This window comes from Paenibacillus sp. BGI2013, assembly GCF_002843485.1.
GTDB lineage: Bacteria > Bacillota > Bacilli > Paenibacillales > Paenibacillaceae > Paenibacillus > Paenibacillus amylolyticus.
Genome location: NZ_PJFA01000026.1, coordinates 1 through 50,165, shown reverse-complemented (window position 1 = coordinate 50,165; position 50,165 = coordinate 1). Strand labels below are relative to the sequence as shown.

47 protein-coding genes, 1 tRNA gene, 3 rRNA genes, 1 other RNA gene and 1 riboswitch are annotated in these 50,165 nt (G+C 46.4%); of the genes, 12 read left to right on the top strand and 40 right to left on the bottom strand.

From position 1 onward, the window contains the following. From CXK86_RS31370 to rpoE, 16 genes are all read right to left on the bottom strand, one after another. A 16S ribosomal RNA gene (locus CXK86_RS31370) occupies positions 1 to 331 on the bottom strand; the annotation flags it as partial. Between the two features lie 348 nt (positions 332 to 679). Next, positions 680 to 949, bottom strand: a complete 270-nt coding sequence (locus CXK86_RS31365; RefSeq protein ID WP_036607241.1) for a pro-sigmaK processing inhibitor BofA family protein — start codon at positions 947 to 949, stop codon at positions 680 to 682. A gap of 34 nt (positions 950 to 983) precedes the next feature. Continuing rightward, positions 984 to 1,211, bottom strand: a complete 228-nt coding sequence (locus CXK86_RS31360; RefSeq protein ID WP_051447031.1) for a DUF2508 family protein — start codon at positions 1,209 to 1,211, stop codon at positions 984 to 986. Positions 1,212 to 1,443: 232 nt separating this feature from the next. Beyond that, on the bottom strand, positions 1,444 to 2,043 hold the full coding sequence (gene recR / locus CXK86_RS31355; protein ID WP_036607246.1) for a recombination mediator RecR: 600 nt from the start codon (positions 2,041 to 2,043) through the stop codon (positions 1,444 to 1,446). A 36-nt stretch (positions 2,044 to 2,079) separates the two neighbouring features. Continuing rightward, complete coding sequence (locus CXK86_RS31350) at positions 2,080 to 2,391, bottom strand: YbaB/EbfC family nucleoid-associated protein (RefSeq protein WP_036607248.1); 312 nt, start codon at positions 2,389 to 2,391, stop codon at positions 2,080 to 2,082. Between the two features lie 41 nt (positions 2,392 to 2,432). Continuing rightward, positions 2,433 to 4,178, bottom strand: a complete 1,746-nt coding sequence (dnaX, locus tag CXK86_RS31345; RefSeq protein ID WP_036607251.1) for a DNA polymerase III subunit gamma/tau — start codon at positions 4,176 to 4,178, stop codon at positions 2,433 to 2,435. A gap of 174 nt (positions 4,179 to 4,352) precedes the next feature. Then, positions 4,353 to 4,620: signal recognition particle sRNA large type (gene ffs, locus CXK86_RS31340), an RNA gene on the bottom strand. Positions 4,621 to 4,767: 147 nt separating this feature from the next. Beyond that, entirely contained in the window at positions 4,768 to 4,965 is a 198-nt protein-coding gene (rpmE, locus tag CXK86_RS31335; protein WP_036607255.1) for a 50S ribosomal protein L31, read from the bottom strand. 102 nt (positions 4,966 to 5,067) lie between these two features. Next, positions 5,068 to 6,342, bottom strand: a complete 1,275-nt coding sequence (locus tag CXK86_RS31330) for a radical SAM family protein (protein ID WP_036607256.1) — start codon at positions 6,340 to 6,342, stop codon at positions 5,068 to 5,070. Positions 6,343 to 6,438: 96 nt separating this feature from the next. After that, positions 6,439 to 7,764, bottom strand: coding sequence for a transcription termination factor Rho (rho, locus tag CXK86_RS31325; protein ID WP_036607258.1), 1,326 nt, complete (start codon positions 7,762 to 7,764; stop codon positions 6,439 to 6,441). 465 nt (positions 7,765 to 8,229) lie between these two features. Beyond that, positions 8,230 to 9,483, bottom strand: coding sequence for a UDP-N-acetylglucosamine 1-carboxyvinyltransferase (locus tag CXK86_RS31320; RefSeq protein WP_036607261.1), 1,254 nt, complete (start codon positions 9,481 to 9,483; stop codon positions 8,230 to 8,232). Between the two features lie 147 nt (positions 9,484 to 9,630). After that, complete coding sequence (gene fba, locus CXK86_RS31315) at positions 9,631 to 10,485, bottom strand: class II fructose-1,6-bisphosphate aldolase (protein ID WP_036607263.1); 855 nt, start codon at positions 10,483 to 10,485, stop codon at positions 9,631 to 9,633. Between the two features lie 260 nt (positions 10,486 to 10,745). Next, positions 10,746 to 11,132, bottom strand: coding sequence for a response regulator (locus CXK86_RS31310; RefSeq protein ID WP_017691292.1), 387 nt, complete (start codon positions 11,130 to 11,132; stop codon positions 10,746 to 10,748). Positions 11,133 to 11,360: 228 nt separating this feature from the next. Next, entirely contained in the window at positions 11,361 to 12,965 is a 1,605-nt protein-coding gene (locus tag CXK86_RS31305; RefSeq protein WP_036607266.1) for a CTP synthase, read from the bottom strand. Between the two features lie 80 nt (positions 12,966 to 13,045). Further along, positions 13,046 to 13,324: a hypothetical protein gene (locus CXK86_RS32385; RefSeq protein WP_165789966.1), complete on the bottom strand. Its 279-nt coding sequence runs from the start codon at positions 13,322 to 13,324 to the stop codon at positions 13,046 to 13,048. A 93-nt stretch (positions 13,325 to 13,417) separates the two neighbouring features. Further along, positions 13,418 to 13,987, bottom strand: a complete 570-nt coding sequence (gene rpoE, locus CXK86_RS31295; RefSeq protein ID WP_047841137.1) for a DNA-directed RNA polymerase subunit delta — start codon at positions 13,985 to 13,987, stop codon at positions 13,418 to 13,420. Between the two features lie 461 nt (positions 13,988 to 14,448). Between rpoE and CXK86_RS31290 the strand changes: the two genes are divergently transcribed. After that, positions 14,449 to 15,603 (top strand): S8 family peptidase, encoded by a 1,155-nt coding sequence (locus tag CXK86_RS31290; protein WP_101315116.1) that lies wholly within the window; start codon positions 14,449 to 14,451, stop codon positions 15,601 to 15,603. 288 nt (positions 15,604 to 15,891) lie between these two features. On the opposite strand, the gene argS is transcribed toward CXK86_RS31290, so the two are convergent. From argS to CXK86_RS31265, 5 genes are all read right to left on the bottom strand, one after another. Beyond that, positions 15,892 to 17,571: an arginine--tRNA ligase gene (gene argS / locus CXK86_RS31285; RefSeq protein ID WP_101315115.1), complete on the bottom strand. Its 1,680-nt coding sequence runs from the start codon at positions 17,569 to 17,571 to the stop codon at positions 15,892 to 15,894. Next, positions 17,568 to 17,993: a YwiB family protein gene (locus CXK86_RS31280; protein WP_017691299.1), complete on the bottom strand. Its 426-nt coding sequence runs from the start codon at positions 17,991 to 17,993 to the stop codon at positions 17,568 to 17,570. Before CXK86_RS31280 ends, argS begins: the two co-directional genes overlap by 4 nt. A gap of 265 nt (positions 17,994 to 18,258) precedes the next feature. Further along, a complete protein-coding gene (locus CXK86_RS31275) occupies positions 18,259 to 18,525 on the bottom strand; it encodes a DUF6171 family protein (protein WP_036667692.1) in 267 nt (88 codons plus the stop codon). 3 nt (positions 18,526 to 18,528) lie between these two features. Further along, positions 18,529 to 20,010: an alpha-N-arabinofuranosidase gene (locus tag CXK86_RS31270; RefSeq protein ID WP_101315114.1), complete on the bottom strand. Its 1,482-nt coding sequence runs from the start codon at positions 20,008 to 20,010 to the stop codon at positions 18,529 to 18,531. Between the two features lie 218 nt (positions 20,011 to 20,228). Continuing rightward, positions 20,229 to 21,416 (bottom strand): WD40/YVTN/BNR-like repeat-containing protein, encoded by a 1,188-nt coding sequence (locus CXK86_RS31265; protein WP_101315113.1) that lies wholly within the window; start codon positions 21,414 to 21,416, stop codon positions 20,229 to 20,231. 628 nt (positions 21,417 to 22,044) lie between these two features. On the opposite strand from CXK86_RS31265, the gene CXK86_RS32860 reads away from it, so the two are divergent. Beyond that, positions 22,045 to 22,176 carry a hypothetical protein gene (locus CXK86_RS32860; protein ID WP_017691304.1) on the top strand — a complete coding sequence of 44 codons (132 nt, stop codon included), beginning with the start codon at positions 22,045 to 22,047 and terminating at the stop codon, positions 22,174 to 22,176. Positions 22,177 to 22,484: 308 nt separating this feature from the next. Here the strand turns inward: CXK86_RS32860 and speB are convergent, their stop codons facing one another. Together speB and speE are read right to left on the bottom strand one after the other, a co-directional pair. After that, a complete protein-coding gene (gene speB / locus CXK86_RS31255; protein ID WP_036607280.1) occupies positions 22,485 to 23,354 on the bottom strand; it encodes an agmatinase in 870 nt (289 codons plus the stop codon). A gap of 15 nt (positions 23,355 to 23,369) precedes the next feature. Then, positions 23,370 to 24,197, bottom strand: coding sequence for a polyamine aminopropyltransferase (speE, locus tag CXK86_RS31250; RefSeq protein ID WP_101315112.1), 828 nt, complete (start codon positions 24,195 to 24,197; stop codon positions 23,370 to 23,372). Between the two features lie 422 nt (positions 24,198 to 24,619). Here speE and CXK86_RS31245 point away from each other — a divergent pair, with 422 nt between their 5' ends. Next, positions 24,620 to 26,698, top strand: a complete 2,079-nt coding sequence (locus CXK86_RS31245; RefSeq protein ID WP_101315111.1) for a transglycosylase domain-containing protein — start codon at positions 24,620 to 24,622, stop codon at positions 26,696 to 26,698. Between the two features lie 198 nt (positions 26,699 to 26,896). On the opposite strand, the gene CXK86_RS31240 is transcribed toward CXK86_RS31245, so the two are convergent. After that, a complete protein-coding gene (locus tag CXK86_RS31240) occupies positions 26,897 to 27,400 on the bottom strand; it encodes a YwhD family protein (RefSeq protein ID WP_017691308.1) in 504 nt (167 codons plus the stop codon). 101 nt (positions 27,401 to 27,501) lie between these two features. On the opposite strand from CXK86_RS31240, the gene CXK86_RS31235 reads away from it, so the two are divergent. From CXK86_RS31235 to CXK86_RS31215, 5 genes are all read left to right on the top strand, one after another. Next, positions 27,502 to 29,493 carry a M1 family metallopeptidase gene (locus CXK86_RS31235; protein ID WP_101315110.1) on the top strand — a complete coding sequence of 664 codons (1,992 nt, stop codon included), beginning with the start codon at positions 27,502 to 27,504 and terminating at the stop codon, positions 29,491 to 29,493. A gap of 10 nt (positions 29,494 to 29,503) precedes the next feature. Beyond that, positions 29,504 to 30,355: a hypothetical protein gene (locus CXK86_RS31230; protein ID WP_144029848.1), complete on the top strand. Its 852-nt coding sequence runs from the start codon at positions 29,504 to 29,506 to the stop codon at positions 30,353 to 30,355. Between the two features lie 245 nt (positions 30,356 to 30,600). Beyond that, a riboswitch (cyclic di-AMP (ydaO/yuaA leader) is annotated at positions 30,601 to 30,738 on the top strand. Between the two features lie 3 nt (positions 30,739 to 30,741). Beyond that, positions 30,742 to 31,212 carry a C40 family peptidase gene (locus tag CXK86_RS31225; protein WP_017691311.1) on the top strand — a complete coding sequence of 157 codons (471 nt, stop codon included), beginning with the start codon at positions 30,742 to 30,744 and terminating at the stop codon, positions 31,210 to 31,212. A gap of 355 nt (positions 31,213 to 31,567) precedes the next feature. After that, positions 31,568 to 32,062, top strand: coding sequence for a GNAT family N-acetyltransferase (locus CXK86_RS31220; RefSeq protein WP_101315108.1), 495 nt, complete (start codon positions 31,568 to 31,570; stop codon positions 32,060 to 32,062). 150 nt (positions 32,063 to 32,212) lie between these two features. Beyond that, positions 32,213 to 32,569 carry a c-type cytochrome gene (locus tag CXK86_RS31215; RefSeq protein ID WP_036607288.1) on the top strand — a complete coding sequence of 119 codons (357 nt, stop codon included), beginning with the start codon at positions 32,213 to 32,215 and terminating at the stop codon, positions 32,567 to 32,569. A 74-nt stretch (positions 32,570 to 32,643) separates the two neighbouring features. On the opposite strand, the gene rbsK is transcribed toward CXK86_RS31215, so the two are convergent. The 3 genes from rbsK to CXK86_RS31200 form a co-directional block, all read right to left on the bottom strand. Further along, a complete protein-coding gene (gene rbsK / locus CXK86_RS31210) occupies positions 32,644 to 33,627 on the bottom strand; it encodes a ribokinase (protein WP_101315107.1) in 984 nt (327 codons plus the stop codon). 44 nt (positions 33,628 to 33,671) lie between these two features. Then, a complete protein-coding gene (locus tag CXK86_RS31205; protein WP_017691315.1) occupies positions 33,672 to 33,968 on the bottom strand; it encodes a 4a-hydroxytetrahydrobiopterin dehydratase in 297 nt (98 codons plus the stop codon). Between the two features lie 249 nt (positions 33,969 to 34,217). Next, the gene (locus tag CXK86_RS31200) at positions 34,218 to 34,511 is read right to left on the bottom strand and encodes a hypothetical protein (RefSeq protein ID WP_074092938.1); all 294 of its coding nucleotides are present in this window, start codon (positions 34,509 to 34,511) and stop codon (positions 34,218 to 34,220) included. Positions 34,512 to 34,744: 233 nt separating this feature from the next. Here CXK86_RS31200 and motA point away from each other — a divergent pair, with 233 nt between their 5' ends. After that, on the top strand, positions 34,745 to 35,545 hold the full coding sequence (gene motA / locus CXK86_RS31195; protein WP_036607291.1) for a flagellar motor stator protein MotA: 801 nt from the start codon (positions 34,745 to 34,747) through the stop codon (positions 35,543 to 35,545). Continuing rightward, the gene (gene motB / locus CXK86_RS31190; RefSeq protein WP_036607292.1) at positions 35,532 to 36,350 is read left to right on the top strand and encodes a flagellar motor protein MotB; all 819 of its coding nucleotides are present in this window, start codon (positions 35,532 to 35,534) and stop codon (positions 36,348 to 36,350) included. Before motA ends, motB begins: the two co-directional genes overlap by 14 nt. 210 nt (positions 36,351 to 36,560) lie before the next feature. Here motB and rluF read toward each other — a convergent pair whose 3' ends face one another. Together rluF and CXK86_RS31180 are read right to left on the bottom strand one after the other, a co-directional pair. Beyond that, entirely contained in the window at positions 36,561 to 37,262 is a 702-nt protein-coding gene (rluF, locus tag CXK86_RS31185; RefSeq protein ID WP_036607293.1) for a 23S rRNA pseudouridine(2604) synthase RluF, read from the bottom strand. Between the two features lie 18 nt (positions 37,263 to 37,280). Beyond that, a complete protein-coding gene (locus tag CXK86_RS31180; protein WP_036607315.1) occupies positions 37,281 to 39,620 on the bottom strand; it encodes an ATP-binding protein in 2,340 nt (779 codons plus the stop codon). A gap of 332 nt (positions 39,621 to 39,952) precedes the next feature. Here CXK86_RS31180 and tadA point away from each other — a divergent pair, with 332 nt between their 5' ends. Together tadA and CXK86_RS31170 are read left to right on the top strand one after the other, a co-directional pair. Beyond that, positions 39,953 to 40,459 (top strand): tRNA adenosine(34) deaminase TadA, encoded by a 507-nt coding sequence (gene tadA, locus CXK86_RS31175; protein WP_076254823.1) that lies wholly within the window; start codon positions 39,953 to 39,955, stop codon positions 40,457 to 40,459. A 43-nt stretch (positions 40,460 to 40,502) separates the two neighbouring features. Continuing rightward, positions 40,503 to 41,072 carry a GNAT family N-acetyltransferase gene (locus CXK86_RS31170; RefSeq protein WP_036607294.1) on the top strand — a complete coding sequence of 190 codons (570 nt, stop codon included), beginning with the start codon at positions 40,503 to 40,505 and terminating at the stop codon, positions 41,070 to 41,072. 261 nt (positions 41,073 to 41,333) lie between these two features. Here the strand turns inward: CXK86_RS31170 and CXK86_RS31165 are convergent, their stop codons facing one another. From CXK86_RS31165 to CXK86_RS31120, 11 genes are all read right to left on the bottom strand, one after another. After that, positions 41,334 to 42,428 carry a hypothetical protein gene (locus CXK86_RS31165; protein ID WP_047841148.1) on the bottom strand — a complete coding sequence of 365 codons (1,095 nt, stop codon included), beginning with the start codon at positions 42,426 to 42,428 and terminating at the stop codon, positions 41,334 to 41,336. 235 nt (positions 42,429 to 42,663) lie between these two features. Beyond that, positions 42,664 to 42,816, bottom strand: a complete 153-nt coding sequence (locus CXK86_RS31160) for a small acid-soluble spore protein P (protein WP_036607296.1) — start codon at positions 42,814 to 42,816, stop codon at positions 42,664 to 42,666. A 21-nt stretch (positions 42,817 to 42,837) separates the two neighbouring features. Next, the gene (locus CXK86_RS32380) at positions 42,838 to 43,014 is read right to left on the bottom strand and encodes a hypothetical protein (RefSeq protein ID WP_179087979.1); all 177 of its coding nucleotides are present in this window, start codon (positions 43,012 to 43,014) and stop codon (positions 42,838 to 42,840) included. A 29-nt stretch (positions 43,015 to 43,043) separates the two neighbouring features. Then, entirely contained in the window at positions 43,044 to 43,382 is a 339-nt protein-coding gene (locus tag CXK86_RS31155; protein ID WP_076254819.1) for a hypothetical protein, read from the bottom strand. A 192-nt stretch (positions 43,383 to 43,574) separates the two neighbouring features. Further along, positions 43,575 to 43,663, bottom strand: a tRNA-Ser gene (locus CXK86_RS31150). A gap of 196 nt (positions 43,664 to 43,859) precedes the next feature. Further along, positions 43,860 to 45,143, bottom strand: coding sequence for a serine--tRNA ligase (serS, locus tag CXK86_RS31145; RefSeq protein WP_076254817.1), 1,284 nt, complete (start codon positions 45,141 to 45,143; stop codon positions 43,860 to 43,862). A 273-nt stretch (positions 45,144 to 45,416) separates the two neighbouring features. After that, positions 45,417 to 46,007, bottom strand: a complete 591-nt coding sequence (gene pdxT, locus CXK86_RS31140; RefSeq protein ID WP_076254815.1) for a pyridoxal 5'-phosphate synthase glutaminase subunit PdxT — start codon at positions 46,005 to 46,007, stop codon at positions 45,417 to 45,419. Positions 46,008 to 46,223: 216 nt separating this feature from the next. Then, complete coding sequence (locus CXK86_RS31135) at positions 46,224 to 47,612, bottom strand: D-alanyl-D-alanine carboxypeptidase family protein (protein ID WP_076254813.1); 1,389 nt, start codon at positions 47,610 to 47,612, stop codon at positions 46,224 to 46,226. A 416-nt stretch (positions 47,613 to 48,028) separates the two neighbouring features. Further along, the gene (guaB, locus tag CXK86_RS31130) at positions 48,029 to 49,486 is read right to left on the bottom strand and encodes an IMP dehydrogenase (RefSeq protein WP_036607306.1); all 1,458 of its coding nucleotides are present in this window, start codon (positions 49,484 to 49,486) and stop codon (positions 48,029 to 48,031) included. Between the two features lie 367 nt (positions 49,487 to 49,853). Next, positions 49,854 to 49,970 (bottom strand): 5S ribosomal RNA (gene rrf, locus CXK86_RS31125). A gap of 76 nt (positions 49,971 to 50,046) precedes the next feature. Next, a 23S ribosomal RNA gene (locus tag CXK86_RS31120) occupies positions 50,047 to 50,165 on the bottom strand; the annotation flags it as partial.

The window sequence follows — 50,165 nt, the reverse complement described above, 5'->3', positions numbered from 1 at the left end:
TCCCAGTGTGGCCGATCACCCTCTCAGGTCGGCTACGCATCGTCGCCTTGGTGAGCCGTTACCTCACCAACTAGCTAATGCGCCGCAGGCCCATCCCCAAGTGACAGATTGCTCCGTCTTTCCAGTTCCCTTCAGGCGAAGAAAACAATTATTCGGTATTAGCTACCGTTTCCGGTAGTTGTCCCAAACTCGAGGGCAGGTTGCCTACGTGTTACTCACCCGTCCGCCGCTAAGTATCAAAGAAGCAAGCTTCCTATCAACTCCGCTCGACTTGCATGTATTAGGCATGCCGCCAGCGTTCGTCCTGAGCCAGGATCAAACTCTCCAATAAAGTATTGAAAAGAGCGATAAGCTCATTTTGAATCTGACGAGATTAAAAATCTCATTTGTGCTCCAGTCGATCCAAGCCAAGGCTTGTTTCAAACTTTCGCGTTCATTCTGCAAGCAGAATGTTTACTCACTCGTTGTTCAGTTTTCAAAGATCAAACTCGTTTTTTCGTCACCATTTTCTCTCAGCGGCGACTTTTATAATATATCATACTTCGTTTGTTTTGGTCAAGTGTTTTTTTGAAATTATTTTTCGAAGTTCGCAATGAACTCCTTCATTTCATCTAAAGCATCTAACCAAGCAAGCAAAGCAACGAGATATAATGTACCATATAAATATCCTGCGAGTCAACTATCCGAACAAAGAAATTTTCAACCCTAATAATAGCCCCACACCTGGCAATCCCAAAACAGTTACCGTCCCTATCGTTGCAGGGTTCAGCGGGATGTAGGTCCCTGTAATCCAGCCGGAATAATTCACGATATATATCCCTACTGCAGCCAGCACCAGATGAATTCCAAATGACGTGAAAAACGATAACCCTATCCGCTTTCTGAATAAAATAACGATAAGCCCCAGTAACGATATAACCAATACACTTCCCAGTATAATACTCTTCATATGTTTCACCTCCGTGTTTAATGTAAACGTGACTCTACATACTAACCCCTCGCTGTGATGTAACATCATCATTAGCTCTGGCTCGCTTTGCTCTTCTCAAGTGGATCTGGTACTTCCGCTCAGCTGCCTCCAATACATAAATAGCATAATCAATCTCATCCTGTCCCTGTGCATCTTCAAACTGTCTCATAGCCCGTTCCCATTCCTGCTTAGCCATCTGAATATCTGCATAGATCTGATCCGCCTCAAGTTCCTTCAACATTCTGTTGTGTTTCTCTACCGAGTTCCGTGTGTTTCGCCACAAAAACATAATCTCTCCCCCTCCTGATCAGCACAGCATATTCTCATACTTATCAGGGAAAGGACAAACTTAGAACTCGGACATTCATTTTTTCCATAAAAAAAGAGAGCCCTAAGGCTCTCTTTGCATATCGAAACTTATTTAGCATCCGAAGTTTCCAAGGAAGTCCGCTGCGTAATACAAATCGATCACACTAACGCATCTCCCTGCGACCTTCCAACGCTTTGGAAAGGGTCACTTCATCCGCATACTCAAGATCGCCACCTACAGGCAATCCATGCGCAATACGAGTCACACTGATCTCAAACGGACGCACCAACCGGGAGATATACATCGCTGTAGCCTCACCCTCAATGTTGGGGTTCGTTGCCAAGATGATCTCTTTTATACGTTCATCACTTAATCGAACCAGGAGTTCCTTCAAACGAATATCGTCTGGGCCAATTCCCTCCATAGGTGAAATCGCGCCCTGTAACACATGATAGTACCCATCGAATTCCTTGGTGCGCTCCATGGCCACCAGATCTTTCGAATCCTGAACTACACAGATAACAGATACATCCCTGGACTTATCCTGACAGATGCGACATGGGTCCGTATCAGTAATATTACAACATACAGAACAGTAATGAAGATTACGCTTCACACTTACGAGCGCTTTGGCAAAATCGATAACGTCATCTTCCTTCATGTTAAGCACATGAAAAGCTAAACGCGCTGCCGTCTTGGGACCCACACCCGGCAACCGGGTGAAGGCATCAATCAGCTTGGCTATTGGTTCGGGATAATACAATCGATTGTGTCTCCTTTGACAGGATCAATTTTTTAATTAAAATAATCCCGGAATATTCATGCCGCCTGTGAACTTGCCCATATCCTTGTTGGCAATCTCATCGGCTTTGGCCATAGCATCATTAACAGCTGTCATAACGAGATCCTGCAACATTTCAACATCTTCCGGATCTACCGCTTCAGGTTTGATCGTGATAGCAAGCAATTTCTTGTGTCCGTTAACTTCAGCCGTCACTACACCGCCACCAGAAGTACCTTGGACTGTTTTGTCCGCCAGTTCCTCTTGTGCTTTCAGCATTTGCTCCTGCATTTTCTTCACTTGTTTCATCATTTGGTTCATGTTGTTCATAATTGTTCATCTCCTTTGTTATGGTTATCGCGCTATGCGCATTATTCTTTGATCACTACAAGATCCTCACCAAAGAGCTGGATGGCTTCATCAATCCAAGGCTGTTTGTTGCCTGAACCGCCGTCTTCATGCTCAGGTTCAAGCTTAAAGTCCTCCTTTGGCGCTTCAGAAGCTCCCTCCATTGCTCCGGTCCAATCTTTGAGCATCATCGTCACCAATCGTGCCGAACGCCCAAGATGTTCCGACAATACCCGCTCAATGACTTCGCGGTTAGCCTGCTTCTCCGTCGTTTCACGGTGAATATTGTTTTTAAAAGCAACCAACACATTGTCTTCAAGCAATGATACCGGCTCACCATCCACAAACCAGGCGTGAACGGTAACCCGCTCTTCCTTCACTCGTTGCAGGATCTGACTCCATTTTTTGCTGATCTCTGCGAACTCAGGGGCTCCCTTGCGCGCAACATACTGATCCAACTGTGCAGGAAGCTTCGCAGGTGAATTGCCTCTCGATACCGGCGCTCTTGTTGCCGGGCGAGATGGAGCACTCGATGAACCTTCTCCACCAGACAAACCACTTTTCAGTGCACGATCCAACTTCTTCTCCAACTCAGCAAGCTGCTGCTTCAAGCGGTTGATCTCTCCCCCATCAGCAGGTGCTGCATGAGCTGAAGCTCCCACCTGAACAGAAGCCTCACCTTGAGCTGGAATACTACACAGTTTAAGCAATGCAACTTCAAATAATGTCTGTGGTTGTACTGCATATTTCATTTCACTCTGGTACCGATTAAGGGTGTCAATCATGTGGAACAGTTGTTCCTTGGTGAATGACTCCGCCATATCACGGAAAGACTCCGGATTAAGTACCCGGTCCGTCAGTTTATCTGCATCAGGTACCATCTTAATCATAAGCAAATCACGGAAATAATACAGTAAATTCTCCATGCACTTGTCTGCACTCTTTCCTTCATGCATGAAACCTTCAATCATCTGCAAAATATGACCAACATCACCTTTGAGCAGCGAAGCAGCCAGTTTGGCAAATTGCTCTGAAGCAATTCCACCCGTCATGTCCATAACCTGCTGGTACGTTACTCGTCCATCCGTAAATGAAGAGATCTGATCCAGCACACTAAGTGCATCCCTCATTCCACCGTCCGATAAACGGGCAATGTATTGGAGCGCATCCTGGTCAGCTTCCATGCCTTCCTGTTCACAGATCAGTGTAAGTCTTGCTGTCTGCTCTTCTAGGGATACCCGGCGAAAATCAAATCGCTGACAGCGCGATATAATGGTAGCCGGAAGGCGGTGCGGTTCCGTTGTTGCCAAAATAAACATCACATGTGGTGGTGGCTCTTCCAATGTTTTGAGCAAAGCATTGAATGCCTCCGTTGTCAGCATGTGCACTTCATCAATAATATAGACTTTCTGCCGGACTTCGGTTGGCGCATATTTAACCTTTTCCCGAAGATCACGGATTTCTTCAACGCCCCGATTGGATGCAGCATCAATCTCTTGCACATCCATCACAGCGCCAGTCGTAATTCTGCGGCAAGCTTCACACTCGTTACAAGGTTCAGGCGCAGGCCCACGTTCGCAGTTCACAGCTTTGGCCAAAATCTTGGCGGCACTTGTCTTTCCCGTTCCTCTGGGCCCGCTAAATAAGTAGGCATGGGAAGTCCGCTGTTCACGAATCGCGTTCTGCAAGGTCTGAATAATATGCTGTTGCCCCACCATATCTTGAAACGACTGGGGACGCCAAGCCCGGTATAACGCGATATGCTCCATGATGCGTTACCTTCCTTCCACTTCGCATTCGAGTCCTTTGTCGTTCCCCTATTATACTATATTCTAGGGTGAATCCAAACTTTATCTGACTCATTCATGCGTGGTTTATTAAGACATATCAAAAAGACCTCTGCATACATACAACTGCAAAGGTCTCTACATTTAAAAGGTAAGCCGTGCACCTGCTATCGATATTTGCGATCCAAGTGGCACCCCTGAACAATAGCTCGGGCTAGGCAACCCTCCGGCACAAGAGTGATCTCACTTATGGCTGCTTCCTTCCGGACCTGACCAGGTTCATGAGTACTCATTGCGGAGGACCCAACCGTCAACACCACGTTTAGGGACCAAACCTCACATCGGCAAAACCTCTAGCAGGAATTCAACCTCGCTATAGCGGATTGCGAGTTACAGGGCACCGCTACCTCCCCATCTAGCACGGTAAGAAATAGTATAACGTAAGGTTATCCAAATTGCAACCAGAGGAACGTGAATGCGATTATGCTTAACATATAACATATAAAAACCCCTGCCAGATCAGCAGGGGTGTGTTGGATGCAATTAGCAGACAACTCCAAGAATTGTCCAATTAGATTCCGTATTTCTTTTTGAAACGATCAACACGGCCGCCAGCATCGATAAACTTCTGTTTACCTGTGAAGAACGGGTGGCACGCGGAGCAAATCTCTACACGAAGTCCGTCTTTAACCGAACCTGTCTCAAAAGTATTCCCGCAAGCGCAAGATACTTGACCAATCGTGTAATTAGGATGAATTGCTTCTTTCATTACCTTTCACCTCTTTCCGCCCTGAGCCTCAAGCGGACCCAGAGTAAATGGCACAACCCTGAGATTATAACACGACCTTGCGCCTGTTGCAATCCATTATTGTTAAGAGGTAATCAACCGTTTTGGACGTGCCATTCCAGCGGGTGGAACATGGGTATACGATCCAATCACAACACCAGGCAACTCGTCTTCAAAAATCTCAATCATCTGCTTCATGCCCAAGATATCACCTTGAGCAGGAGGAATTAATTCCAGATAGCTCTCTGGATCAATATTGAGATTACGCATCTGAATCAAGCGTAGATCGGTTCTTCTTGCAAACTCAATCATCGCCTCAATCTCTTCTTCACGATCTGTTACGCCTGGGAAGATCAGATAGTTAATGGACGTGTATACACCCTGCTGCGCTGCGTATTTCATCGACTTCTCAACATTGGCTAAGGTATAACCACGTGGTTTATAGTAGGCGTTATAATGGTCATCCAGTGCACTAATTGTACTTACGCGCATCAGATCCAATCCAGCATCTACAATACCTCTAATGTGATCATTCAGACCCGCATTGGTATTGATGTTGATATACCCCATGTCCGTTACGGAACGCACTTCGCGAATCGCTTCAATAATCAGCTTGGCCTGCGTGGAAGGCTCCCCTTCACAACCTTGTCCAAAGCTAATGATGGACTCCGGCGTCTTCAGGTGTTCCAGCATAACCTCCACAATCTCATCCACACGTGGTCGGAAGTTCATACGTGTCTGCGGGGAAACAAAGCCGCTATCATCCGGTTGCTCGGAGATACACCCGAAACAGCCCGCATTGCAAGAATAGGATACCGGCACTCCACCTTCCCAACGATTCAGGAACGTGTTTGATGAAGTTAGACATTCATATCCAAGCGCACAGTTGGATAGATGGGTGTAAAGACGGTTCTCGGGGTATTGCTCCGTCAATCGTTTGACCCCGGAACGCACATCGTCACGATCACAGTTGAGTGGATTCCATTTTTCAGGACTATCCGACTTCGAAGCGGTGACATAGAAACCGCCATCTTTCCAGACTACTGCGGAATAGCCGAATAACGGCAATTTATACTCTTTATCCGTCTTCACATAACCAGGGAGACACAAACGAGTGAATCCCTGTGGAAGCAATGCACCTACAGCCTGTGTGTCTGATGGCATCGGCAGCATCTCACCGGTGTCCGGGTCCATACCAATGGGCCGGGTACTCGGGAGTCCAACCAACGTTGCACCTTCTGGCAGAGGAATCAACTCATCCTCCATAATCTCCACGATCATATCTCCACTGCGGGCAAGCCCGTACAGGGAAGGATGATCAAATACATTACCTTTTTCATCTGCGTATACTAAATACATGATGTTCTCCTCACATCTAATGGGTTAAACCTAACGACGAGTGTATTGTAAAATTCACAGCAACGCTGTAAAAGTATGTTATTGGTCGAACGACACTTAAGTCGATGTACCTGACGTTGCTGTCTGTCTAGGTGAGCGACGAGTTGTTGTTGTACCCGAATTGCTTGTCGGGCTGTTACCAGCCGAATCAAATGCCGCCAAGAACTCTGCATTTGTCTTACTGTTACGAAGTTTTTTCAGGAATCCTTCAACAAAGTCATGGGAATCATTCATGTTTTTACGAATTGCCCAGATTGTATCCAACTCTTCCTTGCTGAGCAACACTTCTTCACGACGTGTACCCGAACGACGAATGTCGATCGCCGGGAATATGCGGCGTTCTGCCAGACGACGGTCCAGATGGAGCTCCATGTTACCTGTACCCTTAAACTCTTCATAAATGACGTCATCCATACGTGATCCGGTATCAATTAATGCCGTTGCCAGGATGGTCAAGCTTCCGCCTTCCTCCACATTCCGGGCAGAACCGAAGAAACGTTTCGGACGATGGAATGCAGCTGGGTCAATACCACCACTAAGCGTACGACCGGATGGTGGAATAACCAGGTTATATGCACGGGCAAGACGTGTAATGCTATCCAGCAGGATAACAACATCTTTTTTGGCCTCAACCAGACGAAGCGCACGCTCAAGCACCAATTCCGCCACCTTGATATGATTCTCAGGCAGTTCATCAAATGTCGAAGCCACAACTTCCCCTTTTACCGAACGCGACATATCCGTTACTTCCTCTGGACGTTCATCAATCAACAGGACAAACAGTTCAATTTCAGGATTGTTAGTTGAGATGCTGTTGGCAATTTCTTTGAGGAGAAGCGTTTTACCCGCTTTGGGAGGTGCTACGATCAATCCGCGCTGTCCCAATCCTACCGGGGCGAGCACATCCATAATGCGTGTGGACAAATGGTTGGGGGATGTTTCGAGAACCAGTTTTTTCTGCGGATACAGTGGGGTTAGTGCCGGGAAGTGAAGTCGCTCTGCAGCCGCCGATGGATTCTCACCATTTACAGCGTTGACTTGCAACAAACCGAAGTATCTCTCGTTTTCCTTAGGCGTTCTACACTTACCAGATACGAGGTCACCTGTTCTTAGGTCAAACTTGCGAATCTGAGAAGCTGAGATGTAGATGTCTTCCGTACTTGGCAAGTAGTTGATAGGTCTTAAGAATCCGTAACCTTCAGGTAAAATCTCGAGTACGCCTTGCATGAACATCAGGCCACTCTGTTCAGCTTGTGCACGTAGTATAGCAAAGATTAATTCTTTCTTTTTTAACGTACCATAGTAAGGTATCTGATATTTTTTGGCCAGTTTGTAGAGGTCCGTTAGTTTCATTTCTTCCAAATCGGAAATTTGTAGATCCATATAATAACCACCTATTCAATTAATAAGTCCGTGTGAAATGGATAGTTTCGCTAGATGTTCCGGCTATAGAGAGTGGCGTCTGCCACAATCCCTTCTGTCCATTGTACGGAATGTAACCGTTATAATGCAAATACTTGTCTTTGAGTGTAAGTTTCCGGGTGGGATGGCCAACATTCGGCAAGATCCGCTATTGAGTGAACGATGCATTGAGGCGATCAATCCGGATAGACCGGCTATGGAGCGCAGTTCAAACAAAACCGGGGGTTGGGGATGAGAAATGATGTTCTTACAGCCATATGAAGTTTATTTCAAAAAAAGACCCTCCGGTAAAGGAAACAGAAACATTTCGTCTTATGCCGGAGAGACTGAGAACTCTATTAAAACAGGTTTACCTAATCATCAAAAAGATATGCAGTTCAGTTAAAATAAACATGTGTAGGACTGAATCATGCATAATGCTTCCTATTAATCAGTTTCCCGCCATACATCTGCACCGAGCAGGCGCAGATTAGTCACCAGATGATCATAACCGCGGTCGATATATTCGACCCCCGTTACTTCAGTCACACCTTCACTGACGGTGAGACCTGCAATCACCAGCGCTGCTCCAGCGCGAAGATCGGATGCTTTTACTTTGGCCGCGTTTAATGCACTGCCTTCAATAATTGCTGACCGTCCTTCTACTCGAATCTTTGCGCCCATCCGCACCAACTCAGGCACATGCTTGAATCGATTACTGTATACAAAGTCGCTCAGGACGCTCACACCGGTTGCCTGTGTCAAAACACTGGTCATGGGTGACTGTAGATCCGTTGGGAAACCAGGATATACAAGTGCCTTCACGTCCACATGGTTATAGCTTGGTTTACCAATGACACGTATACTTTCATCCAATTCCTCAATGCCAACACCCATTTCTAGCAGCTTTGCCGTTAAAGCCTCCAGATGTTTGGGAATCACATTGTCAATCAGAACATCTCCGCGCGTTGCCGCTGCAGCGATCATATACGTACCTGCTTGGATACGGTCCGGAATGATGGAATGACGGCAGCCTTTAAGCTCCGAGACCCCTTCAATACGGATCGTTTCGGTACCTGCACCCTTGATGCTGGCACCCATGGAATTCAGAAGTGTTGCTACATCTATAATCTCAGGCTCTTTAGCCGCGTTTTCGATAATTGTAGAGCCTTTGGCACGAGTAGCCGCCAGCATGATATTAATGGTTGCGCCGACACTGCTTACATCAAGATAGATTTTTGCTCCCCGCAGCTCTTTGGCATGCAAATGAATGGAGCCATGTTCGTTTGTTACGGTTGCGCCAAGCGCTTCAAACCCTTTGATATGTTGATCAATTGGACGAGGCTCAAAATTACAGCCCCCTGGTAAACCTATGGTCGCTTCTTTGAAACGCCCTAGCAATGCACCCATCATATAATACGAAGCACGAAGCTTCTTCACGGGACCATTCGGCATAGGAATGGATTTGATGTCAGAAGGGTCAATCTTCATCTGACTGCCTTCCCAAGTCACATGTGCTCCGAGTTCCTCCAAAATTTCTGCATAAACCGCCACGTCACTCAAAAGCGGCAGGTTGTCCAACACGACTTCTGACTCGGCAAGCAATGCTGCAGGAATAAGCGCAATGGCGCTGTTCTTGGCGCCGCTTATAGTTACAGTTCCCTGTAACGGACGTCCGCCACTAATCATCAATTTTTCCATAAAGCTTAATGTCCCCCTACGTGTTTTGCAGCCGATGAACGGCAATACGTGCTGTTGGCTTCCGATGTAGAAATAAGGTGTGAAAATGGAAAGACACCGGCTAGGCGGTGTTTTTCCATTTCACAGTATGGAACTGGTAAAGATAAATTACGCTTTGTTGTTAGAACCAAACTCGCGGATTTTACCTTTAACGGTTTCTTTAATTGCTTCACGGCCTGGTACGATGAATGTACGTGGATCGTAAGCGTCTGGTTTAGCTGCAAGCACTTCACGAACCACTCTTGCAAAAGCAATTTGGTTCTCTGTGTTTACGTTGATTTTGGACGTACCCAGGGAAATGGCTTTGTCGATGTCGTGTTTAGGAATACCTGTACCACCGTGCAATACGAGTGGAACTTGTACCGCGTCACGAACTTCTTCCATTTCTTTGAAGCCCAGGTTAGGCTCGCCATGGTAAGGACCGTGTACGGAACCAAGAGCTGGTGCCAATGTATCAATACCTGTTTCTTTAACGATACGGATACACTCGTTCAGGTCAGCGTACATGATACCGCCAATAACGTCGTCTTCTTGTCCGCCTACAGTACCTACTTCAGCTTCTACAGAAACGCCTTTAGCGTGTGCATATTCAACAACTTTTTTAGTCATTTCGATGTTCTCATCGATAGAGTGGTGGGAACCGTCGATCATTACGGATGTGAATCCAGCGTCGATCGCTTCTTTACACTTGTCGAAGCTTGAACCGTGGTCCAGGTGAATTGCAACTGGAACAGTGATTTTCATGTCGTGAATGAGTCCTTCTACCATTTTAACTACAGTGTAGAAGCCACCAATGTGACGTGCTGCGCCTTCGGATACACCCAAGATTACTGGGGATTTCTCTTCTTCAGCAGCACCAAGAATCGCTTGAGTCCACTCAAGGTTATTGATGTTGTATTGACCAACTGCATATTTTCCTTCAAGTGCTTTGTTCAACATGTCTGTCATAGATACTAATGGCATGGTTTCAATCCTCCTAGGGGTTTGGGTTGTGTCTATGGTTTTTAGCCGAAATCACATACGGGCTTATTATACCACATCCCATGTCAAATACTAAACAAGCATTTGCAAAAATGCTGTGCTTTGCAGCACAGTTTTCATAGACACCGCTTTATAACTTCCCCATTTCCAATATTCCCCGGATGAAGGAGTGAAATACCTCATTTTCCCACCACGTACCTTCTATGTTCTCCACACGCAAAAAAATCCTGTATCAACAGGATTCAGCTGCATTTATTGGCGGTACCGTTGCGAAGTTGCATATTCACAGCCACTCGCATCTCGTCGATATCAAACGGTTTCGTAAAGTGCATGAGCGCTCCGAGATCCGTGGCTTCCTTAATCATGTCCAGTTCACCATAAGCGGTCATCATGATCACCTTGATACCCGGATCAATTTCTTTAATATGCTTCAGGATTTCCAGACCGTCCATCCCAGGAATCTTCATATCGAGCAATACCAGGTCAGGCTTATCATTATTCACAATCTCCAGAGCAACCTTGCCGTTGGGTGCTTGAAACGTGTTATACCCCTCACTGCTGAACACTTCCATTAACAGGATTCGAATACCATTCTGGTCATCAACAATCAAAACTTTTTTATCTTCCACTCTGTAACCTCCTAGAATTAGGAAAGCATGCACATCTTCGAATCTGGATAACTATCCCATAGTCGTCATGATAAGTATTCTACCTCTTCCATTAAAATCCTGCTACCTTCACAAAATGACAAAAAGCATTTCCACCTGCTTTCTACGCAAAAAAAAAGGATGTTCCGGCATCCGCTATGGTTGCCAGGAACATCCCCAATATCTATTACGTTAACACAAAAAAATTTATTACTTCTGCGCATTCACCAGAGAAGCTTTTACAAAATCACGGAACAATGGTTGCGGACGGTTCGGACGGGAAGTGAATTCCGGATGGAATTGTACCGCCAGGAACCATGGGTGTCCTGGAAGTTCCACGATCTCAACCAGACGTCCATCCGGGGATGTACCCGAGATAACCAGTCCTGCTTTTTCGATCGTTTCACGGTATTCATTGTTGAACTCATACCGGTGACGATGTCTCTCATACACCAGCTCGTCATCATAACAAGCCATCGCCAAAGAACCTTCCTGAAGCTTACAAGGATACAGACCCAGACGCATCGTGCCACCCAGATTCTCGATATCTTTTTGCTCAGGCAACAGATCGATCACAGGGAATTCCGTAGCCGGATTAATTTCGGAACTGTTCGCACCATTCAAGCCAACGATGGAACGTGCATACTCAATAACGGAAACCTGCATACCCAGGCAAATACCGAAGAACGGAATTTGTTTCTCACGAGCATAACGAATTGCCGATACTTTACCTTCAATACCACGATCTCCGAATCCACCAGGAACAAGGATACCGCCAATACCATGTAACAGGTCGCCTACATTCTCATCCGTAATATCTTCAGAAGGAACCCAGCGAATTTTCACATCAGCATTGGATGCAAATCCTGCATGAGACAACGACTCAACAACACTCAGGTATGCATCATGCAACGCTACATATTTACCAACAATAGCGATCTCAACTGTATGCTCCAACTTGTTGATCCGGTCAACCAGCCCTTCCCACTCGCTCATATCCGGTGCAGGAGTAGTTAGTTTCAGGTGATTTACCACGATCTCATCCAAGCCTTCTTCACGCAGGTTCAAAGGTACTTGATACAACGTGTCTGCATCACGACATTCAACCACGGCATTCTCATCAATGTCGCAGAAGAGAGCGATCTTGGCTTTCATGTCTTTAGACAATTCATACTCCGTACGGCATACAATCACATTCGGTTGAATACCGATGCTGCGTAATTCCTTAACACTATGTTGCGTTGGTTTTGTTTTCACTTCACCAGCTGCTTTGATATAAGGAATAAGTGTTACGTGGATGTACATCACATTGTCGCGACCTACATCACTCTTGATCTGACGGATAGCTTCCAGGAATGGCAGACTCTCAATGTCGCCCACTGTTCCACCAATTTCCGTAATAACCACATCCGAACCCGCTTCACGTCCAGCGCGGAATACACGCTCTTTGATCTCGTTCGTAATGTGTGGAATAACTTGTACCGTTCCGCCCAGATATTCCCCGCGCCGCTCTTTGCTGATGACGGAAGAGTATACTTTACCAGTCGTGACGTTGCTGTTTTTGGAGAGATTAATATCAATAAAACGTTCATAGTGGCCAAGGTCCAGATCCGTTTCCGCGCCATCATCCGTTACAAAAACCTCGCCGTGCTGATAAGGACTCATTGTTCCCGGGTCGATGTTAATATATGGATCAAATTTCTGGATCGTTACCTTAAGCCCTCTGTTTTTCAGCAATCTGCCCAGAGAAGCAGCCGTAATCCCTTTGCCCAGGGAGGACACAACTCCGCCCGTCACGAAAATATACTTTGTCACTGTTATTACCCTCCTAATATAAGTACAGAAATTCAGGCGATATATGGTGTTATCGTAACCTGTTTCCCAGGTAATCATCGTTAAAAAGAGCAATGGCAGAAATTCCCTGCATCTGCGAACTGCTCTTTCTGCGAAGACGGTTTAAATACACGTTGTTCTACAGCAAAAAATGGTGCAAATATTCCGATGGCCTTCATTCCATTTGGTGTTTTTGATATACAAAAACGGGCCACGAAATGTTGGCCGGGAGCATACGGAAAAAAATCATTTTGCAAAATTATGCCTCTAAAAATACAAAAAAAAGTACTCCCGCAGGACGGGGCACCTTCTATAAAAAACATAAATATATTGTCGCTCATTCATAAGCCCATGCAATAGTTTACCCGTTACCCCGTCTGCTGTCAAGGCTGACTATTCCGGGGAAACGGGTAAATTATAGACGTCAAAAATGACTACCGATTATCAGAATCGTCGTCAAATTCATCCTCGTTTTCGGACTCTTCTTCGTCTTCTTCGAGGTCTTCATCTTCCAGATCGTCATCTTCAACCAGCACTTCTTCTTCGCTGTCTTCTTCGTCAAAGATGTCGTCTTCTTCTTCCTCTTCTTCGTCTTCTTCTTCGTCTTTATCCGTGCTGTCGAAGCCTTCATCGCTGCTATAGCTGTCTTCTTCTTCACCGAAGTCTTCATCTTCCAGATCATCGTCTTCATCGTTGATGATACGCGGACGCTTCGCACCCGTCATGGAATCTTCTGTTCCAGCTACCGGATACCAGCGCTTTAAGCCCCACAGACTTGTACCGACGCAAGCAAAACGGCCATCGATATTAATCTCGGTATATAGCTGGGCGATAAACTCGTTGATTTCTTCATCAGTCATTCCGCGCTGCTTCGCTACCTCATTCATTAAGTCACGATAGTAATACGGCGTATTAGCCGCTTTCAGCACCATAAAGGCAAGGTCCACCAAAGGGATCTCTTTTACCTTTTCTTTATCAATTTTCAAATTGAGCGAGGTACTCACTGCAGACACTTCCTCTCACACAAAATTCACTTTTTAACCCCTACGAACTGGACTGTTACGTATAACATATCCATTAACAAACCTAAGTAAAACCTATTTAGCGTTAAAAAGCAAGTTTTTATGTACGGATGTGACGCAAATGCGGAGAGCAGCAACAATATGTCCACATATTAAACGTGAAGTGACATCAAACCCACAGGAATATCCTCTTTGCCAAAGAGACAACTCCATAATAAAAAAGACGGAGTCCCCTCCGCCTTCTGACTGTATACCCTTGGAGGATTACTCCTCACCAGGTTCCCCGCAAGAGCCCTCTAGCTCTCCATCCATCATATGTCCCTGCGCCCGTTTTGACACGAAGAGAATGTGTTTTTGTAAAAAAAGGGCAAGTTCCCCATGCGGCGGGATGAGCGCATTCATAGAATACCTCAGCATGTTCATCCCGAAGGGGGCTGCCCATTATGGACTATACTGGTTTATTGCATCAATTGATTGACGGAATGCGACGCCCTGAACCAGAACAGGGAGGGCGATATTTGATCCGATTTGCCAAACCGCAGCAGTACGAGGCCTGTCTCGTAGAATTGTCCCGAATGCGGAATGAATTCACCGATCTTGGGGCTGTCCGTTCCTCGCGACTGGCTCGTTCCATTATCGCTCCAGTCCAACGCCCGGAGGACCTATACCGCTATGGGGATGAAATTACGATTGAAGAAGACGTTCCCATCTCCCTTCATGCCACTGCACTCCACAGCAAACCAAGCAATGCTCAAGGCATACCCTGGGGAGTGAAGCAGATTCGGGCGCCCAAAGTATGGTCTGTGTCTACCGGACACCGGATTAAAATCGGTGTGATTGATACAGGTGCTGATTATCATCATCCTGATCTTCGTTATTCACTGGCACGCGGAATCAATCTGTTAAACCTCAGCCTGCTTCCTCATGATGATAACGGACACGGCACCCACATTGCAGGCACTATCGCTGCTGCCAACAGTACCGCAGGCATGATTGGTGTAGCTCCACGTTCCCTGATCTATCCGGTGAAAGCATTTGACCACAACGGATCGGCTTATGTATCCGACATTGTACTTGGCATCGACTGGTGTGTACGCAACAAGGTCGATATCATCAATATGAGCTTTGGCATGAAAACACGTAGCAAGGCGCTTCTTGACGTTGTCAACCGTGCGTACCATGCCGGAATCGTTATTGTTGCTTCGTCAGGAAATGACGGCAAACGCCGCAGTATTGATTACCCTGCACGGTATCCCCAGACCATATCTGTTGGGGCAACCGACAAAAACAGACGTATTGCGTCCTTCAGCAATCGTGGCGCATATGTGGATGTCTATGCACCCGGTGATAAAATTGTCTCCTCCTGGGTACAAGGAAAGCATCACGAGATGAGCGGCACATCCATGGCGACGTCCCATGTGAGTGGCGCTATCGCCTTGCTACTCTCCAAACATCCGGGGTTATCCCCTAGTGAAATCAAGACACTCGTCAAACGTGCTACGATCCCTTTGCGTGCTCGCAAGACTACCACAGCAAAGAGCAAGGTGCGTGGTGGTGAGATTGATGCCCTGAAGCTAATGCAGGAGGGCGGGGAGTGAGCCAGCTCTGTCAGCCGTCAGCCGAACTTGATTGAGGCTTCGTGGCGAAACGCAGTAGCCCGGACCAGGCAGTACGCACGAGGGAGTATTACGTAGCGGCTGAAACTCTAGGTTACGCCCACTGTGATGTCAGAGCAGGCTAGTGTGCCTTGGATGGGTCAGGCATTTCGTTTTCTTCAACTCCGGGTACACAATAAAAAAAGTCTCCATGTACCACGTTGCAGTTGCAACGTGGACTTGGAGACTTTTTTGTTAGGCAGAGCGGCGGATGTGCCGCTAGCCTGGAATTTACATTTTGTCAGGAGCGGTTACGCCTACCAGACGAAGCGCTGTTGCGATAACGGTACGTACAGCACCGATCAGTGCCAGACGTGCTTGAGTTTGCTGCGTGTCTTCCGTAATGACACGTTCTGCACGATAGTAGCTGTGGAACAGGGATGCCAACTCGTATACATAACGGATGATACGATGAGGCGCATATCCTGTTGCTGCTGCCGAGATTTCCTCAGGCAACTCTCCCATTTTGCGGAGAAGGTCATACTCGTGCTCTGTTGTCAGCTTGGACAGGTCAATCTGTGCCAGTGGCAACAGTTCAATACCTTGTTCTTCAGCCTGACGGTATACGCTACATACACGGGCATGCGCGTATTGTACGTAGAATACCGGATTCTCATTGGATGTCGAAATCGCAAGGTCCATGTCAAAGTCCAGATGGGAGTCCATGCTGCGCATTGTGAAGAAGTAACGGATGGCATCAATGCCGACTTCATCCATCAGATCTTCCATCGTTACAGCTTTACCTGTACGCTTGGACATCTTCACTTTTTCACCGTTCTGGAACAAGCTCACCATCTGTGCAATCAAGACTATTAGTTTCTCAGGGTCATTACCCAGTGCTTGCATCGCGGCTTTCATCCGTGGAATATATCCATGGTGATCGGCACCCCAGATGTTGATCATCGTGTCGTATCCACGAGCATATTTGTCGCGGTGATAAGCAATATCTGGCGTCAGGTAAGTATACGTGCCATCGTTCTTGATCAATACACGTTCTTTGTCGTCACCGTACTGCATCGTTTTCAACCAAGTTGCTCCATCTTGCTCATAGATCTCATTACGGTCACGCAATTCATCAAGCACTCGCAGCACTTCTCCGTTATCGTACAGGGAAGTTTCGCTGAACCAGATGTCAAAGTTAACACGGAAGCGATTCAAGTCACGTTTGATCTTGTCCAGTTCCTTCTCCAGACCAAAGTCACGGAAATAAGCCGCACGGTCACCCGGATGCATGGACAGCAATTCGTCACCCTTTTCAGCAACAAGCTGCTTGGCGAATCCTTTAATATCTTCACCGTGATAACCGTCTTCAGGCATCTCAGCATCCTGACCCAGCTCTTGCAGATAACGAGCTTCAATGGAACGAGCCAGATTAAACACCTGATTACCTGCGTCATTAATGTAGTATTCACGGGTTACATCATATCCTGCGTAGTCAAGGATGTTACATAGTGCATCACCTACAGCTGCTCCACGGGCATGACCCAGATGCAGGCTGCCTGTCGGGTTGGCACTGACAAACTCCATCTCGACTTTGCGTCCTTCTCCGATGTTAATTCTTCCGTAATCTTTACCCTGCTCCTGCACAAGCGCAAGTACTGGATAAAGGTAACTCTTGTCCAATTTGAAGTTAATGAATCCTGGGCCCGCAATCTCAGCCTTCTCGATTCCTGCTTCAGCCAGATTCAGATTGGCAATGATCTCTTCAGCAATCTGACGAGGATTGCGCTTGGCAATCTTGGTCAGCTGCATGGCAGCATTGGTCGCCAAGTCTCCATGTGTCTTCTCACGCGGCACTTCCAATGTGATGGCTGGCAATTCGTCCTGCGTAACAATTCCGGCCGTCACAATGGCGTTGCCGATGGCCGTACTTACCCGTTCGTTAATCGTATCTAGTGGATTACGTGTCATGAAATTGGTTCCTCCTGTATATGCAAACTAATCGCGAAATGTCCAGATTCTTCATCAAAGCGGTAAAAGTCGTAGCTCCACGCTGCGCGTGCGCTCAATCCCTGAATGGAAAGTTCCAGCTTCTGTGTATGCGTGGACAGGGCAAACGACATGTATGGTGATCGGTAGAAACCAGGAAGCTTCCGATTCAACTCAAAAGTCTGCTCCGATTCCACCTCACCATGACGTATAATCTTGATGGATTGTCCGCCCAGCTTCAATGTTGTACGGGTTGTACCTCCCTCAGGTCCAACCTGCGGTTCTTCATAACGAACATAAAGAACAGACCCTTTTAACACGGCTTCACCCTGCATTTCCTGCAGCACATCTTCACCTTCATAACGGCTGTGCAGCCGGATGTGTACCGGTCGCATGTTCGACATGAATGTTAACCTCCATTATATTCGAGGCGACGCAAAATCAGGCACGGCTGGTGAGAACAGCCCTTCCCGTATTGTTGTGTCGCTATACGCGCTCATATTCCCGGATAGCTCGCTATCCTACACTCTACTGTATAACTATATCCAGTTCCCTCGCTCAATTCAAATCCAAATTCAGAGTTTTTTCCTCATCAAGCCAAAAAAGAAGAGCCGCACCGGTAAAGTGCAACTCCCTTTTGCTTCATTATAATAAGATTCGTTCCTCCGATCAGGCCCATTGGGATTCATAAGGAAAAGGACATGTCGACTCACTCAGCTTCGCTCGCACCTGTACGAGACAACCACAATGCCGACAAGTTGTGCCATATTGCAATCCCGGACAAGCAGAGCAGATGGATAGCCGACGTTCATATTCCTCATCCTGTACCGTCGGACGCGAACGTGAGGCAATCTCCACAAGTCTGGCCATTTTGGCATCGCTAATCTTCACATCGTACTGATCATTACAGCCTTTGCAAGGTTCCTGCCTTTTCATGCATTAACCCTCGACAGCGAGCACCCCAACCGATGCTGGTGGAAGGACAAAACGCAGTGTGTTATTCTCCAGTGTGATTCCATCCCACGCCACAGGCTGAACATGATTCGGCTGTTCAAAGGTATTAAATGCACCAAAATCAGTATGGTGCAGAATCTGCCCGTTTACTTTAGCCGCTTGAGCTGCGTCCAGCTGACACACAACTTCCAACTCATCCGTGTGACTCAGATTACAAGCTGTCACATGAATGACCCCATCCTTGTTGCGGGAAGCTGATAAGCTGAGTTGCGGAATGGTCTCTTCTCCGAATGTGTATCCTGGGCTTTCATAATTCAAATCCAGTCGCTGTGCATCCATATGGACCTGATACATATCAAATACATGGTACGTAGGGGTCAGGAGCATTTTGTCCCCTTCCGTGAGCACAAGCGATTGAAGCACATTGACGATCTGCGCAAGATTTGCCATGTGTACCCGTTTATTATGTTGGTTGAAAATATTCAGGTTAACACCTGCAAGCACAGCGTCCCGCATCGTATTCTGTTGATACAGGAACCCTGGATTAGTTCCCGGCTCAACGTTATACCACGTGCCCCATTCATCCACAATAATGCCGACTCTGCCCTCTGGATCATATTTGTCCATAATCTCGGAGTGCTTCACCAGTAATTCATCCATATGGAGCGTCTTTTTCAAGGTGGTGAACCATTCAGCCTCACCAAATCCTGTAGCTGCGCCTTTATCGTTCCACTCTCCTGTAGGGATGGTGTAATAATGAAGACTGATTCCATCCATAAAGCGAGCAGCTTCCCGCATCAGGACTTCCATCCATTCATAGTTACCTTCGTTCGGTCCACAAGCGATTTTATAAATCTCGTTCCCGGAATAGTTACGTACATATGTAGCATACCGGCGATATTCATCCGCATAATATTCAGGACGCATATTGCCGCCGCATCCCCAGTTCTCATTTCCCACGCCAAAATACTTCATTTTCCACGGTTCTTCCCTACCATTACTCTTACGCCAGTTCGCCATCGGGGATTCGCCGTCAAATGTGATGTACTCCACCCATTCCTGCATCTCCTGCACTGTACCGCTACCCAGATTGCCACTAATATATGGCTCCGTGCCGAGCAACTCACATAATCTCAAGAATTCATGTGTACCAAAGTGATTGTTCTCTTCCACACCGCCCCAGTGTGTATTGATCATACGAGCACGCTCACTCTTCGGACCTACACCATCTTTCCAGTGATATTCATCGGCAAAACAACCGCCTGGCCAGCGAAGTACTGGAATATTAAGCTTCTGCAAGGCCGTCAATACATCATTTCGAATCCCATCCGTATTCGGAATAGGTGAATCTTCTCCTACCCACAGCCCCTCATAAATACAACGTCCCAAGTGTTCGGAAAAGTGACCATATATATTGCGATTTATTAATCCTTTATCAGAATCCGCCTTTAAAATAACATCAACCATGATTTCAACCTCCATATAATGTATTGTTATCGCTTACAATAACTCGTTTTAGAGTAGGTTTCAACCGTTTTTATTTCTACACAAACAAGCCTCTTCCTGTGTAATTGATTAGGAAGAGGCTTGTTTGTTATAGAAATTCATACAGAGACTTACCAAATTGATTTTTATACATTTCTAATTTGGATTTGCCCGTTTATTATTTCAGAATAACAGGCTACTTAATCCTGCTCTGAAGGCAACAACATTTTTTGTGTCCACGTCGTTCCACCATCTATAGTCTGATAGATCGCAGGAGAGTTATCACTTGTGACTACGAGCCAACCCGTCTTGGCCGATGAGAACGAGATACGGGAACTGTATCCCGGATCTTTCAGGTCAATATTTTTCCACGTGGAACCTGTATCATAAGAACGTCCAATACCCACTTTGCCAGCTGCGGGTGAACCTGCAGACAGATACGCCGTCTGATTACCAATCAACGCCATGTTGCCGGGATGACCACCCGGGTTGGCTGGTCCGTTTCCTTTGCCCGTACTGTTTGTACCCGGTGCAGGACCTCCCCCTGCTGTGGATTGCGCAAATACTTGGGTCCAGTTCTTGCCTTGATTACCGCTCGCATAGAGGGAGTACGATTGTTGGGACATGCCTGCATCACCATACAGAAGGGCCCAGACTTGCTGGCCATGTGCATACAGATCCGCTCCGCTCCATGTGTCTGAGACAACTCGAAGAGAGGTTGTCCAGTTCTTGCCGCCATCACTCGTTTGCTTCAGATGATATCCCGATCCAGGTACAACCACGACGGCATACCCTTGTTTCTCTGTTGCAAAGGCAGCTGCACGCGTGTTGGCAGGTGTATTCAATTTACTCCAGGTTACCCCGCCATCCTTCGTCTGATATGCACCATTATAGGTGTAACCATAACCTACATCTTTATTGCGAAAATCGATTCGCTTGAATTGAATGCCCGGCGTATCGAGCCGCGTCCAGTGCGATCCCCCATCATGGGTACGGATCAGATAGGTTGCAGGTGAATCCTTCACTCGCGCCAACGCATATCCGTTCACATTATTCGGAAAATCAAGCTGAGTGAATTGCCACTGCCCGGTATATATGGACTGCCACGTACATCCTGCATTCGAGGTACCGATCAGGAAGCCTTCACCCCCAGCTCGTCCAGTCATATCATTAAGAAAATCAATGTCAGTAAATTGCAGGTGTTGCTCTTCCACACCGCTGCCCTTTTTTAATGTAGCAGATAGTCCATGATCTCCCTTTCCACATGCCTGTGAGGATGCAGCGTTAGCACCTGATAGCGTATGTACCGGACCCATCCCCCAAGCCAGCGTTAACGATAATGCGAGTGCACCAATCCGTTTCCATGTCATTGTACTCTTGGTTGTCATCGTAACACCTCCTTCTATGGTTTTACCCAAATATGATGGTTCTAACGTAACAATCTGATTAACCCTGATGACAATTTTGCAAGAAAAAAACCACCTTTACCCATGATTGGATCATGTAGGCAAGGGTGGTTCATCACCAAACATTGTGTACTCTAAATTAAATGGGATACGTCACCACAGCAAGGATAACAAAACTGATACTTAATAAAAGGCATAAACTAAAATATATTTTGTTGTATTTATATTCCCGAATACTATATGCAGCAAAAAGCATAGCCAGATCAGCCACCATCAACGTAAAGTTGAGAAATATCGTCACTGCTAATACAAAATTGATGACAAACACTATAAAAACTGCAGTCAGCCACTTGGGATACATACTCAATTGAGTCCGAATCACACGCATTCACATCCACCTTGCCCTTCCTCTATTTCCATATTATACACAAATATTAAGATAGAGTCATACCAAGGCACGATATCTGCATAAGAGGAGAGTCCATACTAACACATGAAATAAATGGTAGAGGAAAGGGAACATACGTGCTATAATTAATGTTATGGACTTTTGAATATCGGTGGATGTTTTCCAGACCACGGCGCAGCTTCCCGAAAGGGGGTGACGTCGTTGGTCAAACTTGTGGCGTTGCTTGATGTAATCCGATGGATTGCTGCGATCCTCAGTATTGTACTGAGTGGGCGAAAGCTTTACCGTTGGTTGCGCAAAAAGTTTCGTAGCAAGCGAAAACCCACCTCATAAGGTCGGAAGCCTGACGGTGGGTTTTGCTTGAATAGCATTATTTAGTTCATGCGCGCCGTGGCAATCCACAGCCTTTCGGGTCCTAAGAGTCTTTACCGTTGGTAGCGGTAAAGGCTCTTTTTAGTATATGACCGAACCCGATCACCATATACTTCACGAATGTAATATATCAATTAATATACTACTGAATACTTATGTAGTCAGTATAGCACAGCTCTGTACAAAAGTTAACAATACAAAACGCCCTCCCCTGCGCAAAGTTGAACCCGCGCAGACAGAGAGCGTTATACTTATCGATTATTCTGTGATTATTTCACGAATCCAAGAAGCATTTCACGGATCAGCTTCGCAGCTACAATCTGTGTCTGTTGTGTTGGATCATAGATTGGTGCAACTTCAACCAAGTCACAACCAACTACATTTACATCAGATCCTGCGATCATATGAATGGCTTCCAGCAGTTCCTTGGACGTAATGCCACCCGCTTCTGCTGTACCTGTTCCTGGTGCTGCTGACGGATCAAGCACATCGATGTCGATGGTCACATACACCGGACGGTTACCCATCTTCGGAAGAGCTTCCTTCATCGGAGCTGCCACTTCAAATGGATAGAAGTTGATGTTCTCGCGACCATACTGGAACTCCTCACGGGAACCGGAACGGATACCGAACTGATAGATATTTTTGCCACCCATCAACTCAGCTGCTTTACGTACTGGTGTGGAGTGGGACAATGGCTCGCCTTCATAGTTTTCACGAAGGTCAGCGTGTGCATCAATATGAATCAGGATAAGATCCGGGTATTTCTTGTACATCTGTTGGATGACTGGCCAAGTAACCAGATGCTCGCCACCGAGACCAACTGGGAATTTGTCGTCAGCGAGCAGACTGCCGATGTATTCATGAATTACCTCAAGACTGCGTCCAGCGTTACCAAAAGGCAAGAGCAGGTCTCCAGCGTCAAAGTATGTCATGTCTACAATGCTTTTGTCGAGATATGGGCTGTACTCTTCAAGTCCAACCGATGCTTGACGGATATGAGATGGGCCGAAACGGGAACCCGGACGGAAGCTGACGGTGTAGTCCATCGGCATGCCATAGATAACCGCTTTGGAGTTCTCATAATCCTCAGAGCTGCAAATAAATACGTTTCCTGAATAAGCTTGATCCAGTTTCATTAATGATTTCCCCTTTTATTTCGTTAAATCTTCCACGAATTTAGGAAGTACAAATGCTGCTTTGTGCAGACGCGGAGAGTAATACTTGGTATCCAACTCCGGGATTTGAGTCTCATCCACTTCGAGCGGGTCATGTTTCTTGCTACCCATGGTGAATGTCCACAAACCACTTGGATAGGTTGGAATATTACAGCCGTACACATGTACGATCGGGAAGATTTCTTTGACGTCTTTGTTCACCTTCTGGATCAGATCCGCCTTGAACCAAGGGTTGTCCGTTTGGGCAACGAAGATTCCGTCTTCTTTGAGTGCTTCGTAGATGCCTTGGTAGAAACCACGCTCAAACAATGGAGCAGCCGGGCCTACAGGCTCCGTGGAGTCTACGATAATCACATCGTATTCATTTTTATGTTCAATAATATGCATGTAGCCGTCGTTTACAAGCACTTCAACATTAGGCTCGTCCAACTTGCCGGCAATTTCAGGCAAATATTTTTTAGAGTATTCAATGACTTTACCGTCGATTTCGACGAGAACTGCTTTTTCTACAGCAGCATGCTTGATGACTTCACGAATGACTCCGCCATCGCCGCCACCGACAACCAGAACTTTTTTCGGATTTGGGTGTGTGTTCAGCGCAGGATGTGCCGCCATTTCGTGATATACGAATTCGTCTTTTACGGTAGTCATCACCATGCCATCAAGAAGCAACATGTTACCGAATTCCTCGGTCTCTACCATGGCCAAATCTTGAAAATCCGTTTTCTCTGTAACATAGGTCTGCTTAATCTTCGCGGTGATCCCGAATACCGGGGTCTGTTTCTCCGTAAACCACAATTCCATAATCTCTACCTTCTTTCCGTAAAGTTAATGATCAGCCATACCCGACCAAGCGCTGTGCACTATAATCGGTTCGCCCAAGCACGTCCAGCGTTCGGCGCCATATCGTGTTATGATTGCTGGCCTGCGGGAAAGGTCCGCGGTTCACTTCATTTATATAGATTAAATTGACCAGAGCGTGCAGAGCGTGCAGAGCGTCTGACTAATCAATGAATCAATGACCATTCGTCTGTTCGTCCTTACGCGCTTTAGTATCTTGTGCCGAATCTTACCTTTTCATTACCCTTTTGCATTATACGCGATTGACGTTTATACTGCAAAACGGTTTTTAAGGCGAAAATGCTACATTTTGTTTGCTTATGCACCCGATTGAATATCCCTGCCAATCAAGTCCCATACTGGAAGAAAAGAGAGGAGCCCGTTCCATGACCAAGCCAAATCAAAAGACCCGCAAACGCGGGTTCCGTGTACGTAAATTGTTTAAAAACCTGTCTCTGCTCGCCGTGCTCGCCATACTTGCTACCGCTGCAGGATTGGTCTATCTATACGCAACCAGCCTTCCCCTAGCAGACTCTGATCGGAATTCCAGATTACTGGACAGTCAGGGTGAAGTCATCGCTACCTTCTCCGCAGGTGGCAAAGACTCTGTACCCGTTCAACTGGAGGATATCGCTCCAGATTTGGTCCATGCCACTCTGGCTGTAGAGGACCGCAAATTCTATAATCACTACGGGTTCGACGTGCAAGGGATGGGACGGGCTGTGCTCGTTAACCTCGAACATATGCAGATGTCGCAAGGTGCAAGTACATTGACTCAACAGCTTGCGCGTAACCTGTATCTATCTCATGAGAAAACATGGACTCGCAAAGCCAAGGAAGCCATGTACACGGCGCAATTGGAGATGAAATACAGCAAGGATGAAATTTTGCAGATGTATCTGAACGAAATCTATTATGGGCATGGTGCGTACGGAATCGAAGCGGCTTCACGAATGTATTTTGGCAAATCAGCGAAACAGCTGGATCTTGCAGAGAGTGCCATGCTGGCAGGAATCCCGAAAGGACCTACCTACTATTCACCCTATAACCATATGAAGAATGCCAAAGACCGACAGAAGATTGTGCTGAATGCCATGGCTGATATCGGCAAGATCACCCAGGCCGAAGCGGATAAGGCCTATGAGAAAATGCTTTCGTTCAAACCGGAGAGCGAGCGTAAAACGGTGGAAAGCGCCCCGTATTTCCGTGACTATATCCGGAATCTGGCCATCAAAGAGTTGGGAATCAGCGAAGCGATGCTGGATCATGGGGGATTGAATATCTACACCACCCTGGATCTGCGTGTACAAAAAGCAGCGGAAGACGCCATAGCGAAGGGTATGGATGCCAAAAGTGAGCTGGAGACGGCCCTCGTGTCCATCGACCCTCGTACGGGCTACATCAAAGCCATGGTAGGCGGCAAGAATTACCGTACCAATCAGATTAACCATGTTCTAGCGACAACGCGCCAGCCAGGTTCGGCGTTTAAACCGATTATGTATCTGGCAGCCCTGGAATCCAAGCAACTCACCAGTGCATCCATATTTAACAGTGAACCTACCCTTTTTCACTATGACAATGACCGCAAAACCTATAAACCCGGCAACTTTGGAGACAAGTATCTGGGTGAGATTGATCTAAGACAGGCGATCGCCGCTTCAGACAATATTTATGCGGTGAACACCATTATGCAGATCGGTCCTGAGGAGGTTGTGAGTATGGCAAAAAACCTTGGCATTACAAGCAACCTGAGCGCCGTACCTTCTCTTGCACTGGGAACGTCACCTGTCAGCCCGCTGGAGATGGCATCGGCCTTTTCCGTCATTGCTGCTGGTGGACAACGGACGCCACCTGTAGCCATTCTACAAGTGACAGATGCCGCAGGACGTGTGCTCTATGAATCGCCTCAGACGAAGGCTGAGACCGTCGTGGAACCTGCGGCAGCTTATGTACTGACTCGTTTAATGGAAAGTGTCTTCGAAAATGGAGGAACGGGCAACCGGGTGTCTAAGGCGATCAAACGACCGGTTGCGGGAAAAACGGGAACAACCAACACGGATGCCTGGCTAGTTGGATTCACACCGGAGCTCTCCACCGCGGTATGGGTTGGGTACGACCAAGGCAAAGCCATCTCCACTTCGGATGGCCGCCGGGCAGCGCCGATCTTTGCCCAGTTCACAGAACAGGCCCTTGCGAGCGTACCACCCAAAATCTTCACCGTGCCTGATCATGTCGTAAGTGTCTATATTGATCCGGAATCCGGCAAGCTGGCAGGAAACGGTTGTGAAGAGAAACGATTGGAAGTTTTTATTGATGGTACTGAACCGACAGAGGTATGTCATGGTACGACGGATGATTCGGATTCTGGAGAAGATGAGAAGACTCGTCAGGTACAGAATCAACAAGGCATACAGGAAGAGAAACATTCTTGGTGGGGAGATTTCAAACGTTGGTGGGTAGAATGACGTAAATGGGTGATGACTTAGTTGCGTCACCTATAACCCCTGGTTATATTGAACAATTGGAAATTCACTTTGGATGAAAACTCATAATTATTCAGATCGATGAATACGATTAAAGCACAAGCAAAAGACCCCCAACCGAACTTTCCGGTTAAGGGGCCTTTTGCTTTTTTTCTTTTAGACTGTGTTAAAAGATCTGCCTTAGGCGAGTGCTTCCTTCAATACATCTGGAGAAGCATTCCACCAGTCTTCATTGTGTGAGATCAGCAGTGTCTTAAGTGCAGCTCGAGCTTCAGGTCCAAGCTCATCCAACATGAAGCGACGCTTCAAGGCATAATCCATGCGATTCACATGTTCCGCCAGCAGTTTCCATCCACGTCTTGCTTCCGTATCAATCCACATCTCACATGCCGTTGCTCCACCATACAGTTGGCCTTCCTCCGTGCGATCGACAGCTACCCACACCAGCCATACCTGGCGTCCGTTGGGCACATCCTCACGATTGGTAGAGAACTTGATATTGCGTTCCACTTTGCTCTTCGCATGCATCGCACCGATATCGATTTTGGCTTCGCCATTATCAATAATGACCGGGGAAAGGTTATTCAGCTCAATGGAGCCTGCACCGAAGCCTTTATGCTTGCTTTTTGCACTAACGATATTCAAGGCAATCTGTTTTTTGCCGTTTTGCTCGTTTTGGTCCATGTTTATAACCTCCAAGGGTTGATACAAATATTTTAACTAATAATTGCCCCATTGCAAACATATACATGCTGTAGATGCTTGTCAACGGGAGGTATTTAACGATGATTCCACGACGCGCCAAGAGCTGGCTCACTGCATCCCTGGCCCTGTGTGTACTTGCCGGAGGGATATGGATCACTCTGGGTTATAATCGCTCAACTCATTCCGAATTGCCAGTACTCGCCCCCGAATCGGGCAAGCCTAAGGCAATAGCCCCAACGCCAGCACCTCCAGAAAGTGTACAGACCCCTACTGCCGAAGTGTACAGCAACCGTGTTGTGGAATATCACATGGATGTAAAACTGGTCGAAGGGAATGTACTGGAAGGGACTCAGACGATTACCTGGACACATCCAGGTAAAAAAACCGTCAGCGAGCTTTACTTTCATATGTATCCCAACGCCTTCTCTTCTGCTGACACCACCTTTATGAAGGAATCCGGTGGAAAGCTTCGGGGTGATGTCATGCCTACCAATGGTTATGGCTCCATGAACATTACCGAAATGAAAACGGAGGACGGGCTCTCTCTGCTACACCGGATGCAGTATGTGCAACCAGATGACGGAAATATCAAGGACACCACCCTCATTAAAGTACGCTTGCCCAAACCCGTCAAAGGCGGGGAAAGCATCACGCTCCACACCCGATTTGAAGTGAATCTGCCGAAGATTTTTGCCCGGATGGGAACTGCTGATCATTTTGTCATGGCAGGTCAATGGTTTCCCAAATTAAGTGCCTATGAACCTGTGGGCAGACGTGGACGAACAACGGAAGGCTGGAATCTGCACCAGTACCATGGCAATTCAGAGTTTTACGCTGACTTCGGTATATATAGTGTGCGTATTCGGGTGCCTGAAACATACAAAGTAGCTGCTACTGGATTTCCGACGCAGCAAGCCGTGGTGAAGAATGGAGAAAAGGTCTATCAATTTTACGCCGATGATGTGCATGACTTCGCATGGGCAGCTTCACCGGATTTTGTCTACGCCGAGGAACCCTTCTCTGCACCCAATGTGCCTGGTGTACGAATCAAGTTATATCTGGACCCTGCTCATCAGGATCTGAAAGAACGTTACTTCTACGCCGCGAAGGCCGCTCTAGCCAATTATAGCAAATGGTTTGGCCCATATCCTTACGCTACCTTATCCATCGTAGTTCCACCCAAAGCGGGGAACGGCGCTGGAGGTATGGAATACCCTACGCTAGTTACGGCCTTTGGAGCCGATGATACTACTCCGGGTTATGACCTGGAACGTACCGTAGTCCATGAGATCGGACACCAGTACTTCTACGGCATGGTTGCCAGCAACGAATTCGAGGAAGCCTGGCTGGATGAGGGATTCACCTCTTATGCAGAAGACAAACTGATGGAGCAGGAATACGGATTGATTCCGAATCTGCCAGTACAATCGGGACTGATTACGTCTCCTTCATCCTTAACACAAGAATCCTGGAAGTTTGATTCACAGAATGAGTATGCAGCCAATGTCTATACACGTGGCAAACTTGTATTGCTTGGTATCGAACATCAAGTCGGTGCCAAAAAGATGGAACGCATCCTCTCTACCTATGTGAAGAAGTACCGCTTCAAACATCCCACTTCGGCTGATTTTCAGAAAATTGTGGAACAAGTGACCCGCACTTCCTGGTCTGATTATTTTGATCAATACGTCTATAGTAACGGGATGGCTGACTTTGCTGTAGAGAAGATTCGTGTTACGCCCGTACAGAAAGACGGTCAAACATTGTACGAGTCATCCGTGACGATCGCAAAAAAAGGTAGTGATTACAGCGCCGTTCCTGTTCGCATTGCTTTTGAAGACGGGCATATCCTCACCAAGCAATGGAATGGCAAAGAAGATCGCATCACGTATAAATTAACTCACACATCCCCCGTATTCTGGGCCATGACCGATCCCCTGTACTCGATCGTGCTGGAGAACCGCCATATGAACAATTTCCTGAAATCCGGACTGGATGAGCAGACGAAGTCCCGCTGGAGCATGAGTGTAACCAAACTAATAGAAGCCATATTCGGAGGTCTGTCATGGTGAGGTGGAAACGGTGAAAGCGAAAATACGTGAAGGCTGGTTTCTCGTCCGTCAGCATATGTTCATTGCCGCACTCTTATTTCTCTATCAACTCATTTGGGGATATTTCTTCTATCGAATGGTACAATCGGCCGTCATCCCACTGCTCCTTCGCTATCCAGATGCTGATGCCGGTGAGCTGAGTACACTTTTGTTCAAAATGGAAAGTCAACTTAACCTGTCTACCCATCCGGAGGTTCATCGTTATCTATGGATTCTCGGGGGCATGCTGCTGGTTCGCATGTTGATCAGCCCCCTCATTCAGGCAGGACTGCTCTACTCACTTCAGCACTTTAATTCTACAGAAGAGCGTATCCCCTTTGTCCGCGGAATCAAAAATCTGTGGAAACCGATGCTACTGCTCCACACCATACGTACATTATTGATACTTCTGCCCGCCTACTGGCTCATACCGAAGCTTTACTCAATTCTCATGGACGGATTTCATTCCCTTCAATTACTTTTGCCTGGTATACCTTATGTTGCTTCCTGGATTGTATATGGTTGGATCATCCACCATGTCATACTCTACATGCAGTTCGGTGTTTCGGCACCAGAAGGAGAAGGCGGGGCTCACGGTACCCTCAAAGCCCTCTGGATTGCACTGCGTCATCTCATCGCCGTAATCGGCATTGCACTCCTGCTGGGCGGAGTACACCTACTCGTCTTTGGGGCATTCACTACAGCCTCATGGTTATTAACGGGACTTACCGGACTTATACTACAACAGACGTATCCACTTGCCAGGTGTCTATTGAGTCTGTGGAAAATATGCAGCCATTTCCGATTATGGCAGTCCAAAATATCCAAAGGTGAGAGCAGATAGTTTAAAAATTGTTACCATCACATGTTAAACTCATGGCCTAATATGTACTTATAAATAGGCAAACCTCAACCTTTCCCCGTCAAAGGTCGAGGTTTTTTTTGCTAAATTTGTTGCTAAACGTTGCCAAAGCCGTACTCCTCTGTTACAATAATCGCAGTGAGTTTTTAGTAACAACTTTGTAATATTTACATTCATATTTGTAACTACTTAAAATTAAATCGTCATTTCTTGATTTCGCAGGTGCATAACTAGCATAGCCAAATTCCTGGCACCTGGGAAGCGGGGGAACCAGTTATGGGTGAATTGATCTTGCTACAGAGGGATCATAGGGGACCTTCAACCGAATCCTTAAGCTAACCTCGCAGGCGTTGGAAGGGGAATATCTCTTGTTCAAGAAGAAATTAACCGCAGCTGTACTTAGCATCACATTCGCTTTATCGCTTGGTGCAGGTAGCGCATTCGCAGATTCAAAGATGGACAAAGTAATTGATTCAGCAATGGGAACTACATATCAAAGTGGAGGAACAACGCTCAACGGCTTTGACTGCTCCGGATTTACACGGTATGTATTCGACAAGTTGGGTATTGATTTGGCACGCCAATCCAGTTCCCAATTCGACATGGGCGATTCCGTATCCCGCATGGAAATGAGAGCTGGCGATCTGGTGTTCTTTAATACAACAGGTAAAGGCGTATCCCATGTAGGAATTTTTGTAGGGGATGGAAAGTTCGCACACTCCTCTTCTTCCAAAGGCGTTACGATCAGTGCATTGAGTGAAAACTATTGGGCCAATCGTTATGTTGGCGCAAAACGGATTATGAGCACGGACGCATATGAATCACTGGCCCTTGACTAGGGACAAGCTGAGCAACATGATGCTGTAACCATTAAACATACTGGAACGAAGCAAGAAGCATAACAGAACCGCCCGGTACATTCTCCGCAGGAATGTATCCGGCGGTTTTTTTGTGCTTCAATCCTTATTCATGTTGCAAGTTATACTCGGGGCATATCCTGCGACATCAACAGGTTCATTTTGCGTTCGTTCGTCCGTGCCCTTATGATGTTTTTACCCATCCCGTTATAATATAAACGAAATTACCGGAACTTTTGTTTCATTTTTTTTCTTGGGAAGGAAGACTTGCTAAATGAACATCACTTTTGTAGAGTGGACAAAGAGTTCTGTTTCAAGGAAAGGAGCATGCAGGTGTATGAAGGAAACCCCTGTGACGTTTCACGTTGTACCCATGCGAGAAGAACATGCGGAGCTTATCTGCAGTTGGCAGTATGATCCGCCTTACAATATCTACAGCTGGCTCCCCTGGGAGCAGATGAAAGCTCTGGAAGTGGAATTCGGAGATGCACAGCTGCGGCAGGAGCAATATGCGAGCGTCCTGGATCAGAACGATCGTATATGTGGGTTTGCTCAATACTTCCCACTTCAAGGGGTAACCCGGATTGGCCTTGGCATGCATCCAGAGCTGTGTGGTCAGGGTCAAGGGACAGCTTTTGTCACTGCCATTGTACAGGAAGCCATTCGCCGAAATCCCACGAATGAGATTGATCTGGAAGTACTCACTTGGAATGCTCGTGCCATTCAAGTCTATCTGAAGAGTGGATTTGTCACCCATGATACATACGAACGGCAGACCCCAACCGGCTTGAAGCCCTTTCACTGTATGGTTTATGAAGGGCCTCGCGGTTAGAATCCATTGCAAAACAACCAAATTTGCCCCTTGTTATGTGATTAGTTCAAAAAATTCCCACAAAATGCTATGATGTCAGTACAGGTTCCGTTATAATGATATGGATAGTTTCAGGTTAGATGATCTTTCATTCTGGAGGGGACATAAGGGATGCACAAATGGATCATGAGCGGAGTATTTTTTGCAGCATGCGCTTTAGCTATTGTTTTAATGTTTACGCTTCCAGGGAAAGAAGAAGTGGCTGAAGAAGCCAAGCCAACCATGCCGGAAGTAACATTGGATGCCGGACAGGCTGAAGCACTGGTCAAAGCCAATTGTATCTCCTGTCACGGGGATCAGCTTCAAGGTGGCGTAGGACCTGCTCTGGCTAACATCGGCAGCCAGGATGATCTGGAGAAGATCTATTCTACGATTGTCAAAGGTAAAGGTGGTATGCCTTCCTTCAAGGGCAAACTGCAGGACGAAGAGATTGCAAATATCGCCATGTGGCTGTCAGAGAAGAAATAATCTCTGCACACGCATAACAAAGAGGCGCTTAATCCCCTTTTCGGAGAATAAGAGCCTCTTTGTTATATCAATTATTAAGCCTCTGCGGCATGCTCAGCCAAAAAGGCCTCAACTTCACGTGCGGACGGCATCCCGGACTGGGCGCCGAGCTTTGTCACGGATAACGCGGCCGCACCCATGGCGAAGCCTACGGCCGCGTCCAAAGTCTCACCGCGCGCGAGGGCTACCGCCAGCGCGCCGTTGAAGCAATCGCCAGCGCCGGTCGTATCGACGGCGCTTACGGCGTAGCCGGGCGCACGGCACGCGCCGGCACGCCCTGCTTGTACGCGGCCACCAGGCGCCGCCGCGTACACAGCCCCCTCGGGGCCGAGCGTCGTGACGACAGCGGCCCCGAGGGATGCGGCGAGCTCTGCGACCGCCGCATCCAGGTCTTCCGGCCGGAGATGATCCCGGCCGGTAAGCACGGCAAGCTCACTGCGGTTCGGCGTGACAACGTCGACGCACCGCAGGAGCTCCTGGGGCAGACCCGGCACCGCGGGAGCCGGGTTGAGCACCACCAGTGCGCTGCCTTCAGTCGCCAGTTGGGCGGCGCGGGTAACCGCTGGCAGCGGGATCTCCAGCTGCAGCAGCACCGCTGCGGCTGCAGTCAGGCTTTTTACCGTATCCGCCTCTTCCAGCATCTCAGGTACCACTTGCCCATTCGCACCAGGAATAACGATAATCCGGTTGTCTCCCCGAGAGAGCCAGATGGAAGCCGTCCCTGTAACCGTGTCTTCCAATATGCGAACCTTCGAGGCATCTGCACCACTTTCCGTCAGACTGTGCAGCAGACGTTCGCCAAAACCGTCCGATCCCACCGCACCAATCATCGTAGTCTGTCCACCCAGACGCGCAGCGGCAACAGCCTGGTTGGCCCCTTTGCCACCAGCGAGATAATGCAGCTCCTCACCGCTCACCGTCTCTCCCTCTTCCGGAATTGTGTCTGTCTTCACCACAAGATCCATATTGAGACTGCCTACGACAGCAATAAGAGGTTGTTTCTGATTATAGTCTGACATGTATGGTTCACTCACTTCTGGCCGCGTGATAATAACCGACCTCGTTATTGCGACCTCATTTTGTCATAAGCTTCGTTATATTGCCCTGCTTCCTTGATATCTACAGATGTGATACCACCCGCATCCCATGATGTGAGACGCAGCGTAACCGTTGTATAATCAATCGTAATAAAAGGATGATGATTGAATGCTTCCGAGATCGCAGCGACCTCATCCACAAATGCAATCCCTTTCATGTAGTTGGAGAACACGAATTTACGTACAATCCACCGTCCCTCTTCCAGTTCCCAGCCTTCCAGCCTTCCCAGATGAGCTTCGACTTCCTCTTGCGAAAAAACCATGCGTTATCTTCCTCCCCATAGGATGGTACATTACAGACGTGAGTCCGTATAACCACCGACACCTTCGGGCTATCAACAGCAACCTCAAAGGCCAGGCTCACCGCCATGCGGTTGGCCTATTTCACGACTAACATCTTACCACGGACAAGCTTCAAAATCCAATCAACTACATGGCTTAGAACCAATAACCATAAGGCTTTGAGGGAAATTCCAATTCTATTTATACCCCTGAAAATGCATGTAAACACACTAAATTAAAGGTACAAATGTCAACTCTTCTTCCCCGATCAAAATATGAATGCGGTGCTGTTCCTTATCATGGATGACCACGCCACTTCCAACCGGAATAACGGACTCCTCGCCCAGCGCATAGAACAAATCCTCCGCCAACGCCTCATCCACTTCAAGTTGGTCAGATGCAGCCAGTCTCTCCCACTCTTCCGCGTCCATTTCAAAGAAAACATACCGATCCGGTATGCGTCCGATTGCTGTTGTCAGATCTGTCAAAATTCCTTCATAATCCCGTCCATGCTTTACGCCCATTGGCTTTTCACTCCTATTCGGCCCCTAAGGAGCGGATTTGATCTTATTATACCTGAAAATAGCCCTTAAAAAAAAAGGCCTTCTGGTCGATAAATACATATATGACCGTTTTAACTGTTTTAGCAACCGTAAGGAATGCCTAACATTGAACGGATTGCGGCCAAAAATTCGTCCGGAAGCCCGAACACAGCCGCTTGAAAGGATTCAATTTTATCTCATGGATGAGGTGTATGATGAACATTTCAACGATTATTGGACTAATTTTGGGGCTGGTCTCCCTTGTATTTGGTATGTTCTTGAAGGGTGCGCCCTTAATCAACCTGGTTAACAATCCCGCAGCCTACATTATTATCTTTGTTGGTACGGCAGGAACCATCTTTATCGCATTTCCGATGTCTGAAGTTAAGAAAATCCCTAAGCTTTTCGGGATTGTTTTCAAAAATCAAGTACTAATTGATCGCGTATCCCTGATCGGCACATTTATGGATTGGGCTTCCACTACCCGTCGTGAAGGTTTGCTTGCACTGGAATCAAAAGTAGAAGAGATTGACGATCAGTTCCTTCGTGGCGGTATGCGTATGATTATAGACGGCAACGATCAGGAATTTGTAAGTGATGTGCTCATGGAAGATATTCATGCTACAGAGGAGCGCCACCGTGGCAGTGCCTTGATCTTCGCTCAGGCGGGGATGTACGCACCAACCCTCGGGGTTCTCGGGGCCGTTGTAGGTCTCATCGCAGCACTTGCCGATCTCAGTGACATGGAGAAACTCTCCCATGCGATTGCGGCAGCATTTATCGCAACACTCCTTGGTATATTTAGTGGTTACGTGTTATGGCACCCGATGTCTAACAAGCTGAAACGGATGTCCAAGCAAGAAATGGAGATCAAGCTGATGATGGTTGAAGGACTGTTATCCATACAATCCGGTGTCTCCACTATCGCCATCAACCAAAAGTTATCCGTATTCCTGACACCTTCCGAACGTAAACAACTGGAAGAGAAGGAGGGATCACCAGGTGAAAAAGGCTAAGAAGCACGAACCACATGAAGAGCATATAGACGAGAGCTGGTTGCTTCCCTATTCCGACTTGATGACCTTGTTGCTCGCTCTGTTTATTGTATTGTTCGGTATGAGTTCAATCGATGCAGCTAAGTTCGAGCAGATGGCTTCCGCACTAAACAGTGCACTAAATGGAGGTTCCGGAATTCTCGACCATTCGTCCATGAATCCGGATACGCCAGGTGCTGATTTGGGTAAGAACAAACAGGAACCTACAGAAATCACCAAGAAAACACCAGCTCAGATTACAGATGCACAGATGGCTAAGAAAGAACAAGAAGACCTGGAGAAACTCAAAGAGCGACTCGACAAATATATCTCGAAGAACGGGCTGTCGGACCAGCTGAACACCAAGCTGAATCAGTCTGAATTGAAGATCACCATCAGTGATAACGCCCTGTTCTCCTCAGGCCGAGCAGATGTGAAGCCTGAATCACGATCCTTGGCCAAAGCAATCTCAAGCATGCTGCAGGAGTTCCCTGAATATGAAGTGGTTGTATCCGGTCATACCGATAATATTCCCATTTCGAACAACCAATATAAGGATAACTGGGATCTAAGCGCAGATCGTGCGCTCAACTTCCTGAAAATCCTGTTGCTGAACTCGCAATTGGACCCTTCCAAATTCACACCAAGTGGTTATGGAGAGTATCACCCAATTGCCAGCAATGACACCAATACTGGACGGGCACAGAATCGCCGTGTAGAGGTATCTATCATTCGGAAGTATCAAAGTAACAATACAAATGTAAAAGCCGTTGGCGGAGGAAACTAGAGGCCTGCAGCGATTCATTAACCAAAGACCGTTCTCCAGTTACAAGGAGAACGGTCTTTTTGGTTTTATAAGGCTTATGCCTGGTTCATCTACATATTTCCGTACTATTCGGTATTATTGACCAGTCTTCATTAAATCTGCACCAAAAAGCCCTGCACTCCTTTTCGGAAAGCAGGGCTTCAATCAGTTAATTAGTCGAACTCGAACCAACTATTCCAGTGAATAGTCTAACAGACCGCCCAGCTCCGCTTTTTCAGCAGGGGTAAGCTCTCTCCATGAACCTGTCGCCATTTCTCCAAGATGGATGTTCATGATCCGAATACGCTTCAACTTACGAACCTCGTAACCAAAGGCACTACACATCCGCCGAATCTGACGGTTCTTTCCTTCAGTCAGGATGATACGGAATACTCGATCCGTCATCCGGGTCACTGTACAAGGCAGGGTCATTTCACCCAGGATCTTCACCCCAGTGCTCATACCTCTAAGGAAACTCGGGGTTACAGATCGATCAACAGTAACGATATACTCTTTCTCATGGCGCCCTTCAGATCTAAGAATCCGGTTAACGATATCACCATCATTGGTCATCAGGATCAAACCTTCCGAGTCCTTATCCAGACGTCCAATAGGAAAGATACGTTCATCGTGCCCGACAAAATCAACGATATTGCCCTGAATATGCTGCTCGGTTGTACTTGTGATCCCGATCGGTTTATTCAGCGCGATATATACGTGTTTTCTCTTTTCCTTGATTGGCTTGCCATTGATTCGTACATCGTCGCCTTCTTCTGCCTGACTGCCCAGTTCAGCCTTAACTCCATTAATGGTTACCTGACCACTATCCACCAACTTGTCGGCTTCACGCCGGGAGCAATAACCTGTTTCACTAATAAATTTATTAATACGCAAAAGGTAATCTCACCTCATCTATTTCTCTTCATCTGTAAGTGTGTCATCTGTTACCTGATCTACCTCAATAACTTCCGGTTGTTGCTCGGATGCAGGCAGTTCAATAATAACTGTTGTTCCCTTGTTCATGACGCTTTTAATATCCATCATGCCCTTATGTGATTGAATAATGCGCTGACTGACCATCAGGCCAAGCCCTGTTCCAGACTCTTTATTCGTAAAGAAAGGCTCCCCAAGCTTGGGCATCATCTCTTCCGGGATACCGATCCCTTCATCCCTGATCTCAATTCTGACGCGTTTCGATTGCTCGTCATGCTTGAGCTTGATATGGATGTTTCCTCCATTTGGCATGGCCTCCATACCATTTTTCAGCAAATTGATGAATACCTGCTTCAATTGGTTCTCTTCACAGTGTACCATAGCCGAATCGGATGAGGCACGCAGTACAAATTCTACACCATGCAGATGCGCCTGACTATCCAGTAACGAGATGACATCGCCAAGAATAAAACGAATATCCCGATTCTGAAAATGAACCGCCTGCGGTTTCGCCAGAATCAGAAATTCACCAACAATAAGGTTGATTCGATCCAGCTCCGATAACATCAGATCCAGATGACGATGATTCAGCTTGTTGCTCTCTTGCTGTAACTGCAGGAATCCGCGCAGCGTGGTCAGTGGATTACGAATCTCATGTGCCACACCTGCTGCAAGCTGGCCCACGGTTGTTAGCTTCTCAGAACGTCTCAGCAGCTCTTCCATCCGATTACGGCTTGTAATGTCCCTGGAGACACTAATGAGCGCGGTAATCTCTCCAGCCTCGTCTCGTACCGGAGCCGTACTGACACTGACCTCTACTCGGGTCCCGTCTTTCTTCATCCAGGTAGTTTCGTTGGACGTAATGGACATCCCCTCAACGAGTTGGGCATGCTGACGTTTCATTTCTTCTTCTGCCTCTGGCGGGATGATCTTCAGATTACGACCTTCCACCTCACGACTTCGAAAGCCATATAATTGTTCAAATGCGCGGTTAACCCGCAGCACTTTTCCTTCAAGATCCGTAATGTGAATGGCGTCCGCTGTCTGATTGATAATGGACTCCAGATGTTCTTTCACCGCCCGATTCTCTTCATACATCTGTTTCAGACGACTCGTATAATGGCCCAGATTACGAATCATGGCATTAATACGATTGGCCAGTTGGCCAAGTTCATCCTTCCTCCGTACTTTCAGACGGAAATCAAAGTGCCCATCTGCTACATCATTCACTTTGCCCAGTATGGATTGGATCGGACGCGTAATATACCCTGCGAGCAAATAGCTGCCAAAGATCACAATCTCCAGCAAAACCAACGATATGGAGGCATGGCTCACCAACTGCTCAGATACCATGGAGGATATTTGCTTATAGTCCATGACAATACTGATCACATAGGAAGACTGATTGGGTGTGAAAATGGGAATAAAACTCTTCAGTACCTTCTGTTCGTGCGTTTCACTGACAAAAGATACATTTTGCCCTGTTCGAATGGCGCGCACCACAGCACGATGATCCTCATCCGTAGAACCATACTGGTATGTACCAAAACGAATCGGTCTGTTATTCAACTTGCTAAAGTTCGAATCTCTTCCGTCATCACCCATGTTCGGGCTGCCAAAAGTCAACGGATTGATGCCTGTAATCTCCAGAATGGAGGGATTGACCTCACGAATTTTATTTAAAATCTCATCCGGACTAGAGATTTTCACATAGTCATCAACTTCCGTATTATTATAGAAGGGATTGATTATGTAGTTTCTCTTTCCATCATGGTAGTAACCCCAGATATCAATATCCGAAGGACTGGATGTCGAATATTCGAATCCATCTGACCAGAAATGCTCCAACTTCTGTCCTTGGGGAATCGTCACCTGTTGTTTTTCGAATAATTGCTTAAAGGCCTGATACCAATAAGTCATGGATTTGGTGGACAGCCCGATTTCTCTCGGATCTGAGGAGCGGTTAACAACGATGTCATCATCCGTCTGCTCCATTAACGAAATATGTGAGACGCCGACCTTTTGGCTCAAGCGTACAAGTTCTTCATTTGTGATATTATTAATATCCGGGTCCAATTCTTCTGCTGCCATGACAGCAGCAAGCCACAGATTGTTTCCAATCTGCCGTTTTACATAATCCGAACTGTATTGATTCTGTTCGACAGCAATTGCAATCTGCTTTGCAGTGAGCACCATCTTGGTTTCACTGTCCTGCCTCAGATTCTCTTCTGTAGTATAATAACTCAGTGCGATATTCAACACTAAAATAACGAGCACTGAGCACGACATAATCATGGATAATTTCGTTTTAATAGACAAGTTTTTTTGTTCACCTCTCGGCTTGTACCCTCTGGCGATATATGGCAAAACCTATCTCCATCATAACGCTTGTATGTCTTTTTGAAAAGGATAATTGACCTGTGTCCAAAAGTTACCGAATGACTGAAAAGCTCGAAATTCGTTGTTTTTTGCATTTTCGAACTCTACAATGAAATTAATCACTATATTTATCCACATACCCACAGGCTTGTGGATAGTTTGTTTATAACTATGTGAGCAACTACGCGGTTATCCACAATTCTATACACAACATGTTAACAACCCGAATATTTGTTCGCTGAATAAACGATTTTGGAAGGAGTTATATAGTAATGAATGACCATTCTCCCCAGCCCGATCTTGGGAATTTATCTGAAGAGGCTCAACATGAGCACTGGATGCGAGAGGCCATTGCCGAGGCCTACAAGGCTGAGGCTCTTGGGGAAGTGCCGATTGGAGCTGTAATCGTACAAAATAACCAAATTATTGGTCGGGGATACAATCTGCGTGAAACTACACTGGATTCCACCGCCCATGCAGAGATGGTGGCTATTCGTCAGGCCAGCGAGACCATCGGAGCTTGGCGTTTGTTGGATTGTTCTCTGTACGTCACACTGGAACCTTGTCCAATGTGTGCAGGTGCAATTGTACAATCCAGAGTTCCCCGCGTTATCTATGGTACGGCTGATCCCAAGGCAGGCTGTGCAGGTACACTGATGAACCTGTTACAGGAGCCGCGTTTTAACCATCGCACCGAGGTTATTGCGGATATTCTCCAACCTGAATGCTCCACGATGCTAACTCAATTTTTCAGAAGTCTGCGCCAAAAGTTAAAGTAGTCACCGACTACAAACATCCCAATTAGAAAGGAAGTGTGCTGTAATGGCACTAACACTCTATGATACAGCCAATGGCATAAGCCTTCGGTTGCTCACACCCCAAGATACACAGTCCTATTTGGACCTGATTCAGGTCACACGCGTCCCCTACCAGTCTGTAGAACCCGTGCGAGACGATGAATTCTATACACTGGATGCTCAGACTCGGCGGATTGAGGATCGGGTCAAGGCAGCAGAAGATGGTACAGGATATCAATTTGGAATCTATACCATTAAAGACAGCCTGTTGATTGGACAAGTAAGTATCAACAATGTCGTATTGGGCGTTGCCAATTATGCGGATATGGGTTACTTTATCCATCCAGATTATCAGGGTGGCGGACGAATGACAGCAGCGGTTAAACTGGCCGTAGCTTATGGCTTCCGTGCGCTAAAGTTAAATCGGATTCAGGCTGCAGTATTGCCCTCCAACAAAGGTTCACAGCGCGTACTGGAGAAGAACGGATTCCAGTTTGAAGGTACTGCACGCAAATACCTCAAGATCAACGGCAAATATCAGGATCATCAGATCTATGCTGTACTTGCTGAAGACTTGGACGAACTTACGAATTAATTGATTTAGAAGCTTCCCAATAAAGCTGTCTGTATTCCCAATTCAACAATATACAAAGTTAATGTACAAAACCGCACTACTCTAGTTATGTAGGAGAGAGTGCGGTTTTATTTATATAGATCACCAGCCACGATTCAACTTCAAAGATCAATTATTTTGCGTATATCCCCTCTTACTCTGTCTAACTAAAAAAACCGCCTGTACCCAAGCGGAAGGATATTATCCTTCACTTGAATCACAGACGGTTTGAACTCAGCGAGATTAGTATCCGTATGAAGCGTTCATCAGTTCTTCGAACTCTTGCATAGTAATTACGTCATCGCCAGTAGGGATGTTGATTTTGAATGCTGCTTTTTCGTTAATCTTAGTGTACGTATTGGAACCGGTAAATGCCAATTTCACTTCGTCTTTTGTACCTTCTGGCTTGATCAGCACATCAGCGACCATCTTTTGATATACAGGGAAGTCGTTTTTGTCCAATGCGAAATCGATGTTGAATTGGTTGATTGTCAGAACATCTTTCAATTTATCCAAGTCTTTAGCCATTTCAGCCTGATCTGCCTCAGTGATCTTCAGATCTTCTTTAGCTTTGTCGATATCAGCCTGATCCATTTGCAGCATTTCACGATATTCCTCTTTGGACAGAATATCCAATACTTTAGGCATAGCTTTTGTTACCAGTACAGTAACTGCTTCTTTAACATTGTCATTATTCACCGAGAATTGTACAACTTGCTTCGCATCTACACCTTCAGGAAGTTTTGCATCTTTGGTGTCTAGATTTTTGAAGAATTTAGCTTGATCGTACTCGCTCAGCACTGCGTCCATGACTTCGTTGCTCAGCTTTTGCGTTTTGGCTGCGTCCATAGCATCAGGGTTCCATTCTGTACCCTCTTGCTCAGCCAGTTCTTTCAGGTCAAGTTCCAAGAACTTGCCTACAACATTCTCCGGAATCGGGAAGAACGGAATATTCGGCACTTTCACATAGAGTTTCTCTGCCGTCATCACCATTGGGATGTTAAAGGTCATACCCATGTCGCCTTTAAGCTCGATGCCAAGAGTCATCTCTGTCTGCATTGGCTCACTTTGGTATACACCTGTTACATTCAACTGAGCATCCTTCAGCATGCTCATAAACTGAGTCATGGTAGGATCAGTTTGTGAAGCATCCCCAGGTTTATAGCTCAATTCATTAATAGTGAAATTAGAACTCATTTCATACGAAGTCAATTTGGAAGCATTGGCCGCAGCCGTCTTCAATGCCTCTTTTGGTTCCTGCTTGCTGCTACATGCTGTCAATGCCATAGATACGGTCAACAGCAACGTGAGAAGAAGCGCCCCCATACGTTTAGTCATTTGTTTCTCTCCTCTCGTGATAACCCCAAAAAAAAGTAATTCAATATCAATGATATACCATATTACCAGATACCGAAACCTAATTTGGGAAAAATGTGATCTTTCCTCTTTAAAATGGCTACAAAGACCTATGTCAGCTTTGGGAATAACCATGTGCCTGTCTTTATATATGTATGAATACGCAAAAGCCCCTTGTTAGGTAACAAGGGACTTTTGCGTGAATCTGTTTCTTCTATTAACCTTGAGGATTCAAATGATCCACATGATTTTGATTTTTTACTTTTTTGGAACCGGATAATGGTTCCTGCATGGAAGAGCGTTTGGATGAATGACGATGCTGTTCGGATGCTTGCGCTTCCGGTACGGGAATTGTTTTTGGTTTGCTCATATTATTGCCCCCTCATCATTGTTAGGAATGGGATGGGTCCCTATCTTCCGTTTTGTCATGATTCAGTGCATCCTGATGACGGCGATCATTAATATCTTGCTGAATTTGCTGGGCATGATGACTGTTTACGGTAGGTTGCTCCAGATCATCGACTACATTTTGCAGGTTTTTGTCTACTCCCGCTTTGGCTTTAGTCAATTGAGTTCACTCCTTCAGATTTCAGGCTATTATCTCGTCTGGGATTGTAACGACTGGGCGCATTCATGAATGTGCCGTGTATAATCGTGAGCCAGTTCCTGAATCGGTTCTGTACGCTCATCCGTCGTTTGTCCATCCCGTTCCACATCAATCAGCTGTACGCTGACTTCACGGGAATCGACATATGCACATTTGAAATCAAAAGAGTACATCTCGTGCCCTGCTGTAGCAATGTGTATCCGAATCGCCTGCTGATCGGCTTCATCGGCCATTACCTGAGCCTGGTCTCCAACATTCAGGACTTGAGGCAAACGTTCTTGCCAGGCCCCTACAAGCTCTGTCTGATCGATGTTTAACTCGCGGTTCATCTTACCACCTCCACTCCTATAAAGTGCGGCGATGAAGATGTTTTTATACATATTAGCCTTATTCAAAATATAACGTTGTACTATGCAACATATACATTGGTCACCAACCTGTATGCTCACTACGTTGAACAAACTCACAACGCAAAAAAGGACCCGAGCGAGATCGCTCGAATCCTTGTTATAAGTGTAGTATGGCGGAGAGGGTGGGATTCGAACCCACGTGGAGTTGCCCCCTAACGGTTTTCAAGACCGCCCCGTTATGACCGCTTCGGTACCTCTCCAGGGAATTAACTTTTATAAACTTGCCACAAAAAGTATCATACCACATCTCGACATTATAATGCAACCTTTTATATTAAAATTGATGATCCTTTATCAGACAATTACCTCAGTTATACAAAACACTCCAATCCGCCATTCCGAAATGACGGATTGAATTTGTATTCCTCTTGATGAGGATGGTTAGCTAACTCTTACTTAAGAGCGACGTGCGATCACACTTGCACCGCCCATATAAGGACGTAATGCTTCAGGAATGACAACCGTACCATCTTCCTGTTGATAGTTCTCCAGGATAGCGGCTACCGTCCGTCCAACAGCCAATCCTGACCCGTTCAATGTATGAACAAATTCCGGTTTGGCTTTTGGCTCTCTGCGGAAACGGATATTGGCACGACGTGCCTGGAAGTCCTCACAGTTGGAGCACGAAGAAATCTCACGATAAGTGTCGCTCTCAGGCAACCATACTTCAATATCATACGTTTTAGCTGAAGTGAAGCCCATATCTGCCGTGCACAATGTCAGGACGCGATACGGCAAGCCCAACAATTGAAGCACACGCTCCGCATTTTGAGTCATTTGCTCCAGCTCTTCATACGAAGTCTCTGGAGTAGAGAGCTTGAGCAGCTCTACTTTGTTGAATTGATGCTGACGAATCAAGCCGCGTGTATCCCGTCCAGCCGAACCGGCTTCAGAACGGAAACAAGAGCTGTATGCCACGAAGTGCTTAGGCAATTGATCTACATTCAGAATCTCTTCGCGATGATAGTTCGTTACCGGAACTTCAGCAGTAGGGATCAGATAATATTCGGTATCTTTCAACTTGAACAGGTCTTCTTCGAACTTAGGCAGTTGACCTGTTCCAAACAAGCTGTCCCGATTAACGATGTATGGAGGCAGAATCTCTTCATATCCATGTTGATCGCTGTGCAGATCCATCATGAAGTTAATCAATGCACGTTCCAGACGTGCGCCCAGACCTTTATAAAAGGTAAAACGGGAACCTGTTACTTTGGCAGCCGCTTCAAAATCAAGAATATCGAGATCCTGCGCAATTTCCCAGTGTGCCTTTGGTGCAAAAGTAAATGACTTCGGCTCTTCCCAACGACGAATCTCAACATTGTCGTCTTCAGAAGCTCCAATAGGTACACTTTCGTTAGGAATATTCGGAATCGCCATTGTGAGATCATTGATCTTCACTTCCAGTTCCCGAACTTCCTCGTCCATGGCTTTGATTCGATCAGACACTTCACGCATCTCCACAATCAGATCATCAGCATTCTCACGATTCTTCTTCAGTCTAGCAACTTCCGCGGAGACCGTATTCCGACGACTCTTCAGTGTTTCACTCTCTTGAAGTAACTCCCGACGCTTGGCATCCATCTCGGTAAATCCAGCGATAAGATCCAGCGATTTGCCACGTTTAGTCAATGCTTCTTCTACACGTGCATACTCATTCCGCAATATTTTCACATCAAGCACGATATACCCCTCCTAAATAACCTCACAACGTGAAGCCTTATGTTAGATCCATTCTCAAAACTCTACTGTATACACCTTACTATATACTTATCGGAACCTGTAACCCAAAAAACAACCTATATCCCCCTTGTCACCCTCCGCTGCGATTCCCGCTATGAAGCAGATACAGGCAACATCAGGCATCCGTTCAGATGCAACTGCCAACCAGTGGCCTTACACGGCTTCTGGTGAAGTGATCCGATGACCGGGAGATCATAGGTTGTACATCATGCATTATTTAGAGTCTACCGTGTGTTTGTAGGATCTGGCCATGTCTACAAAATAAGTATGCAGACGATAGTCATCCGTCAATTCCGGATGGTAGGAGCAAACCAACAAATGTCCCTGACGAGCCGTAACAATCTCATCCTTGTATGTGGAGAGTACCTCCACCTGGTCTCCGACACTCTCGATCAAGGGCGCCCGTATAAATACAGCCCTTACCGTCTCCTCAATGCCTTTGACTGGCAAATCCGTCTCAAAACTCTCTCTCTGCCGTCCAAATGCATTTCGGGATACAGTCATATCCATTAGCTCCAAATGAGCTTCTTCTTGCCCTGCAATGTGTTTAGCCATAACGATCAAGCCAGCACAGGTACCAAATACCGGTTTGCCCTCAGCAGCAAACGCCCGAATGGCATCCATAAACCCATACTTGCGCATCAGTTTACCGATCGTCGTGCTTTCCCCGCCAGGAAGGATAAGACCATCCAAGTTCTCCAATTGCTGAACCTGTTTGATAGCTATACCTTCTGCTCCAGCACGTTCAATACTTCGAATATGCTCTGTGACAGCTCCTTGAAGTGCTAAAACGCCGATCTTCATACGCTCATTCCCCTTCTCTTACCAGCCACGATCTTGCATACGGTAAACGAACATTGTACTTTTTCACTTCATCATACGTGAATTCTAACTTGATATTTTACCGGAAAAATTGTAAATATACAATCCATCCGGTCGGAATAACTTGTATTTTGTCAATGATATGACCATGTAAGCTTAAAATCATGATCATACTCTTTCCATGAAGTTTGCTAAGGCTTAGAACAGGTTTTTGATTCCGTCAAAAAGATCCACAAAGAAATCCTTCACAGCACGGAAGAACAAACGGAACCATCCGCCTTTTTCAGCCTCTTCAGCAGTGATCAAGTTCACTGTTTTTTCCTGTGGCTCAATTCCCTCTGCTTTATACGTGTACGTTACCGTACCAACCTTCGTACCTGCCTTGAGTGGTGCTACCAGCTTGTCAGCCTCAGTTACGTTGGCTTTGAATGTCACATCCAGGTTCTGAGTACCTTTGGGAACAACAAAACTTACCGCATTATCTGTTACAACAGGAACGGTTGTTTCTTTCCCTTTTTTCAAAGGTACCGCTTCCCAGCCCGTCACTTTGGTCTTGCCTGCAACAGCCTGTTTCACTTCAAAGTTGTTAAATCCATAGTCCAATACCTTTTTAGTTTCTCTGAAACGTGCGGATTCCGAATCTGTGCCCATAACAACACTAATTAGACGCATACCGTTACGTTCTGCTGTACCTGTAAAGTTATTACCTGCGTTCGTGGTATGGCCTGTTTTCATTCCATCCAGACCTTCATAGGCATAGCTTTTGAAATTGGTTATATTTTTATTCGCTTCCAGCATCCAGTTGTAATTGATAATTGGAGCTTTATCATTGGGACGGAACTTGTAGGATTGAATCGTTGTAAATTCTGTGTAGTCCGGGTGATCCATAATGATGTATCGGCATAGAATTGCAGCATCCAGAGCGGACATCACCGTTTCCTTGTCTTCAGCTGGGCGGAAATCAGCAGGCATATCTGCTCGGTCGAGACCCGAAGAGTTTATGAAGAACGTATCCTTCATGCCCATACGCTTCGCTTCATCATTCATCATTTTCACGAAAGCTTCTTCCGAACCGGCAACATGTTCAGCCAAAGCAACCGTAGCATCATTGGCAGAGCCAACAGCCATAGCAATATAGAGATCCTTAACTGTGTGCTGGTCACCTTCCGCGAGGAAAATTCGCGACCCGATACTTTGTGCAGCATTCTTTTTAACAGTTACAATATCGTCCCAACCGAATTTACCTTGTTTGACTTGTTCGGCGACAATGTACTCTGTCATCATTTTGGTCATACTTGCAGGTGGCATCGCTTTATCCGCATCGACATTTAGTAGAATCTGTCCCGTTGAGGCTTCCATTAGCACCGCTGATCTAACCTCAAGCCCAAGTGAGTCTACCCCAGGCACCTTTACGGCTTTCTCCGTCTTCGTTGTTGTTGCCGCAGCAGTCAGAACCTGACTGGAGTTGTCCGCAGCAGCCATGACCGGCATTACTGCAGACATGCAAAGCATGTTAATTAGCATTACCGAGGCTACGCTCTTTTTGAGCATTTGGCGTTTCTTTTTATTCATGTGTTTGGCTTTCAATGATGAATACTCCCTTCGATCCAAAGCATTATTAATTGCTTCAGTGCAGCTTATGCTGCGATTTTCTTGTTCCCTAATCTGTGTGTTTGATGTATGAGATGTGTGCTATATGCGCTGTATCGAACGAGCAATATTATTGCTCCTAAAGTTCGTTATCGATTGTCACTTAGTCCGCATTTTGCAAATGCTTATGTAAAAGGACGTCCGCGCTTCTGTTTACCTGGCAGCCTTTTCTGGCACTGCATTTGCTTTTCAAAACCATATTCATAGATTCACGTCAAAAAGCCGCCGCAACGCCTTAATCCATCCATGGATCGTCACCGCTTGTTCTATTCTATCACAGGGGTATCTGCAAAAAAAGACAGACCCGGTGAAAATCACCGAGCCTGTCCTGGAAATGATTAACTCTCTTCAGATTACAACGAGTAGTTAGGTGCTTCTTTGGTAATCTGTACATCATGGGGATGACTTTCGCGCAGTCCCGCACCTGTAATTCGGATAAAGCCTGTATCGTTACGAAGTTGCTCCAAGTTACTTGTACCACAGTATCCCATACCCGAACGCAGACCACCAATCAGTTGGTGGATCGTATCAGACAATGGTCCTTTGTAAGCGACACGACCTTCGATTCCTTCCGGAACCAGTTTCTTGTCATCATCTTGGAAGTAACGATCTTTACTACCTTGTTTCATTGCAGCCATTGAACCCATACCGCGGTATACTTTGTAGCTACGTCCTTGGAAGATTTCAGTTTCTCCCGGGCTTTCTGCTGTGCCGGCAAACAAACTTCCCAGCATCACCGCGTGTGCGCCTGCAGCCAGTGCCTTCGTAATTTCACCAGAATATTTAATTCCGCCATCCGCGATAATCGGAACTCCATATTCACGTGCCACTGTTGCACAATCGTACACTGCAGTTACTTGAGGTACACCAATACCAGCAATAACACGTGTTGTACAAATCGAACCTGGACCAATACCCACTTTGACTACCGAAGCCCCTGCTTCGATCAGGTCACGAGTGGCAGCGCCAGTAGCGACGTTACCTGCAACGATGGTCAGGCTAGGGAAACGTTCACGAAGCTGACGTACAGCTTCAATGATATTGATGTGGTGTCCGTGAGCCGAGTCTACCGTAATCAGGTCGACACCAGCTTGTACCAAAGCATCTGCACGTTCAAATGTATCTTTGGAAATACCAATCGCTGCACCAACCAACAAACGTCCTTGAGCATCTTTGGCTGCATGAGGGAATTGAATGGCTTTCTCAATATCTTTAATCGTGATAAGACCTTTCAACGTGTTTGTCTCATCAACTAATGGAAGTTTCTCAATCTTGTGCTTCTGAAGGATACCTTCAGCTTCTTGCAGTGTAGTGCCAACAGGAGCGGTAACCAGATTCTCATGAGTCATGACTTCGCTAATTTTGATGCCGTAATCATGGATAAAACGCAGATCGCGGTTGGTCAAAATACCAACCAGCTTCTGATCTCCTTCAATAATAGGTACACCGGAGATCCGATATTTCGCCATTACTGCTTCCGCATCAGATACCAGATGATCTGCCGTCAGTGAGAATGGATTCGTAATAACACCACTCTCCGAACGTTTAACACGATCTACTTCTTCTGCCTGTTGTTCAACCGACATATTTTTATGAATAATACCGATACCGCCTTCACGTGCAATAGCAATAGCCAATGTCGCTTCAGTTACCGTATCCATACCCGCACTGATCAAAGGAATATTTAGCTTTACAGTATCACTCAAACGAATAGATACATCTACTTCTTTAGGCAGTGTCTCGGATTTCCGTGGCACTAGCAATACATCATCAAAGGTGAGGCCTTCCTTACCAAATTTATCTTCCCACACGCAAGTGTTCCTCCTTATGTTTGCTCAGCTTTACGGTCCAAAACCCGAAGATTCCAGGCTGTATTTTACGCCGAAAATACGTTTTCTGAAAAATTTATTATTGCCATCTTAGCAAAGCGATATTTAGACTGTCAAGGAAAAGTACTTGGTTATATCAGGTGTATTGCCTGATGAACACAACTGTTTTTCCAGAGCGGACAAGTCTAGTTATTACGCAAAAAAACGTCAATTCGTATCGAATAACGTTACCTGTACACATCCTATTGTGCTGAGAAATCACCAAATTCAATCTGTATTTTAATCCCATACTGCATAATAAAACTATATAATAAAAACCACCACCGAATAACATCGGCAGTGGTTCTTTGCTTGGCGGCGTCCTACTCTCCCAGGACCCTGCGGTCCAAGTACCATCGGCGCTAGAGGGCTTAACGGTCGTGTTCGGGATGGGTACGTGTGGAACCCCTCCGCCATCGCCACCAAACGCATAGCTTACATTTCAGAGTTGTTGTTCTCTGAAAACTAGATTCGAAACGAAACATGCGAATTACAACTTGCTATTGGATAAGCCCTCGACCGATTAGTACTGGTCAGCTCCATGCATTGCTGCACTTCCACCCCCAGCCTATCTACCTCGTCGTCTTCAAGGGGTCTTACATACTGGGAAATCTCATCTTGA

Excerpts from the sequence above, each read along its gene's own strand:
- CXK86_RS31215 (WP_036607288.1), top strand. The coding sequence starts at position 32,213 with ATGCACAAATGGATCATGAGCGGAGTATTTTTTGCAGCATGCGCTTTA.
- motA (WP_036607291.1), top strand. The coding sequence starts at position 34,745 with ATGAACATTTCAACGATTATTGGACTAATTTTGGGGCTGGTCTCCCTT.
- CXK86_RS31235 (WP_101315110.1), top strand. The coding sequence starts at position 27,502 with ATGATTCCACGACGCGCCAAGAGCTGGCTCACTGCATCCCTGGCCCTG.
- CXK86_RS31200 (WP_074092938.1), bottom strand. The coding sequence starts at position 34,511 with ATGGGCGTAAAGCATGGACGGGATTATGAAGGAATTTTGACAGATCTG.
- CXK86_RS31165 (WP_047841148.1), bottom strand. The coding sequence starts at position 42,428 with ATGACTAAACGTATGGGGGCGCTTCTTCTCACGTTGCTGTTGACCGTA.
- CXK86_RS31220 (WP_101315108.1), top strand. The coding sequence starts at position 31,568 with ATGAAGGAAACCCCTGTGACGTTTCACGTTGTACCCATGCGAGAAGAA.
- CXK86_RS31160 (WP_036607296.1), bottom strand. The coding sequence starts at position 42,816 with ATGAGCAAACCAAAAACAATTCCCGTACCGGAAGCGCAAGCATCCGAA.
- CXK86_RS31280 (WP_017691299.1), bottom strand. The coding sequence starts at position 17,993 with ATGTCGAACATGCGACCGGTACACATCCGGCTGCACAGCCGTTATGAA.
- CXK86_RS31360 (WP_051447031.1), bottom strand. The coding sequence starts at position 1,211 with ATGTTGAAGGAACTTGAGGCGGATCAGATCTATGCAGATATTCAGATG.
- dnaX (WP_036607251.1), bottom strand. The coding sequence starts at position 4,178 with ATGGAGCATATCGCGTTATACCGGGCTTGGCGTCCCCAGTCGTTTCAA.
- CXK86_RS31320 (WP_036607261.1), bottom strand. The coding sequence starts at position 9,483 with ATGGAAAAATTGATGATTAGTGGCGGACGTCCGTTACAGGGAACTGTA.
- fba (WP_036607263.1), bottom strand. The coding sequence starts at position 10,485 with ATGCCATTAGTATCTATGACAGACATGTTGAACAAAGCACTTGAAGGA.
- CXK86_RS31205 (WP_017691315.1), bottom strand. The coding sequence starts at position 33,968 with ATGGTTTTTTCGCAAGAGGAAGTCGAAGCTCATCTGGGAAGGCTGGAA.
- speE (WP_101315112.1), bottom strand. The coding sequence starts at position 24,197 with ATGGAATTGTGGTTTACGGAGAAACAGACCCCGGTATTCGGGATCACC.
- CXK86_RS31240 (WP_017691308.1), bottom strand. The coding sequence starts at position 27,400 with ATGGACCAAAACGAGCAAAACGGCAAAAAACAGATTGCCTTGAATATC.
- CXK86_RS31155 (WP_076254819.1), bottom strand. The coding sequence starts at position 43,382 with ATGAACCGCGAGTTAAACATCGATCAGACAGAGCTTGTAGGGGCCTGG.
- CXK86_RS31170 (WP_036607294.1), top strand. The coding sequence starts at position 40,503 with ATGGCACTAACACTCTATGATACAGCCAATGGCATAAGCCTTCGGTTG.
- CXK86_RS31350 (WP_036607248.1), bottom strand. The coding sequence starts at position 2,391 with ATGAACAACATGAACCAAATGATGAAACAAGTGAAGAAAATGCAGGAG.
- rpmE (WP_036607255.1), bottom strand. The coding sequence starts at position 4,965 with ATGAAAGAAGCAATTCATCCTAATTACACGATTGGTCAAGTATCTTGC.
- argS (WP_101315115.1), bottom strand. The coding sequence starts at position 17,571 with ATGACACGTAATCCACTAGATACGATTAACGAACGGGTAAGTACGGCC.
- pdxT (WP_076254815.1), bottom strand. The coding sequence starts at position 46,007 with ATGAAGATCGGCGTTTTAGCACTTCAAGGAGCTGTCACAGAGCATATT.
- rho (WP_036607258.1), bottom strand. The coding sequence starts at position 7,764 with ATGGATCTACAAATTTCCGATTTGGAAGAAATGAAACTAACGGACCTC.
- CXK86_RS31275 (WP_036667692.1), bottom strand. The coding sequence starts at position 18,525 with ATGAAAAGGCAGGAACCTTGCAAAGGCTGTAATGATCAGTACGATGTG.
- CXK86_RS31270 (WP_101315114.1), bottom strand. The coding sequence starts at position 20,010 with ATGGTTGATGTTATTTTAAAGGCGGATTCTGATAAAGGATTAATAAAT.
- CXK86_RS32385 (WP_165789966.1), bottom strand. The coding sequence starts at position 13,324 with ATGAGCGACAATATATTTATGTTTTTTATAGAAGGTGCCCCGTCCTGC.
- CXK86_RS31290 (WP_101315116.1), top strand. The coding sequence starts at position 14,449 with ATGGACTATACTGGTTTATTGCATCAATTGATTGACGGAATGCGACGC.
- speB (WP_036607280.1), bottom strand. The coding sequence starts at position 23,354 with ATGAAACTGGATCAAGCTTATTCAGGAAACGTATTTATTTGCAGCTCT.
- CXK86_RS31330 (WP_036607256.1), bottom strand. The coding sequence starts at position 6,342 with ATGTATTTAGTATACGCAGATGAAAAAGGTAATGTATTTGATCATCCT.
- rbsK (WP_101315107.1), bottom strand. The coding sequence starts at position 33,627 with ATGTCAGACTATAATCAGAAACAACCTCTTATTGCTGTCGTAGGCAGT.
- CXK86_RS31365 (WP_036607241.1), bottom strand. The coding sequence starts at position 949 with ATGAAGAGTATTATACTGGGAAGTGTATTGGTTATATCGTTACTGGGG.
- CXK86_RS31265 (WP_101315113.1), bottom strand. The coding sequence starts at position 21,416 with ATGACAACCAAGAGTACAATGACATGGAAACGGATTGGTGCACTCGCA.
- CXK86_RS31245 (WP_101315111.1), top strand. The coding sequence starts at position 24,620 with ATGACCAAGCCAAATCAAAAGACCCGCAAACGCGGGTTCCGTGTACGT.
- tadA (WP_076254823.1), top strand. The coding sequence starts at position 39,953 with ATGAATGACCATTCTCCCCAGCCCGATCTTGGGAATTTATCTGAAGAG.